Annotated in this window: 48 protein-coding genes and 7 pseudogenes (1 of these 55 running past the window's edge); 34 read left to right on the top strand and 21 right to left on the bottom strand. The window is 60.2% G+C overall.

What is annotated here, in order from left to right; translation table 11 throughout:
- The 4 genes and pseudogenes from IAG25_RS41545 to IAG25_RS27640 form a co-directional block, all read right to left on the bottom strand.
- A pseudogene (locus IAG25_RS41545) lies at window positions 1-128 on the bottom strand (lipid II flippase MurJ); its annotated part reaches 628 nt to the left of the window's first position; the annotation flags it as partial.
- Window positions 129-757: 629 nt separating this feature from the next.
- Window positions 758-919: an NMCC_0638 family (lipo)protein gene (locus IAG25_RS42515; protein ID WP_441301377.1), complete on the bottom strand. Its 162-nt coding sequence runs from the start codon at window positions 917-919 to the stop codon at window positions 758-760.
- A 110-nt stretch (window positions 920-1,029) separates the two neighbouring features.
- Window positions 1,030-1,340: pseudogene (locus tag IAG25_RS42150) on the bottom strand (alpha-amylase family glycosyl hydrolase); the annotation flags it as partial.
- Between the two features lie 76 nt (window positions 1,341-1,416).
- A complete protein-coding gene (locus IAG25_RS27640; protein ID WP_187607671.1) occupies window positions 1,417-1,905 on the bottom strand; it encodes a hypothetical protein in 489 nt (162 codons plus the stop codon).
- A 939-nt stretch (window positions 1,906-2,844) separates the two neighbouring features.
- On the opposite strand from IAG25_RS27640, the gene IAG25_RS27635 reads away from it, so the two are divergent.
- Window positions 2,845-3,048: a cold-shock protein gene (locus IAG25_RS27635; RefSeq protein ID WP_187607670.1), complete on the top strand. Its 204-nt coding sequence runs from the start codon at window positions 2,845-2,847 to the stop codon at window positions 3,046-3,048.
- A gap of 1,373 nt (window positions 3,049-4,421) precedes the next feature.
- Here IAG25_RS27635 and IAG25_RS27630 read toward each other — a convergent pair.
- Complete coding sequence (locus IAG25_RS27630; RefSeq protein WP_187607669.1) at window positions 4,422-5,558, bottom strand: anti-sigma regulatory factor; 1,137 nt, start codon at window positions 5,556-5,558, stop codon at window positions 4,422-4,424.
- A 1,104-nt stretch (window positions 5,559-6,662) separates the two neighbouring features.
- Here IAG25_RS27630 and IAG25_RS27625 point away from each other — a divergent pair.
- The 5 genes from IAG25_RS27625 (at window position 6,663) to IAG25_RS27605 (ending at window position 10,119) form a co-directional block, all read left to right on the top strand.
- Complete coding sequence (locus tag IAG25_RS27625; protein WP_187607668.1) at window positions 6,663-7,013, top strand: alpha/beta hydrolase family protein; 351 nt, start codon at window positions 6,663-6,665, stop codon at window positions 7,011-7,013.
- Entirely contained in the window at window positions 6,998-7,366 is a 369-nt protein-coding gene (locus IAG25_RS27620; RefSeq protein WP_187607667.1) for a hypothetical protein, read from the top strand. Before IAG25_RS27625 ends, IAG25_RS27620 begins: the two co-directional genes overlap by 16 nt.
- Before the next feature lie 327 nt (window positions 7,367-7,693).
- A complete protein-coding gene (locus IAG25_RS27615; RefSeq protein WP_187607666.1) occupies window positions 7,694-7,912 on the top strand; it encodes a tautomerase family protein in 219 nt (72 codons plus the stop codon).
- Between the two features lie 526 nt (window positions 7,913-8,438).
- Window positions 8,439-8,633, top strand: a complete 195-nt coding sequence (locus tag IAG25_RS27610) for a CsbD family protein (RefSeq protein ID WP_187607665.1) — start codon at window positions 8,439-8,441, stop codon at window positions 8,631-8,633.
- Between the two features lie 631 nt (window positions 8,634-9,264).
- Entirely contained in the window at window positions 9,265-10,119 is an 855-nt protein-coding gene (locus IAG25_RS27605; RefSeq protein ID WP_187607664.1) for a GNAT family N-acetyltransferase, read from the top strand.
- Between the two features lie 144 nt (window positions 10,120-10,263).
- Here the strand turns inward: IAG25_RS27605 and IAG25_RS27600 are convergent.
- Both IAG25_RS27600 and IAG25_RS27595 read right to left on the bottom strand, forming a co-directional pair.
- Window positions 10,264-11,966, bottom strand: a pseudogene (locus tag IAG25_RS27600) (response regulator).
- 3 nt (window positions 11,967-11,969) lie between these two features.
- Window positions 11,970-13,476, bottom strand: a pseudogene (locus IAG25_RS27595) (ATPase domain-containing protein).
- A gap of 1,956 nt (window positions 13,477-15,432) precedes the next feature.
- On the opposite strand from IAG25_RS27595, the pseudogene IAG25_RS27590 reads away from it, so the two are divergent.
- From IAG25_RS27590 to IAG25_RS27580, 3 genes and pseudogenes are all read left to right on the top strand, one after another.
- Window positions 15,433-16,587, top strand: a pseudogene (locus tag IAG25_RS27590) (IS30 family transposase); the annotation flags it as partial.
- Window positions 16,588-16,859: 272 nt separating this feature from the next.
- Window positions 16,860-17,417, top strand: a complete 558-nt coding sequence (locus IAG25_RS27585) for an RIO1 family regulatory kinase/ATPase domain-containing protein (RefSeq protein ID WP_187607856.1) — start codon at window positions 16,860-16,862, stop codon at window positions 17,415-17,417.
- 246 nt (window positions 17,418-17,663) lie between these two features.
- Window positions 17,664-17,810: a hypothetical protein gene (locus IAG25_RS27580; RefSeq protein ID WP_187607663.1), complete on the top strand. Its 147-nt coding sequence runs from the start codon at window positions 17,664-17,666 to the stop codon at window positions 17,808-17,810.
- Between the two features lie 31 nt (window positions 17,811-17,841).
- On the opposite strand, the gene IAG25_RS27575 is transcribed toward IAG25_RS27580, so the two are convergent.
- The 7 genes and pseudogenes from IAG25_RS27575 to IAG25_RS27545 form a co-directional block, all read right to left on the bottom strand.
- Window positions 17,842-18,525, bottom strand: a complete 684-nt coding sequence (locus IAG25_RS27575; RefSeq protein ID WP_187607662.1) for a helix-turn-helix domain-containing protein — start codon at window positions 18,523-18,525, stop codon at window positions 17,842-17,844.
- Window positions 18,518-19,480 carry an AraC family transcriptional regulator gene (locus IAG25_RS27570; protein WP_187607661.1) on the bottom strand — a complete coding sequence of 321 codons (963 nt, stop codon included), beginning with the start codon at window positions 19,478-19,480 and terminating at the stop codon, window positions 18,518-18,520. Before IAG25_RS27570 ends, IAG25_RS27575 begins: the two co-directional genes overlap by 8 nt.
- A 50-nt stretch (window positions 19,481-19,530) precedes the next feature.
- Window positions 19,531-20,607 (bottom strand): porin, encoded by a 1,077-nt coding sequence (locus IAG25_RS27565; protein ID WP_187607660.1) that lies wholly within the window; start codon window positions 20,605-20,607, stop codon window positions 19,531-19,533.
- Window positions 20,608-20,688: 81 nt separating this feature from the next.
- Window positions 20,689-20,988: a c-type cytochrome gene (locus IAG25_RS27560; protein ID WP_187607659.1), complete on the bottom strand. Its 300-nt coding sequence runs from the start codon at window positions 20,986-20,988 to the stop codon at window positions 20,689-20,691.
- A 66-nt stretch (window positions 20,989-21,054) separates the two neighbouring features.
- Window positions 21,055-23,271, bottom strand: a complete 2,217-nt coding sequence (locus tag IAG25_RS27555; protein WP_187607658.1) for a xanthine dehydrogenase family protein molybdopterin-binding subunit — start codon at window positions 23,269-23,271, stop codon at window positions 21,055-21,057.
- On the bottom strand, window positions 23,252-23,695 hold the full coding sequence (locus tag IAG25_RS27550) for a (2Fe-2S)-binding protein (RefSeq protein ID WP_187607657.1): 444 nt from the start codon (window positions 23,693-23,695) through the stop codon (window positions 23,252-23,254). The genes IAG25_RS27555 and IAG25_RS27550 overlap by 20 nt, the downstream gene beginning before the upstream one ends.
- A 430-nt stretch (window positions 23,696-24,125) precedes the next feature.
- Window positions 24,126-24,218: pseudogene (locus IAG25_RS27545) on the bottom strand (TetR family transcriptional regulator); the annotation flags it as partial.
- Window positions 24,219-24,259: 41 nt separating this feature from the next.
- Here IAG25_RS27545 and IAG25_RS27540 point away from each other — a divergent pair.
- Complete coding sequence (locus tag IAG25_RS27540; protein ID WP_187607656.1) at window positions 24,260-24,541, top strand: hypothetical protein; 282 nt, start codon at window positions 24,260-24,262, stop codon at window positions 24,539-24,541.
- Between the two features lie 278 nt (window positions 24,542-24,819).
- Here the strand turns inward: IAG25_RS27540 and IAG25_RS27535 are convergent.
- Both IAG25_RS27535 and IAG25_RS27530 read right to left on the bottom strand, forming a co-directional pair.
- Window positions 24,820-25,112: pseudogene (locus tag IAG25_RS27535) on the bottom strand (type II toxin-antitoxin system RelE/ParE family toxin).
- Window positions 25,109-25,576, bottom strand: coding sequence for an antitoxin PaaA2 family protein (locus IAG25_RS27530; RefSeq protein WP_187607655.1), 468 nt, complete (start codon window positions 25,574-25,576; stop codon window positions 25,109-25,111). The pseudogene IAG25_RS27535 and the gene IAG25_RS27530 overlap by 4 nt, the downstream one beginning before the upstream one ends.
- An 891-nt stretch (window positions 25,577-26,467) precedes the next feature.
- Between IAG25_RS27530 and IAG25_RS27525 the strand changes: the two genes are divergently transcribed.
- Window positions 26,468-27,607 (top strand): porin, encoded by a 1,140-nt coding sequence (locus IAG25_RS27525; RefSeq protein WP_187607654.1) that lies wholly within the window; start codon window positions 26,468-26,470, stop codon window positions 27,605-27,607.
- 52 nt (window positions 27,608-27,659) lie between these two features.
- Here IAG25_RS27525 and IAG25_RS27520 read toward each other — a convergent pair whose 3' ends face one another.
- On the bottom strand, window positions 27,660-28,676 hold the full coding sequence (locus IAG25_RS27520; protein ID WP_187607653.1) for an ABC transporter substrate-binding protein: 1,017 nt from the start codon (window positions 28,674-28,676) through the stop codon (window positions 27,660-27,662).
- Window positions 28,677-28,900: 224 nt separating this feature from the next.
- Here IAG25_RS27520 and IAG25_RS27515 point away from each other — a divergent pair, with 224 nt between their 5' ends.
- The 16 genes from IAG25_RS27515 (at window position 28,901) to IAG25_RS27440 (ending at window position 45,435) form a co-directional block, all read left to right on the top strand.
- Window positions 28,901-29,860 (top strand): LysR substrate-binding domain-containing protein, encoded by a 960-nt coding sequence (locus IAG25_RS27515; protein WP_187607652.1) that lies wholly within the window; start codon window positions 28,901-28,903, stop codon window positions 29,858-29,860.
- Window positions 29,861-30,075: 215 nt separating this feature from the next.
- Entirely contained in the window at window positions 30,076-31,116 is a 1,041-nt protein-coding gene (locus IAG25_RS27510) for a Bug family tripartite tricarboxylate transporter substrate binding protein (protein ID WP_187607651.1), read from the top strand.
- 41 nt (window positions 31,117-31,157) lie between these two features.
- Window positions 31,158-32,012, top strand: coding sequence for an amidohydrolase family protein (locus IAG25_RS27505; RefSeq protein ID WP_187607650.1), 855 nt, complete (start codon window positions 31,158-31,160; stop codon window positions 32,010-32,012).
- A gap of 74 nt (window positions 32,013-32,086) precedes the next feature.
- The gene (locus tag IAG25_RS27500; protein ID WP_187607649.1) at window positions 32,087-34,120 is read left to right on the top strand and encodes a tripartite tricarboxylate transporter permease; all 2,034 of its coding nucleotides are present in this window, start codon (window positions 32,087-32,089) and stop codon (window positions 34,118-34,120) included.
- A 23-nt stretch (window positions 34,121-34,143) separates the two neighbouring features.
- Window positions 34,144-34,674 (top strand): carboxymuconolactone decarboxylase family protein, encoded by a 531-nt coding sequence (locus tag IAG25_RS27495; protein ID WP_187607648.1) that lies wholly within the window; start codon window positions 34,144-34,146, stop codon window positions 34,672-34,674.
- A gap of 45 nt (window positions 34,675-34,719) precedes the next feature.
- Window positions 34,720-35,661, top strand: coding sequence for a LysR substrate-binding domain-containing protein (locus IAG25_RS27490; protein WP_187607647.1), 942 nt, complete (start codon window positions 34,720-34,722; stop codon window positions 35,659-35,661).
- 186 nt (window positions 35,662-35,847) lie between these two features.
- A complete protein-coding gene (locus tag IAG25_RS27485) occupies window positions 35,848-36,819 on the top strand; it encodes an ABC transporter substrate-binding protein (RefSeq protein WP_187607646.1) in 972 nt (323 codons plus the stop codon).
- A gap of 22 nt (window positions 36,820-36,841) precedes the next feature.
- Window positions 36,842-37,867: an amidohydrolase family protein gene (locus tag IAG25_RS27480; RefSeq protein WP_187607645.1), complete on the top strand. Its 1,026-nt coding sequence runs from the start codon at window positions 36,842-36,844 to the stop codon at window positions 37,865-37,867.
- Window positions 37,867-38,712 carry an amidohydrolase family protein gene (locus IAG25_RS27475; protein ID WP_187607644.1) on the top strand — a complete coding sequence of 282 codons (846 nt, stop codon included), beginning with the start codon at window positions 37,867-37,869 and terminating at the stop codon, window positions 38,710-38,712. Before IAG25_RS27480 ends, IAG25_RS27475 begins: the two co-directional genes overlap by 1 nt.
- A 36-nt stretch (window positions 38,713-38,748) precedes the next feature.
- Complete coding sequence (locus IAG25_RS27470; RefSeq protein ID WP_187607643.1) at window positions 38,749-39,606, top strand: HpcH/HpaI aldolase family protein; 858 nt, start codon at window positions 38,749-38,751, stop codon at window positions 39,604-39,606.
- A complete protein-coding gene (locus IAG25_RS27465; protein ID WP_187607642.1) occupies window positions 39,606-41,156 on the top strand; it encodes an acetolactate synthase large subunit in 1,551 nt (516 codons plus the stop codon). The genes IAG25_RS27470 and IAG25_RS27465 overlap by 1 nt, the downstream gene beginning before the upstream one ends.
- 45 nt (window positions 41,157-41,201) lie before the next feature.
- Entirely contained in the window at window positions 41,202-42,095 is an 894-nt protein-coding gene (locus IAG25_RS27460; RefSeq protein ID WP_187607641.1) for a phosphate ABC transporter substrate-binding protein, read from the top strand.
- 17 nt (window positions 42,096-42,112) lie between these two features.
- Window positions 42,113-43,387 carry an MFS transporter gene (locus IAG25_RS27455; protein WP_309243971.1) on the top strand — a complete coding sequence of 425 codons (1,275 nt, stop codon included), beginning with the start codon at window positions 42,113-42,115 and terminating at the stop codon, window positions 43,385-43,387.
- Window positions 43,388-43,467: 80 nt separating this feature from the next.
- Window positions 43,468-44,637, top strand: coding sequence for an MFS transporter (locus tag IAG25_RS27450; RefSeq protein WP_187607640.1), 1,170 nt, complete (start codon window positions 43,468-43,470; stop codon window positions 44,635-44,637).
- 164 nt (window positions 44,638-44,801) lie between these two features.
- On the top strand, window positions 44,802-45,038 hold the full coding sequence (locus IAG25_RS27445; RefSeq protein WP_187607639.1) for a hypothetical protein: 237 nt from the start codon (window positions 44,802-44,804) through the stop codon (window positions 45,036-45,038).
- 121 nt (window positions 45,039-45,159) lie between these two features.
- The gene (locus IAG25_RS27440; RefSeq protein ID WP_187607638.1) at window positions 45,160-45,435 is read left to right on the top strand and encodes a DUF4148 domain-containing protein; all 276 of its coding nucleotides are present in this window, start codon (window positions 45,160-45,162) and stop codon (window positions 45,433-45,435) included.
- A gap of 30 nt (window positions 45,436-45,465) precedes the next feature.
- On the opposite strand, the gene IAG25_RS27435 is transcribed toward IAG25_RS27440, so the two are convergent.
- Window positions 45,466-45,732, bottom strand: coding sequence for a DUF4148 domain-containing protein (locus IAG25_RS27435; RefSeq protein ID WP_187607637.1), 267 nt, complete (start codon window positions 45,730-45,732; stop codon window positions 45,466-45,468).
- 126 nt (window positions 45,733-45,858) lie between these two features.
- Window positions 45,859-46,884 carry a porin gene (locus tag IAG25_RS27430; protein WP_187607636.1) on the bottom strand — a complete coding sequence of 342 codons (1,026 nt, stop codon included), beginning with the start codon at window positions 46,882-46,884 and terminating at the stop codon, window positions 45,859-45,861.
- Between the two features lie 440 nt (window positions 46,885-47,324).
- Between IAG25_RS27430 and IAG25_RS27425 the strand changes: the two genes are divergently transcribed.
- From IAG25_RS27425 to IAG25_RS27395, 7 genes are all read left to right on the top strand, one after another.
- Window positions 47,325-48,596: an MFS transporter gene (locus IAG25_RS27425; protein WP_187607635.1), complete on the top strand. Its 1,272-nt coding sequence runs from the start codon at window positions 47,325-47,327 to the stop codon at window positions 48,594-48,596.
- Between the two features lie 49 nt (window positions 48,597-48,645).
- Complete coding sequence (locus tag IAG25_RS27420) at window positions 48,646-49,632, top strand: protocatechuate 3,4-dioxygenase (RefSeq protein ID WP_187607634.1); 987 nt, start codon at window positions 48,646-48,648, stop codon at window positions 49,630-49,632.
- Window positions 49,633-49,737: 105 nt separating this feature from the next.
- Window positions 49,738-51,642, top strand: a complete 1,905-nt coding sequence (locus IAG25_RS27415; RefSeq protein WP_255503966.1) for a hypothetical protein — start codon at window positions 49,738-49,740, stop codon at window positions 51,640-51,642.
- Between the two features lie 288 nt (window positions 51,643-51,930).
- Entirely contained in the window at window positions 51,931-52,905 is a 975-nt protein-coding gene (locus IAG25_RS27410) for a hypothetical protein (protein ID WP_187607632.1), read from the top strand.
- 71 nt (window positions 52,906-52,976) lie between these two features.
- A complete protein-coding gene (locus IAG25_RS27405) occupies window positions 52,977-53,999 on the top strand; it encodes a porin (protein WP_187607631.1) in 1,023 nt (340 codons plus the stop codon).
- Between the two features lie 207 nt (window positions 54,000-54,206).
- Window positions 54,207-55,142 (top strand): helix-turn-helix domain-containing protein, encoded by a 936-nt coding sequence (locus tag IAG25_RS27400; protein ID WP_187607630.1) that lies wholly within the window; start codon window positions 54,207-54,209, stop codon window positions 55,140-55,142.
- A 112-nt stretch (window positions 55,143-55,254) separates the two neighbouring features.
- Window positions 55,255-56,400, top strand: coding sequence for a lactonase family protein (locus tag IAG25_RS27395; protein WP_255503965.1), 1,146 nt, complete (start codon window positions 55,255-55,257; stop codon window positions 56,398-56,400).
- Between the two features lie 321 nt (window positions 56,401-56,721).
- Here IAG25_RS27395 and IAG25_RS27390 read toward each other — a convergent pair whose 3' ends face one another.
- Window positions 56,722-57,114: a RidA family protein gene (locus tag IAG25_RS27390; protein ID WP_187607629.1), complete on the bottom strand. Its 393-nt coding sequence runs from the start codon at window positions 57,112-57,114 to the stop codon at window positions 56,722-56,724.
- Between the two features lie 35 nt (window positions 57,115-57,149).
- A partial coding sequence (locus IAG25_RS27385; protein WP_187607628.1) for an isocitrate lyase/PEP mutase family protein occupies window positions 57,150-57,671 on the bottom strand: 522 nt, incomplete at its 5' end.

Raw genomic sequence — 57,671 nt, 5'->3', positions numbered from 1 at the left:
ACGAGGGCTGGCACGAGCAGCACGCTCAGCTCGTTGGTGAGCAGAGTGGGCAGCCAGGTGACGAGTGTGAGAGCGAGCTGATAGGCATCGACAGTGCCATTGATTCCATAGCGGTAGGCGATCGCCATTTCCTTCGATGCGCCTATGCACTTGCCGGCGAGAACGAAGATCAGGAGAACGAACGCGCTTCTCGCGATTCGCTTGTGATCCTGATGCATGCCGCCCAAGCGTCTTCGGACGGATTCCACCGCTGCGGTAAGCACTAAACCTCCAGTCAGCCGATTGCCCTGCGTAAGGACCCAGGACGATATCTTTATAGTTGAGCGTTGTAAGGCCGGACGAATGCAGGCCGCCCGAGAAGGAATAAAACCGCGCAAGAAGCCGTCAATGACTCTATCACGCGCTTCAAGACGTTTGATCCAGGACGTGAAGCTTGCTTTGTTACGCAGCATTACTTCTTCATAAGAATGCGAATGCAAAAGTCCGAATTGCTTTCTCTAATGCATGATTACGATAAGATATGCGCGGCATATCTCAGACGAGGCGGCGGTGCGGTGATAACCATCGTCGATGATAAGACATCGCCTGTTCTAACCAAGGCGAGCGGAACAAAAACTTGACACTCGCCTTTGGCCTAATTTCTCGGCCAAATTATGGGTTAGCTCCGCGTCCCGCAATGGTCAGCTCAAATCACGAGCGCAAAGCGAATAATACGGGTGCTTCTACATTTCATGAACCCTGGGATCAGCGGCCAGGTTCATCCACTCCACATGAAAGACACCGTGTGTGTTCTACGGTTTGGTTCGGCTTCGCGGTCCACGTCGGGCTGCCGCTCGGCAGTCAATCCTGCAGGCGGATTACTTGCAATCTGAGCAAACAATTCCTGCGTCGCTTGCACATTGAGGCGCCGCGCGAACACCGCATAACTTCCTCTTCACCGGAAGAGACAAGGCGAAATTCCAAACTTTTGCATTGTGCAGAACTGGGGAAGCGCGCTCCGCTAACCCGATGAGGAAAAGCGCTGGTCCGCGTGTGATTCACTACAAGACCGATCATCACACGCAGGCCGCGCTGATGGCACTTTTGCCCGAACCCCGTGAAGTCGTTGAGCGAGCCGTAGCGCAAATCAACGTTGAAGTATTCGATGATGTCGTGCGACTGTCGCGGCGGGTCGACGGTTGGGAGGGCATCAGCCAGATAGTGGTGATGCCGAGCCCCAAATAGTCGAGCCGCCGCAGTAGGTCTCGGATGTCACCGACGTCGTCGCCGTTCGCGTCCTTAAACGTGCCACCGGACAGGCAGTGGATGATCGCGTTTTTGTCGCAGAGGTTGTTGAGAATATGCCGTTAATGATTTCCGGCGACGAACGCTTCCACGAATTAGACGGGCGAACCGAACGGTTCGCCCCCGAATTGCTTATTGTTTCTTCGCGGCATCGACCTTCGCTTCGGCCGCCTTCTTGTTTGCGTCGTTTTGAGCTTCGACTTTCTTCTCGTCGGCCTTCGCTTGCGCTACGTTCGCATCGTTGGTGGCCTCCCGCTTCTTTCTGTCCGCTTTATTCTGCGCATCATGCATCTTCTTGTTCGCCTTGGTCTGCGCGTTTGCCGCATCATTCCGGGCGTCGGACGCTTCCGCTCCTGTAGTCGCCTTGGCGCCTGTGGCGGCCTTCTTGTCGGCATCGGCCTGCGCAGATGCTTTGTCTTCGTTCGCCGACGCCTGTGCCTTCACCGCATCGCTCTGCGCTTCGGCCTTCTTCTTGTTCGCTGTAGCCTGAGCTTCCATTTTCTCGCTGTTTGCCTTCATTTGAGCTTTTTGCGCCTCTGTGGCATCTGCGGCGACTGCTGAATGTTGGAATGCTGTCGTGGCAAGCAGAGTGGATGCGATGACAGATATGAGCTTTTTCATGATTGAGATCTCCTTTACGTCTATTCTGAATGGCTTATCTGCGCTTCTCGGTGTTGCGACTTTCGAGGTTCTCCGAGATAACACAGCTTGGCGAGAACATTGGTGGATCGTTCGGGTAGATGCGCGCTTCGCTTCTCTCCTCTTCATTCGATTCGATCGCCGACGTGTGACGCCGATCTGTATCTCGCAAGAAGTGTTCCGCCGGCCTTCGCACATTGGTAAGTTTGCCGCTTCGTGGGACCAATTAAATTGAACTGAGTATCAGCCACGCTGCCATACATAAGGTGTCAAGGTGCTACGCAAACGTCATCGCCGATTAATGAAGTCTGCGTTTCAGAGCGCCGGCGGACATTCCGATCCGTCGCGTCGCCTCTCTCCACGCATTGGTGATACGGCGGCCGGTTATAGAACCGTGGATCAGATCTGCCTTCGAGCTGTCGTTATCCAGAGACAAGGCGCTCGACGGTACTGCGAGCAGGTAGTTGCCAATCCGTAGGAACCTGTCGCTCGAGATTGCGACGGGATGCGTCTCAATTCGGCCTACGGGTAGCCAGCAAAGAATTGAACGTGAATGCTGGCAGGTGCGCTATGGAGTGACAGCAGAGGTTTGTGCAGCGGACGCCCACAGGTAGCCCGGGTGTTAGACGGCGGCAAGTTGTCGAAACTGAAGACCGACAGGTGCCGGAGGCGGTCGTCCCAATCACGCCGCTGCGTTTAAAGTCGGCGCGCGCGGTATCCCGAGCTCTAAGGGAGCCTTGCCAGACGTCCGCAAAGGCCGACGATGTATCGGTGAGGACCGCGAGCGTTTGGCATTAGTCCTTCATTACAAAGAAAGTCGACGGCGACGTTCGCTCGCTTGCGTTACTGCCGGCAGCCGATCAAGATAGTGTCCGGCGCTCGCGTGGGCGGCGCCGTTTTCAACTTTCAAGGTCAAACACAATGGCAACTGGTACGGTCAAGTGGTTCAACGATGCGAAGGGCTTTGGTTTTATCACGCCGGACGCGGGTGGCGACGATCTGTTCGCGCACTTCTCGGAAATTCAGTCGAACGGCTTCAAGTCGCTCGCAGAAGGGCAGAAGGTTACCTACGACGAGAAGATGGGTCCGAAGGGCAAGCAGGCGTCAAACATCAAGCCGGTGTAAGCGGGTATTGCATCAAGGTGCCTCGATGATCGAAGAGTCATCGGGGCTCGGAAGGGCAGAGCGGGGGCAGCCGTCGCGCATGAGATGCCGACCGATGTGGTGCAGGCAATCCTCAGACACGCGTCGCCCCAGACCACTTCAATCTAGGTATGGCCGAGCGACGGCGGATGCTCGAGGCGCGGTGCGCGACTATGCCGAGGAAGAGGCAGACGAGCCGGGTGCATCATAGGAATTAACTGAAGTTAAGTATCGTGATGACGTCTAGAGAGGAAGGCGCTGTCCTATCCCTATTCGAGACGAAATTTTTACCGACTTCTTGAGTGCGTGAACCAACGGAAGGTCCATTGGATTTGTCCGGCTGAGCAGGAGCAAATTGACCGGCCAACGGCTGCCCGGTGATGCCGACTACGTGGTCGGATCGCCAAACGCCGTACCGACGTAGCAAAAGCGCCGTATTTACGGTCGTGTGAGTCACCCGTTGTGCCAACGCTCGAACGAGCGCATCGAGACTGCCAGGTCCGGCGAATGGTGGTGAGAGGGCAGGATACACGAAGCATCACTGCACCTGAGGGCCTCGTGGCGGATCCTTCCAGCCTGTGGTCGCTGGTCAGTTCGGGGCGACATGCTCGATGAGATCGAACAGCGGAGGGATCGAGATGCCATGCGGCAAACCGCGTCAATCTGCGCCTGGTTGCCGCGTTCCTTTCTATCCGCTCCGGCGAAAGAGGTATAGGCGATGATCGAGGGGTTGCGAAGCGGCGAGGGCCTCGCATGGCCGAAGCCAACGTGAAGCCGTCAAACACGGGGCATCTCGCTATCGCGAATCACGACGTGAGGCGCTACCGGGAGCGGCGTCTCAAAGGCTGCCTCCGTAAGACACCTCCTCATTCCCGGTTCGCAAACTTGCTATGGGAGAGAAAGATCATTCGAAGTCTCTACCGTCGACAAGGTCCATGGCCGCGGACGTCGACGGGCCCTTGTCGCGCGAGTCGCGTTGGCGATCGAGAGGCGCTTTATTCCACTAAGCGAAATATCTAGACTTTCGGAGATCGAACGCCGGCCTTGCGACCGATTGGCGCACAAATACGCGTGAAAGATGTTCGGCATGGTGGCGGCTCAATTACTAACTTTTGTTTCTCGCCAGGCGGCGAGCAACAGAGGCCGATAGGGAATACGGAAGACCGTGAGGCCGTCCGCCTATTGTCCTTCGTTCGACCGGCAGAAAGCAGATAAGGAACCGAAACTCTGCGTTGGCTGTTGCGGGCAACCGTCGTGTATTAACCGAATGCGAGAGTGCGGGCCGCGTATCTCATGGCGCCGCACCCAGAAGCCCACGACGCCCTTGGTCGTATTACCGCATGTCATGCTTTGTCTTAATGTTGCCGAGCCACGAATACCGTGATGTCGTCGTGGGCGCGCGAATGATCACGGTACAGGACGGCGGCGATTACGCTCGGATGGCGAATTGACAAGCCGGGGTAACGGGCGAGGTCCCATCGTGTAGCCAGTCCGTCAGAGTGCAAGACAAGCAACGCATCGGGCCCCCATGGCGCGTTGAACTCTTGCGTCTTATGGATCGTGTGTCCTACGATGCCCGGATGCGAGGCGAGGTGACGATGGCCGGACGGCATCCACACGCTTGCGGCAACGTTGCCGATACCACAGAAACGCGCCACGTCGTCAAGCGGCGATGTGATCCTGCCACTAGTGTCTGTGCCTGGATCGCCTGAGCGTGACGAATCCTTGTGCGGTGGTAAACGGGCGAGGCCAAGTGCTGCACCCACCGTGGGGCGCAGGGCCTGGTGGGCAACGCCAACGATGTCCACCAGCGGTGCGTCGCCGTGCTCCGACAGCGACCTTGTCGCGGCGACGGCAGCCGTGTTCGCGAGCGGCCCGTGGCCCAGTCCGTCGGCAATCATCACCGTGAAGCCATGGGGCCCATCCGTGTATGTCCATGTGTCGCCGCTGACCTCTTGATTTCTCAGCGCCAGGTTGATGGCGCCAAATTGGACCGTCCCGGCGGGTAAAGCCTGCGCTCGAGCGGCCCAAAGTCCAGACGGCGCATCGCTCCACATCACAATGCGCAGGGCGGTGCCGAGGCCCGGCTGGCTCCAAATGTCAAACTCGTCTACCAGCTTCCTTGCTTGTTCTAGGCCGTTGTCAGAGGGTATGGCCGTGAAAAGTCCGTGGGCGATGCGAGCATCGACATCCGCGACGCCCCCTCCCGTGTCGATAGACAGCAGTTCGATTCCAAACCGCACGGCACCGCCTAGGTGAGCGTCGGCACTGTTCGTCAACGGACAGACAAGCAGTTCGCCGCTTGTAGCGTGGCGGAGCACATTCTCGCAGCACTCGTCAACGACGGTAGCTACATGGCTCAATAGCGCCTCGCCGAAACCGAGCCGCGCCGCAATCATACAAATGCCCCATCGCACGGACGGAACTTGGCTCGCATCGCCAATTTCGAAGCGTTGATGAGCGGGCATCGTCGGCCGCAGTATAGCTTGCATTCACGGTTCCAGATGGGGGCGTGCAGAAGCGCGCGACGGTTCTCAGCGTCGAACGATACTTTTTACGACTTCGGATTATGCACGCGCTTCCAAGCCGTTCTCTAGAAACGATCTCACGGAGGGCAACGTGCTCATAAAAATGCTCAGGCGCTCGTGAGGAACCGGCCAAGAACATACACCGATTGGTTTGATCGAGTCTCTCCCGACCACTGCGAAGGCAAAGAAGGCATACGGGCCCGTGATCGGCCGAAGGCCAAGCAGCATAGAACTGGGGGCGCACATCAAACTGCGGACGGTCAGCGCGATTGAACAGGTCAGCGGCAAGAGCAGCGGTCGCTGTCGGGAGTAAAGCTGCCACTGGGGACGACGCGGGCAGGTGGGAATGATGCACAAGATTCTCACGACCACTGAAGCGAACGCCCGCCGTCAAGATCATGTTTGGCCATCCCGACTCCACGAACGGGCCCATCAAATTCGATGGCGTCTCTGTTACTGGGTTCATCAAACTATGCATCTTCGCATACCTGAAATGCATCGGTTCCTCATCCAGAAGAGAGACGCTGTAGCTAGAGTAGCGACTGAGGATCAGGGGACTTATGGATGTCGCCTATGTACCTCTCCTTGGTATAGCGGCAAGTACCGACGTCTCATCGCCGAAGACGAGCGCTCGCACCTTTATGCGGTGATGTATGGGTCCCGCTCACGAAACTGGCTTCGCATCCGCTCGAGTGCTGCGCTCCGCGGGTTATAGCCCACAATTGGAAAGGATGAACCATGAAGCGCGCATTCAGAGACGATCACTTTACCTTCGAATTCGTGCGGAACCTAGGCGTTATGTACTATGGTGGCGCCGATCTCGTGAAATGATTGCGACCGCGGGTCAGATCGCAGAGGGCGATTTCGAGAGCTGGTTCGCGGGCTGGGATCGGCGCGCAAATCGAGTACTCGCGCGCGCCGAAGCCGACCTGGCCGCCGGGTACCGGGTGAGCGCCCGCGGTGGGTTCCAGCGCGCCTCGACCTACTTTCGCATGGCGGAGTTCTATCTTCACGGCGATCCGGTAGACGCACGCATCCTGTCAGCTTCGCGAGAATCGCAAAAGGCCTATGCCATGGGAGCAGCGTTATCCGACTTGGGAACCCGTATCGATTCCCTACGAGGGAGCGACGCTGCCGGGCTTCTTCTATAAGCCAGATCCGTCGGACACGCCACGCCCGACAATCATCTTCCACGGCGGCTTCGATTCCAGCGTCGAAGAGCTTTTCTACTATGGCGGTGCGCCTGCCATCTTGCGCGGCTGTAACTGTCTGACTTTCGATGGACCAGGCCAAGGCGCGCCGATGCGCGAGCAGAACCTTCCCGTTCGCCCAGACTGGGAAAAGGTCGTGAGCCCCGCCGTCGACTATGCACTGACGCGGCCGGACGTCGACGGCGACAACCGGTGCTCATCGGCATGAGCTTGGGTGGCTATTTCGCCGCGCGCGCCGCAGCGTTGGAGCATCGCTTTCGCGGCGCCGTGTTTTTCGACGGCGTCTACGACTTCCACGAGAGCCTGCGGGCCCTCGTGCTGAAGGAGGCGATTGCGGCCTACGAGGCCGGAAATTTCGCGCAATGCGAGCAGATCGTCTCGGAGAAAATGGTCGCGAACACTGCGCTTCGCTGGGTTGTGACGCAAGGTACGTGGTCGTTCCGCCTGTCAGGAGTCGTCGGCCTTATCGATCGCAGCAGGCAATACTCGCTGGCCGGCATCGTGGACAAAATCCGTTGTCCGTGCCTGGTCATGGAAGCGGAGGGCGATATTAGCCGTTAGGACGACGTCAGCATCCTTGTCCCGTCCGCAAGACAAAAGGCGTTCTTGTAAACGAACTTCTTGGCCGGGGTACTACGGTCAACGCGATCTCATCCGCGCCGTTCGGAGCAGAGTTGTTCTTCGACGTCGCAGGTTCGCGCCGCTTGAGCGCCTCAGCACGCCAGACGAAGTTATTAACGCGGCCTCATTCCTCGGCTGCCCGGATGGTGGTTGGATAAATGCGCAGGGATTGCGCGTCAATGGCGGCCTCGTCTGATTGCAGTACGCAAGTCAAGTTCATTCAATGTACTCATACCTTGTGACTGAGGCAACCGAAGGAGAAGCGCAATGCCATTCGCAAACTACAAATTCCCTGAAGGAATCATGGATCACGCCCGAAAAGAAGAGGTCATCCATCGCACCACAGCGATGTTCGTCGAATACGCCGGCGAAGGCGTCCGTCCGTATTCGATGGTTCTCGTCGAGGAAGTTGCTGATGGCGGCTGGGGACGCGCCGGCCAAACCCTGACACTTGAAAAGATGGGGCTGCCCTCCGGGTCGAAATAGCCACTCATCTGGTCGGCAGCGGCTTCATATAGGGCAGTCCATACCATCGGCTTCTCGTACAAGCCGAAGCCCGCGTGCCCTGAGGCAAACGCTGGGAACAGATTAATCTGCTTCACGCACCCATGATTGCGCAAAAAGCGGCGCGCATGTCGAATTGACCTCGCGGGCGCTTGTAGATCCTAATATCCGGCGACCGCGACTGGGTTTGTACATGCGGTTTCGATGTGCCGCCATCGGCACGATCCACGACGGGATTTTTCACGCTTGCCCCTCATCGGCCTGTTGGCTTCGTAATGCGATCGGCATGCATTTTGATGGTCTCGCGAGCAACGGCAGCTTCAAGTTGGCGTAGCGACGCGGTGTCGCACCGAGGTACCTGTACTCCTTTCATGAGCGTGATTTTCATTGGTGAAATGCGGTCGCGCCGAAATCTCGGCGACGGATGATACCCGGCGCCGTGACCCGGCATCGTACTTGCGACTCCTTCGTCATGCCTGCATGTCGCAGGCAAAACTGGAGAGCGACCATGAATGAAGACCAAGTGAAGGGCGTCGGGGAGAAGGTCAAAGGCAAGATCAACGAGGGCGTCGGCAAAGTGACGAACGACCCCGCGCAAGAAGCGAAGGGAGACGCACAGCAGGTCGAAGGAGAAGTGCGAAAGGACCTCGGTGACGCCAAAGAGGATCTGAAAGATGCAACGGACGAAACGGCCAAGCCTTGACCTGACTGCGTTACAGCGGCACCATCCCCTGTCGGTGGTGCCAACGCGCCGATTTTCAGCGCCCGCCTCGAGCGGGCGTTTTTTCATTTTTGGTTGACGCAGAGCGATAGCGGTAGGCCAAAGTGAACCTTGGTCACTTGATATGGTGCGCGTTCTCACCGTTCTATCCGTCCATCAATCAGGCGTAATGTAAATATTTAGTAAGATTGCCCAGAAACGCGATTGGAGCAATGACCACGACATGAAGGACATTTGGCCGGCGTTACGATGACGGAGGTGTAGAAGTGGTTGAAGTGACGTCTTTGTGGGAAGCCGCCGTTTCCGCCAGCACGGCTATGTCAACGATTGTAAGCGTCGAGCACCCTGTGCTGCAAAAGATCGCCCATGTTCCGCAGACGATCAGGCAGTAATTATCCGTGACATTTCGACTCACTCGATGTACTGAAGGCCGTAAGCGCGAGATCGCCCGTATCGTCGAATGCAAATGAAGAGGCAGCCCAACCGCCACGTACTATGAGCTAAGAGATATTGCTGAACCCCCCTTTCCTTTCGCAGCAGTAAGATCGTCCTAGCCAATGCGACGGCTATCGTGCTCTCATTCAGCATGCGCATCTTTAGTTGCAAAAACTCCATGCTACATTCACTTCTCTGCAGATCATCTCGAAGCGACGACCTGCTCGAACTACATAATCTTTCCGCGAAGCTCCGCTGGCCGCACCGCTTGGAAGATTGGCGTTTTGCAGCCGCAACTGGGGAGGTCATTGTCGCGGAAGCCGATTCTTGCATCGTTGGCGCCGCCGTCTATTGGCCATTTGGTGATCATGCTGCATCGGTCGGACTGGTCATGTCCTCCTCGGATTGGAATGCGGCTGAAGTCGAGGGCCAACTCATGGAGCACGTTACATACGCACTGCGGGAACGCGTTGTAGTGTTGAACTCCCCAGTTCAGCGGTTAGACGCATACCAACATCAAGGTTTCAAGCCGACGGGTTGCGTTAGGCAATTTCAAGGCGCGGTTTCCCATATGCGTGAGATGTTTCCTGATCGTGGGAAAAGGCTGCGTCCGCTTTGTGCAGCTGATGTCCCACTCTTGAGTGAGCTGGCGACACGGGCGACCGGTTTAGATCGGACCAAAATAATGCCCGCGGTCCTAAGGACGGCGGCAGGTATCGGCCTAGAGCGGGACGGTGCTCTATGCGGCTTCTCGTTAATCCGTCGCTTCGGGCGGGGTTTTACCATCGGCCCAGTGATCACGTCAGCGCCCGACGAGACAGCAGATGGATTATTGCTGGTCAATTACTTACTCCATCGAAACGTCGGAACGCTGGTGCGAATCGACCTTGGCGAACACTCCGGCCTTGAGCGAGAACTGTTGAGGCTTGGATTGAAGCACGAAGACACGGTTTTCACCATGTTGCGAAACGGCGTACTCGATTCAGATTCTCAGGTCAGACAGCTCGCCGTGATCAGTCATTCAGTGTGCTAGGTTGTTGTTTTGTTCGGATCAACAAGCCGTGACGTGAAGGGCATCCACCTTCTCTATGGTTTCGTCCATCCGGTGGGTTCTCTCAAGTAGATACGTACGCCACATCACCATCGGCCCGCCAGGCCGGCTTCTTGATAGTACACGTCAAGAATGCCCAGGCTGACTCAACGGGTTTTTTAGCGCGGAGCGGACGGTGCGAGCAAGGTCTTCGAGTTGGAAGGGCTTGCGCAGTGCGGAGAAATTGTTGCTGTGATCTTAGCGATATCGACGTCCGCGTATCCGGTGGCCAAAATCACTGGAAGGTCGGGGCGAAGATCTCGCACACGTGCGAGGACTTGTACTCCGTTCATGCCAGGCATTGCATAGTCGACAATGAGCAGGTCTGGCTTATCGGTATTCAAGCGTGACAAGCCGCTTGCGCCGTCCTGCGCGTGCGTTACCTTATAGCCCAGCACCTCCAAACATTCGACGAGCATCTCTCTAACATCTTCATCGTCCTCGATGACAAGAATATGGCGAGCGTCGGGCGGCCTGTCAGACGACACGTCCTCAACGGTTGACTCTGCGCTTTCGCTCGCGCCGAACGGCAGCCAGATCTGCACAGTAGTTCCTTTGCCCGGTTCGCTCTCGATGCGCGCTTCTCCGCCGGCCTGTCGAGCAATGCCATATACCTGGCTGAGTCCAAGGCCCGTTCCTTTTCCGACGGGCTTGGTCGTGAAGTACGGATCGAAGACGCGTGAGAGCAAGCTCGGCTCGATACCGGTCCCGGAATCCCTAACGCTGACTACGACGTAGCGGCCCGCAGGAAGCGCCTGACCGTCCGACGAACGTTCGTCGGCATGAATCGAGAGACGCCCACCGTTGGGCATCGCATCGCGTGCGTTGATTGCGAGATTCAAAACCGCAAGTTCGAGTTGGTTAGCATCCGCGCGTGTCCAGAGTTGTTTGCAGCTTGAAGTGGTCGAGAAGTGAATCGTCGATCCAAGCGAAATCGAGATGATGTCCCTCATTCCGTCCAGCAACGACGAAACGTTTATCGCCTTGAGATCAAGATTGCTCGTGCGGGAAAACGTCAGTAGTTGCGCAGTCAGCTTTGCTCCTCGTTCGGTGGCTCGTTTCGTCGTCGCGGCCATCTTGCGGACCCGCTTGTCATTGCTGATGCGCAAGAGCAGCTCGGCGTTTGCCATGATGATGTTGAGGAGGTTGTTAAAGTCATGCGCGATGCCGCCGGTCAGTTGCCCAAGCGCTTCCATTTTCTGAGATTGCACAAGAACCGCCTGCACTTTAGCGCGCTCATGGATTTCTTTCATGAGGCGGTTGTTTGCCGACGCGAGTTCCTGAGTGCGCTCCTCGATACGGCCCTCAAGCGTTGCGTTGAGTTGTTCCAGTGCTTCCTGAGCTTTGGCTCGCTCGATTAAGTGCTGTTGCGATTCTGCAAGATGGCGACGTGCGTCGTACTGTCGAGTGCGGGCGCGCAACGCGGAGGCGACCGCACGACGCAAGGTCTCCGAGTTCAATGGCCGTTCGAGCACCAAGACGTTACCGAGGCGCTCAAGCAGATCAATGCTCGCCGCCGAACGCCCGCCTGGAAGTTTCCCTGAGAGCAGGACCACCGGAAGGTCTGACCAGGGCGGCTGCTTTTGCAACCATTGTGCGATCGTCGCGCCGCTGTCATGTCGAAGAGACTCTTCGGTGATCATGGCTACACCCGCGCCCCCGTCAAGTTCCGCGACAAGTTCGTGTGGGTCGGAGCAAGCGAAGCAGACTCGGTCTTCTGACGCGAGGACGTCGGTGATCACACGAGCGTCGCGACCGAAGGGGGCCAGGATAAGAACGCGATACTCCATGTTTTAGCGACTCGGAGTTACAATTGCCTCGCCGTCGGTCGAGGGAAGCATGGGCGAATCGCCCGTATATGAGGGTAGGCCGCTCAGGATGCCCTCAAAGTCGCGCAACGCGTCACCGACAATCAATCCTTTACTCTCGAGAAGGAACTGCCGAATCGAGCGTTCGTGTCCATTCGCACGACTTTTGACTGCAGTAATCGCTGTGAGCACTTCCCCCTGCCGCTCGAAATATCGAAAGAGTAAAACAACATCGCTCAGATAGCTAATGTCGATATCGCTCTGAACTTCTCCAATGATGCCATGTTGCCCTAGCACAAGCAGCGTAATCACGCCGCGCTGGTTAAGGTAAGTCAGCAGTTCATGCATCTGTAGAAGGAGATAACGCTCACCGGGCATCGCCTGAAGGTACGCATTGAGGCTGTCGATGGCGACAAATCGAGCACCGCCTTGTTCTACGCTGTTGCGCACATCACTCGTGAACTCACCGGGTGCAATTTCGGCAGGATCGATCTGACGAAGCGTCAGTAGTCCGCTCTCAAGATATGGTCGTAAGTCAATGCCAAGGTTTGTTGAACGACGCACGAGCGTTGTACGCGTCTCATCGAAGAGATAGTAAGTGCAAGGCTCGCCGCGATTTAGCGCGGCGAGAAGACAGGAAGCGACCGTAGTTGTTTTACCGACCCCTGAAGGACCGACTATCAGGGTGTTGGTACCCGGCACCAATCCACCACCGAGAAGCGCATCCAATCCACTGGTGCCCGTGCTCAGCGCGCTGGACGAATAATCTGTGTGATGCTCCGCGGCAATCAGGCGTGGATAGACCTCGATTCCGCCCGTCTTGAGCGTCATGTCGTGAAAACCTTCCCGGAACCTAATGCCTCGCATTTTCGCAACTCTTAGACGCCTGCGTTCTCCACCGTAATCATGCGCCACGTTGTCCAGGCAGATTACGCCATGCGCAATGCTGTGCAACTGCAAGTCGCCTGGCTCCGATGTGTTATCGTCGAGTAGCAATACGGTGCAGGCACGAGTGGCAAAATAACGCTTCAACGCAAGGATTTGGCGGCGATAGCGCAGTGGATTCTGCGACAACATTCGCAGTTCTGAGAGGCTGTCGAAGACGAGCCGGGCTGGCTTCATCTCATCAACCTTGGCGATTACGTCGCGAACAGTTTCCCCTAGTTCGACCTCGGCAGGATGCAGCACACTTTGCTCAAAGCTTGGGTCTAACCCTTCATCTGAGAGCAACTCTGTGATGGTGAATCTTCCAGTGTCCCAGCCATGGCTCTCCGCTACCGCGATCAGTTCCGCCTTCGTCTCTGACAAGGTGACGTACAGTCCGGATTCGTCGGTCTCAACGCCCTTAAGTAGGAACTGAAGAGCGAGAGTCGTTTTACCCGCCCGGTGCACCCTCGACCAAGTACATCCTGTGTGGCGTTAGGCCGCCTCCCAGGATATCGTCGAGTCCGAGGATGCCTGATGCGATGCGGCCATGTGGGGCGTGATGCATGTTCTCTAGCATATCCGCGTTCATCGAAAAAGGTGTCTCAATGCTGCGAGCGGTTTGAGCAAGAAACGGACCGTCGATCGTCGTGATCGATCTTATGAACGCGCACTGCGCAGTGGCCGGGAGAAAAAAGCGGCCACGCGACATGATTCTTCTCGCGCAAGTGGAATTAGTCATATGTTTTGCGGAAGGTGACCTATGCAGTGGAACGACATAAATGGCTGATCGGGGCCAGAAGTCGATGAAATTCAGTGAGAGTGCGAAAAATCGCGCTGAGGGCGAGCTCGCCATACCCACAGGCAACGCGCCGCCATGAGCCCGCCATTCACGGCACATTTAATAGGACGTCAATGCGTGTCATTCGATCGCCATGACGGACCTCGGGACGGCGGTGCGTTGATACCGACGTGCGAGTCCGTGGCGCGCGGGCACGCTTTCATCGATCCGATGAGCCCGCATGCCCTATCTACGCCGTCGTAAAAGTGACACGTCGCAGACTGAACCGACTTGCGCTCTCTTGCTTAAAGCTGGCACGGGCACTGCCCGTCGGCAGATGGGCGGGTCGTCCAAAAAAAGTGAAAGACAGAAGGCGGCTGCCTTACCCGAGCTCTTCAATCAAAGCGAAACTGTCACGTTGCCTTGCGCGGCGAATCATCAGGAAGCCTCCGGCACAAGGTGAACGACCGCGTTGCGTTGGAAGCCACGATCGACTGATCAGTCGGTGAGTTTCTCCTGACCACTGGACAGAGCCGCAGCACGGGCCCCACGCTGCGCTCGACCTCCCACATACGATTTAGAAAGCCGCGTCGATCAACATGCTGGCTCACAATACCGAGGGATATCGGGCGGTAGCGGCGACGTACGCGCCGTCCGGCTGCGTCGGGGTGCGTGCGGCCTAGCCACAGGATCAAGATCCATGAGAAAGCATTCCGCCGAGTGCCAATAGCTAAGCGATGTATCGCGCCATTCTTGAGCATCGCGACATGCGGCACTTCCCTAGCAAAGCGCCTGCGCCTGACCTCATGCGCCGGCTAATTGACGTCGCCATGCATGTTTGGAGCGTCGCTTCATTGCAACCCCTGCGGGTCCTACGCATCACCACTCGCCTGACTTTCAACGCCGGAAACTGATGAAGGCTTCGGTTCTTCTGGGTGGTCTCGGGATAATGCCTGTTTTTGCATCCACACGAGAGCGGCAGACCGGCAACAAGATGAACAACTTCACGCTGGAAAATATTTCGTTTGTTCGGTGACCCCACTGATTATCGAGCGCTGCGACACGGTTGCTCTGATCGAAATAAACCGGCACGAAATTCAGAATCGAACGACCCGCAGACCTACCTCGCTCTGGCTCAAGCACTCTATCGATTCAATAACGATCGCTCCTCCCAACAATTTCTTTATAAGGGATCGATTTGGCCGCGTTCACACCGGTAATTGCATCCGGAAGGCGTTTCCAGCCCGAATCGGAACATAGGACGGACGATCCGCTAGAAAGACATCGTCCGTTCGGCTGCCACGCCGCTAATCGCGATAACGTGCGGCGATATGTGGAATATGGCGCACAAAATCATTCAGACCGCCAACGGAGTCCTTCCGCCAGCACAAGCGCTTCAAGACAATCAAAAGCGTGCCCTGTAGGTTGAGGATATACGCGCTGAGCTGGGAAAAACTCGCATGCGTCACGAATGAAATTACAGGTCCAGTTCGAATCCGAGACGCTCGATCAACTGCCGAGACTTGAAAAAAGAGGCTAGTTACGGGTTGCGGGCACGAAACGCAGCAGACTCAACACCCCGAAGGACCGGACAGCGACCGAGATTTCCTGGGAGAACCGATGTCTGAAGTAGCTTATAAGCCGTCATCGACTGCCCAAAGAACCGAATGACGGGTTGGGGTGGCGGAGTCAACCGGTCGATGCAACACACTAGAAGCTGCGTGAGCAGTGGGAGTGTTGCAAATGAAACAGCGACGCCGGATTTACTACACTGAAACTCAGAAAGCGTTGATGTGGGAGCGCTGGCAGAAGGGGGAGTCGCTCCAGCGTATCGCGCAACTGTTTGACCGGAATTACTCGTCCATCCAACGGATACTGGCTGAAAGAGGCGGCATCCGGCCAGCGCCGCGACATCGCGCGCAACTGACGCTAACGTTGGCGGAACGCGAAGAGATATCGCGGGCGCTCGCTGTGGGCGACTCGATCCAGTCGATTGCGAAGCAACTTTCCAGGGCTCCCTCCACCATCTGCCGCGAGATCAAACGCAACAGTGGAAAGGAAGGTTACCGGGCAAGCCATGCCGATGCGCTTGCCTGGGATCGGGCAAAGCGTCCCAAAGCCTGCAAGCTGGTTGAGTCCCGGGCGCTAGCGCAGATCGTGGCAGGCAAGCTCCAGTTGCAGTGGTCACCGCAGCAAATTGCAGGATGGCTCAGGCGCTGGTATTCAGACGAGGACTACCACGTGTCTCACGAGACGATCTATCGCAGCCTCTTCATCCAGGCCCGTGGTGCCCTTAAGAAGGAGTTGCTGGAACATCTGCGTCGCACACGAGCGATGCGGCGATCGCGCCACCATACGCAAAAGACTGACGATCACGGCCGCATCCGCGAGACGGTGTCGATCAGCGAACGTCCGGCAACAGTTGAAGATCGCGCCGTACCGGGCCACTGGGAGGGCGATGTCTTGTGCGGCAGCGCGAACAGCCAGATAGCAACGCTCGTTGAGCGCCAGACACGCTACGTGATGCTGGTCAGGATTCCCAGCAAGGATAGCGAAACGGTAATCAATGCCCTCATCAAACATGCCACCAAGTTGCCACAGGAGCTCTATAAATCACTAACCTGGGATCGGGGAACAGAGATGGCCGGGCACAAACGATTCACCGTGGCCACTGATATCCAGGTCTACTTCTGCGACCCCCAGCATCCGTGGCAGCGAGGATCAAACGAGAATACAAACGGACTTCTACGGCAGTACTTCCCCAAAGGCACAGATCTGTCCGTGTATTCGCAGGCTAAGCTTAATGCCGTGGCGCGACGGCTGAACGAGCGTCCGAGAAAGACGCTCGGATACGAAACGCCAGCCGAACGGTTCCAGCAAACTATTGCATCGACCGGTGAATCCGCCGTCGCGTGCTGCCTGTCGTGCCAAGCCGGGAGCTGTCTGGAGGCGGCTCAATGCATCTACGCAGTCGCCGGGAGAGATTCGCCTGCGCGTCCTCGACCACCCGCATAATCCGGCATGACTCCACCCATCTCCCACGTAGAACGCTTACGGCCGCCGGCAACAGCTTCTCGATTCATCGGGTTGTTGGTTTCGCATACCTTAGCGGGCCATTTACGATCCACGCGCGTCAAATGCACGTTTCACGAACCGCGGGCGACGAACGTATGAAAATGCCCAAACGGCTTGCGCCGCTTCTCGAAGAAGGATTTATCGACGAAGTCATCGGCCAGTTGATGAGCGGCAAGGAGGCGACAGTCTATGTCGTGCGTTGCGGCGAATCGACGCGTTGCGCCAAGATCTACAAGGACGCGAAGCAGCGCAGTTTTCGGCAAGCAGCGTCGTTCTGCGCGGGCATAATTCACGGCGACCTGTCGGAATACAACATCCTCCTGGCAGCAGACGGGCCGGTGATCATTGATCTGCCGCAGGCCGTCGACGCAGCCGGAAACAACGAAGCTGCCTCCATGCTCAAGCGAGACGTCGACAACCTGGCCGCGTACTTCGGACGGTTTGCACCGCAAATACTCACCGCGAGTTATGGGACGGAGATCTGGGCGCTTTTCGAGGCAGGGCGGCTGCATGTCGAGGCCGAACTGACCGGTCGCATCGAAGCCGACACGCGACCTGTGGACCTCGACGGCGTTCTGCAGGAACTCGAAGCGACACGTCTTGAGGACGATGCGCGAGTGCGGCGGCAGGAGGAACTGAGCGCAGGCCGGTAACCGTACTTGATGTCCCCGAAGATCGCCCGAAAGTGAAGGCCTTCGAGGAACTCGCCGCTCGGCCATTTACGAACGGTTAATCCAACCCGTCACGGGCCATTTGCATGGCGGCTCAGCATTAGACAGCGGTCCTCGCATGCGGAACCTTTCGCGCTTGCGCGATCGGCGTCATTTTTAGTGCTGGTGATATATTCCGCGATCTGCAATGCCGCATCGATGACGGAGCGGACGCGCGAACGCATTTCAATGCAACCGTTCGACACCGGAGCCAGCGACCGCACCGTCATCGCTTATGGCGAGCATCGCGGCTTCCGCGGCGACGAGCGCTATGTCGTGACGACCGTGACAAGCACCGAACGTTGCTCGATCGCGGACAGCGTGAGACTGTTTTGAATACATTGAGATCGCGACTATTCATCGTGGGTCATCGTGTGAGATCGCTTATTCTGCGGACTGCTTCGTCCAGTGCGCCGCATGTGTTTGCGTCGAGCGGACCGGCCACGCCAATAGAGAAACGCTGCGTCGTGGCTCGCCACGGTTCGAGGGCGCGTGCAACAATGTTGGCGTGGCGCGCATCCAGACGGTCGCGGTCGGGCAAGGACGCCACGTCGTCGGTCAATAGACGCAATGTGCCGGACGCCGTAGTGGAGCAAGTTTGCGCAGGGCCAAAGCGCGCGCCGATACGCGTCGTCTGATACGCCACGGCTGCCGCGGACGGGAGCGCCTGAGCAATCACGACGGCGGTTTGCCCATCGTGCTCGAGCAGTTGTGCCGATGTCGCACACGCATCCGCCAGGCCGGCAAGCGCGGGCCGCGCCTGCTCCACGATGTCGAGGCTGCGCAAATACGTGCGCCCGAGCGCCGCGGCGGCGGGCCCGGGGGTTAGCCGGCCATGGGCGTCGTTCGCAAGAAACCCTGACGCGACGAGTGAGCGCGCAAGTCGTACGACGGAGTTGCGCGGCGCGCCGACAAAGGCGACCAGTTCGCTCATCGTCAAATGAGGGCGTTGTGTCGAGAATGGCTGCAGCGCTTCGAGCCCGCGTTTCAGTGCCGGCACGGTGCAGGGCAATACGTGCGACGTGTTCGATGTGACATCGTGTTTACTCATGCTTTTCCATGTCATATAAATCGCGCATGTTGCGCGCATAGCGCTTGGGCGGCATGCCGGCCCAGCGATGAAAGGCGCGCGCGAATGCCTTCTCGGACGAATAGCCGACACTCTCGGCGATCTCGATCAGCTTGAGCTTCCGGTCCGCCAGCTTGCAGCTTGCGAGGTGCATGCGGTATGCCGTGAGATGACCGATGGGCGTCTCGCCGACCAGCTCGGCAAACCGCGCGCTGAAGCGCGAGCGCGACATACCCGCCGATGCCGCCAGACTTGCAACGCACCAGTCCTCACGCGGTTCGCGATGAATCAGCGCCATCGCTTTGCCGACCTGCGGATCGATGAGCCCGCGCAGCCATCCAGTGTGATTCGCCGACGAAAGCAGATGCGCGCGCAACAGGTGCACGAACAGCACATCCGCGAGACGCGCGGCCGCGACGGCCCATCCAGGCTGACACGACATCGATTCCTGAATGAAGCTCTTGAGCGTGCTCGCGAGCCAGGGGGCGACGACGGGGTCGTTCGCGCGCACATGGATCAACGGCGGCAGCACGGAGAACAGCGGACTGCGCACGATGTCCCGATACACGACGATGCCCGTATAGAGTTCGCTGACGTCACCGCCGCCGCCCGCGGAGAACCGCAAAGGCGTGTCGAAGCGGGGGCGAATGCCCTGGTGCGCCATCAGGGAGTCGAAGAGTACAGGCTCTTCGCCGAGTCCAGAGGAAAGTATGTGCTCGTTGCCGCGCGGCAGCAGTACGAAGTCGCCGGGCTCGACCAGCGCAGGTGGTTCTCCTTCGAGGACGATGTAAAACGGTGCGCCGACGCACATGCGAAATGGCACGCCTTCCACGGCCGGCTTGCGTATCGCCCACGGTGCCGTCAGCGAGAAGTGCCCGGTCACGACGGCGTCCGCGCGTAGATCGGCCAGTACGTCGCTGAGCTGATCCTGGGACATGTACGCCTCCGTGAGTGCAGATTGGTCGTGCGCGAAAGGGATCGAATGCGTCAGAAGCGCTGCTGTATACCGACCATCGCGCCGAGCTGATTCTGTCCCATGCCGACGCTGCCGCCCGCCGCGACGGCATTGCTGGCATTCGCGCTATTGATCATGTAGCCGAGCGACGAATAAACCGTGGTACGTTTGGACAACAGGTAATTGGCGCGAGCCACGAACAGCGTCGAACTCGAATGTTCGCGGAGAATGTAGCGCAAGCCCTGTGCGTCGAATGATAGCGTGGGCATCGCGTAGTACGTGGCGCCCGCAAAAAAGAGGTCGGACTGGCTGTGAGCCGCGGCGGCGGTGTTGCGGCGAATCCAGCCGCCACCGACTTTGGCCTGTCCGAACTTGAAGTACGCATCCACGATAGTGCGTGTGTCGGTATAGGCGCTGTTCGACAACGGCGCCGAGGCGCCCGGGCCGCCGCGCATCACGTCGTAGGATGCCGCCGCGCCGAAATTCGCGGCATCGTAGGCAAGCATGGCCGTGTACTGCCGGCAGACGACGGGGTCGCCCGGAACCTCTCCCGCGCAGTTCGTCGCGGACGGTCCGGCCGGGCCCGCCGCATCGCGTCCGAAACTATAGGTGCCACCGATCGTCACGCCTTTGAACTTGCCCATGTAGCCGACCGCGCTGTCGCTGCGTGCGTTGGGCAGGTAGCTGTCGAAGCTGGCCATCGAATGAATGGATGGACCGATGACGTCGGCGTTGAGCAGAACGTACATCGACATGTTTATCTGACGGCCAAGCGTCATTGCGCCATAGTCGCTGCTAACGCCAACGTTGGCGGCACGACCGAATAGGCGGCCGCCATAGTTCAACGCGCCCGTGTTGGCTGCGAAGCCGTTTTCGAGCACGAAGAACGCCTTGTAGCCGCCGCCAAGATCTTCCGCCCCCTTCAGGCCGAAGCGCGATGGCACCTCACCCGTCAGCGAAGGCATGCCGACGACAGAGCCGCCTGCCGCAGCGTTGTTGTAGTACTGCACGCCCGTGTCAACGATGCCGTACAGCGTCACGCTGCTCTGGCCATGTGCGACGCCCGTGACTCCCGCACAGAGCAGCGCAGTCACATAGTGCCTTTTCATTGCGAGATCTCCAGTAAATGTAGTCATACTTATCAAATCGCTTTTGTGTGTCTCGCGAATCAGGATCGAATGCGCGGCCAGTTATTTTTCTTTGGCGCCCGCAAGGATCCACTGCACGACCGTGCGGGCGTCGTCGGTGCCGATCCTGTTCGGCGGCATCGGCACGGCGCCCCACACGCCCGAACTGCCGTTCTGAACCTGCGCGACGAGCTGCTTCGCAACCTCTGGCCTGCCCGAATAGCGGACGGCGACGTCGCGCCAGGCCGGCCCGACGAGCTTGCTGTCTAGCCCGTGGCAGGCGAAGCACGCGTGTTGCGTGGCGATCTCCTTTGCCTTGGCCGGGTCGATGGCGACGCCTGCGCGGACGGAGTTCGCCGTCATTAAGGCGAGCAGGGAAACGACAAGGTGCGTTCTTGATTTCATACGGTTCAGGATTGGGTGATGGATCTAGCTTGCGAGTGGCTGGTCGAGCGGCATGGAGCGCAGCCGTCTGCCCGTCGCCTGAAAGAGCGCTTCCGCGACGGCGGGTGCGACAGGCGGCAAGGCGACTTCGCCGCAACCTTGCGGCACGCGATCGCTCTCGACGATCACTACTTCGACTTTCGGCATCTCCGCGAGATAAAGCAGCGGATAGTCGGCGAAGTTGCTCTGCGCGACGGCGCCGTCCTTGAAGGTAATTTCGCTCTTGAACGTGTTGGTGAGCGCGAAGCCGATGCCGCCTTCGACCATCTGCCGGATGAGCAGCGGGTTGATCGCCTGTCCGCAATCGATGCCGCAGATCACGCGTTCGAGCTTCGCGCGTCCCTCCGTGACGCGCACTTCGGCGATGGTCGCGACATACGAGGCGAAGGCGCCGCCGCGTCCCGTATAGAGGCAATACGCGGCCCCGCGATGAAGGCCGTGCGCGGGTCGGCCGAACCAGTTCGCTTTGGCCGCGGTCGCGTCGAGCACTTTCAGCGCGAGCGGATCGTCGCGCAGCAGCGTGCGCCGGTAACGCACCGGGTCGATCCGCGCCGTGTGCGCCAGCTCGTTGATGAAGGTCTCGAGAAAGAACACGCTCGACGTGCTGCCGACGGTTCGCATGAAACTGACGGGAATGGCCTGCGGCAAGGACACGGATTCGACGAGGAGATTCGGGACCGCGTAGCCCAGGTCGTAGATGCCGTCGAGCATCGTCTCGTCCCAGCCGCCGGCTTTTTCGAAGTAGTCGCGCTTGATCGACCAGTAGAGCGACTGACCGACGACACGGGCATGCAATGCGCGCGGCATGCCGTCGTCGCCGAGCACCGCACGAAAGCGCGCCGATACGGCCGGGCGGTAGAAGCCGTGCCGGATATCGTCCTCGCGCGAGCGGATCACCTTGACAGGGCGCCCGACCGCCTTCGATGCAACGGCGGCATGGATCACGAAGTCGGGCACGTACTTGCGTCCGAAGCTGCCGCCGAGGAACGTCGTATGGACGATGACCTTATCGGCGGGGAGATGGAAGAGGGCGGACAATGTCCAGCGGACCTTGTCCTGGCCTTGAATCGGTCCCCAAACCTCGATCTCGTCACGGCGCACGTGGACGGTCGCGTTCACGGGTTCCATCGTCGCGTGCACGATGTACGGCGAGTGATATTCGGCTTCGAAGATCGAATGCGCGGACGTGAACAGCGCATCAGGATCGCCCGTCTTTGCTGCCGTGACGGCATGCGGGTCCTTCAATGCGCGTTGGCGCTGCGAAAGTAGCGTGTCGCTGTCGATGGCAATGCTGCCCGCGTCCCAGTCTATCTGCGCGGCGTCGCAGGCTTTTTTGGCTTGCCAGTACGATTGGGCGACGACGATCACCGCATCTTTGGCGAGCACGACGCCGACTACGCCAGGCATCGCGCGCAGCTTGTCCTGGTTGGTGACCGCGACGGGCGTGCCGTTCAACGTCGGCGCCATTTTCACGGCGCCCGTCAGCATGTCGGGCACTTGCACGTCGATGCCGTACACGGCGCTGCCATCGACTTTTGCGGGCACGTCGAGCCGATGCAACGCCTGTCCCATCAACGCGCGCGCCGACGCCGGCTTCAGACGCGGATGCGGGTTGAGCGGCATCGATGCAACGTCGTCGACGAGTTCGCCATAGCCGAGCGAACGTCCGGTTGCCGGATGGCTCACGCGTCCGTTGCGCGTGATGCATTGTGTCGCGCGCACGCCAAAGCGCCGCGCGGCGGCGCTCAGGAACGCTTCACGCGCCTGTGCGCCTGCCGTGCGCAGACGCGAATAAAACATCGTCACCGACATCGAGGCGCCCACGAACTGCTGCGGCGCTTCGTTGGCCGCATCAATGCGATAAGCGTCGCGTCCCGTGACGAATTCGACGCTAACCTGGCGCCAGTCGGCATCCATCTCGTCGGCAAGCACTTGCGGCAAGCCGGTGTAGACACCTTGCCCCACCTCGCTTTGCGAAAGCCCGATGATCGTGTGACCGTCCTTGTCGATGCGTATCCAGTCGTTGATCTCTCGGAACGGCGCTGCGGATTCGGCTGCGTGAAGCGTGTCGCTGATCGAAAGGGGCAAGAGCAAACCACCCGCAACGGCCAGTGACGTTTTCAGGAATGTGCGTCGCGCGGGCGTAGGTTGAGACGGTGCGGCGCGTTCGTACGCGCCGTCTTTACTGTTTGGACGCGGCATGGATCGCCTCGCGAATTCGTTGATAAGTCGCACAGCGACACAGGTTCGTGATGGCCTGGTCGATCTGAGCATCGGTGGGCGCCTTGTGTTGCGCGAGCAACGCCGCTGTGGCCATCACCATTCCCGATTGGCAGTAGCCACATTGCGGGACGTCTTTCTGTATCCATGCCCGCTGGACGGGATGCGAGCGGTCGGGCGACAGCCCTTCGATCGTCGTGACGGCCTTGCCTTCGACGGCGCTGACGGGCAGTACGCACGAGCGCATCGCAGCGCCTTCGAGATGTACGGTGCACGCACCGCATGCGCCGATGCCGCAGCCATACTTGGTGCCAGTTAAGCGCGCAGCGTCACGGATGACCCAAAGAAGGGGAGTTTCAGTGTCGCCGTCAAACTCGAACGGTCGACCATTGAGAGTAAAGCGCATGAATCGTCTCCATCTGATGCAATCGCGATGGCGAGATTCTTCGTGGCGAAAATATTCCTTACAACGACCGCGCCTCTCAAAAAAGTAGCTGATCGTCCAGATCGAATATTTGAGCGGACATTGGTCTTACTGTAATTCTCCGGTACCTTTCATGCGCCGGACTCCGTCAGCCTTCTGAGCGACTGCTCCCTCTCGTCTTCGAACATTTTGCGACCAGGCTCGTATCCGAACGGCAGCTTATCCCTCGTCGAGCCACCGTCGCGGTTGAGCTGTATTGAACGTCGGAAGTGAGTCGAATACCGAACTCCGCAATGCGGCCGACGTGAATGCGCGGCGCCCACACAGCGATCCCTGGCAGGCCGCCATGAATACACTTTGCCGACCTTCCAGCCGCAGCCCCTCGGAACACCGGTGCTCTCTTGGAAGCCAGTCATCGAGCATGGTGTTCCCCACCGTCGCTCGCGGCGAGATCGCGCACCGAGGTCGCCTCGTAACCATGCGACCAGAACTGCGCGGTCGCCGCATCGAGAGCGGTATCCTCGTCGAACTCACGGGGATACTCGGATGCTCCACCTCGAACATCGACAGGCTTTCGCGCTGGCTACGATAAAGCTTGCGACTCACGAGTCAATATGCAATCTGACCGTGCAAATCCCGTATCGCTTCAAGCATGATTTTGCGCAGTTCCCGGTATTGTTCCGGTTGCAACAATCCTCCTCGCGTCGTGGTAACCAACTCGCGCGTTATGGTGCTACAGAGTTCGGCAAGTGGCTAACCTCGATGTCCGGTGGAAGCGCGACGATGGTCGTTATTGTCATCCGGAGGCCGGGGATCGGCATCGCATAGTCCCGCGTTGCCGGCCCAAACGCTTTGGATAGCGATGCGATGTTCGACAGACCGGACGGCCCAACCGGCACCTGATTCGCGCCTGGCCCTGGAAACTGCGCGTAACCCGACAACTAGAAGGTCGTCGAGTAAGTGAACGGCTGATTCAGGTCGTGGGTATCCCCGTGCCGATACCAGCCTCGCCACTTGAACCGGCTCCTCCGCTCACAACGCGAACAGGCCACGTCGTCGATATGGCTTGCTAGAGCCGCCACGTCGCCCAGGTCGATGCTTCCTCGTCATCGCCTCGCTCGCCTTCCATAGTTCTGCCGCGCGCCCACAATCCGTACGATTTCGATGATGCCGGTTCGCTTCAAGATCCGATACACGAGCACATAATTGGAGGCCAACACCATTTCGCGCGTGCCGCGACGGCGCCCGACGCGGTAAAGCTCGGGATGTTCGGGCAGGGCGTCCGTCTGCTGTTCTATCCGGTCGTCAGCTCGAGCGCGGCTGTGGGGTCGTCCTCGGCAATGTAATAAAAGATGTTGCTGCGGTCCTCGCGCGCTTTCGCGCGCCACTCGACGATCAAGATTCAGCCTCGCCGCCTGCGAGGCGCTTGCGCAGCGCGGCCTTCTTGTTGGCCATCTCCTTTTGCACCTGTGCATGCGGCACGTTCGGCCGCGGATCGTCTAACGACTCCTGCACCTGTTCACGGACCCACTTTTCATAGGCAGCCGCATTCGAGTGCGTCTGCTTCATGGCTTCCGCGCGATCAGGTCGGCTTTGCCGATCGATTTGGGCTTCATTGGGTCGCCAAGCTTCGAGCGAAAATCGCCCGTTTTCCAAGCCAAGCTCCCGGATCACTTCGAGCGCCTTGATCGGATTGCGAAACGCGCGCGGCCGGCGATTGTTGGAGGTCACCAGGACCGCGGTGCCGGCAGTGCGGGTTTCCAGCTCGATGAAGAACTGGCCACCGTCGGCCCGAAGGATGGCATTGAGCACGCCACCGGCCTGGGCGGCCGCGGTGGCCTGGGACACGTCGAGGGTTTTCATCGCGCACTCAATTAATGAGGTTTCCACGACTAATAGTAACACGTGGGTTGCGTGACTGTTTTTGGTGGCGTGATTTTGTCATAACACCCCGTGATAATTCGGGGCAGATGACGCTTAGCCTCCTATCGTTTGTCCGATGGGAATGCGCCGAGATCGAGGGCCGGCTACCGGTTGCGGCCAGTTTTTGCCGTTCGGTTAGATCATGAACAGTGATGCAAACGGCGGCTTCACTTTAAAAGCAGCCGAATCCTGAATGCGGGAGAAACTCTGACGTGAGGCGCCTGGAGCGCCATTCGCGGTCTATCGCACGTGGCGGGTTTGAAGGCGCGGTTCGCTCTTGCGGTGCACGAACCCGTTGACATTCAATACCTGTTTGGTGGGCCGACTACGGTACGTCGCACCTCGTTATTGGCCCGCAGCGACTCCGGACTGCGGACGCGATTCCTTGGTCGTCTGCACATGGCGCGCATGGCCGGCAGTGCGCGCATTCGGGACACTGAGCCATACGCAGGTCGGCTTCATCGGCGCATAACAGTTCCGAAGAAAGTCTGGACCTGTCGTCGCGACAGGAATGCACACTCGGCGCTCGCCATCAGCACCCCAAAAGTGTGAGAACACGTCGCGTGCGCGCGCGTCGATACATCCGGTGGGAGACATCTCTCATGCCTGTTTGCGGCATCCGATTCGAACGTCCGCCGGCGGTTCGGTTCCTCACTCCCGCGACCGCATTAACCATTTGCTCAATCGTGGCGCTGTTTTTTTCAACTTGCTGATGACACCCCGCTGGCAGAATTTGATCACCGCCGGAACATATCGAAGAAAGCTCACGGGCGCGGCCGTCCCGACACCGCTTTACCGGCTCAGTGAGCAACATGACGGAGACACAGAGAAATGAAATACCGGACCGCACTATGCGTCTGCGCTGCACTTCTGAGCGCTTCGTCCGCATGGGCCCAAGACGAAGAAGAGGACGCACCGCCGCCGAAGCCTGTGGGCGCCAGCTCGGTGACGATGTACGGTTTGATCGATCAGGGTGTCGAATTCGTCAACAACGTCGCCATTGGCAAGAACAAGACCGCGAATGGATGGCGCACGGGAGATGGCACCGCCACTTCTTACTTCGGCATCCGTGGCAGCGAGGATCTGGGCGACGGCGTCAAGGCGATCTTCGACTTGCAGGGCGGCTTCAGTCCGACGACCGGAGCATCGAGACAGGGCGGCCGCCTCTTCGGCCGACAGTCCTACGTCGGTATCGACGGGAAATATGGCCGCCTGACGTTCGGACGCCAGTACACGATGCGCTTCTTCGGCATCTCGTTCATCAATCCGTTCGGGACGGGCGCGCAAGGTCTCACGACACTCGACAACGGCATCGCCAATGCGCGCGCCGATAACGCGGTGAGTTATCGCTATTTCCTCGGCGACTTCGAAGGCGGCGTCAACTACAGCTTCGGCCGCGACGCCGTCAACGGCAACAGCAATGTCGCGACGAACTGTCCGGGGCAGACCTCTCCGTCGAATCAGTGCAGGGAATACTCCGCGTTGCTCAAGTACGAAGGCCACGTGTGGGGCCTGGCGACGTCATACGAGCGCAACTACGGCGGCACCTCCGCGACGTGGGGCGGCCTGACTTCGCCCGATCTCACCGATAGCCGCTTCACGTTGGGCGGATACTTCATGATCGCGAAAGCGAAGTTCGGCGTGGGATGGATCAGGCGCGTGAATGAAGGCATCGCCACGCCGAGGAGCAATCTTCTGTGGGTCACGGGAACGGTCCCGGTGACGCCGTTCTTCCATATCGACGGCATGGTGGCGCAACTCAAATACGAGCATTCGCCCAACAAGGCGCTGATCGAAGTGCTGCGCGGCGAGTACCTGCTCTCCAAGCGCACGTTGCTGTATGTGACGGGTGAGCACATTCACAACTCGGGCACCCTCGCGCTCGCGGCCACCACGCTTTCTCCGGTACCGACGCCGCCCGCCGGCGGATCGCAGATATCCGTGATCGCGGGCATCCGGCATACGTTCTAAAGCAGGAAGAGGGGAAGCTTCGGCTTCCCCGGTCGCATTCGCGTCGGCGCAATCAGGCAACGAGTCTTGCTGCGTCCCTCGCCGCCGACATATCGGCCACCGCGTCGAACGGCTGTTTCCGCTTCAGGCTCCCCACGCCGATATCCATGTCCTGCAAATAAGCAACATCGCGCTCGCTCATCGAAAGATCTCTCGAATACGGCCGCTGCGTCTGATTGAAGTCCCAGATCGCCTTGGCCGATGCAGCATCGAAGCGCTTCTGGGCGCGCTTGCGTGCATCGAAAAAAGCGTCGTGCGACGCGGGCGACATCAGAAACTCGTAGAGTGCGCCGTAGGCTGCCATCACTGAAACCAATCCCTCGTGCTTGCCGGCGAGCGCGGTGTCCGATGCGTACGCCGTCTGGAACACGCACCGCGGCAACGCCTGCCACAGGTTGCCTTCGCGGATGACATGCAGGCCTGCCTCGTCGTTAAGATGCGAGATGCTGGAGCAGCAGGCATCGGCGGCGCCGCTTGCAACCGCATCGAAACATTGGTCGTTGCTGCCGTGATCGACGAATTCAATCTGCGAAGGGTCGATGCCTTTTTCCGCTAAGAGTTGCAGCATGAGCGTATGAAGCAGGCCGAGTCTGGGTCCGACCGCGACGGTTTTGCCGCGCAGATCGGCGAGTGTCGCCGGGCCGCCGGACTTCGCGAAGAGCGTCAGCGCACACTTCTTCATGCCGGCCCCGACGATCTTCACCGGCGCACCCTCTTCGATGCGCGTGAGCACGAGGTTGTATCCGGACACCATGCACACGTCCGCGGCTCCGCGCGCGATGGTGTCGAATGGACCGCTCGTGCCCGGAACCTCGATGATTCGCGCGTCGACGCCGTAAGCCTTGAAGTAACCGAGTTCATCCATCAATGCGTTCAGCGTGGCGTTTTCCAGTCCCGGATTGCTGACGATGCGAATGTCGGTCGAAGCGGCACGGGCGATGAAAGGCGCGGCGAGGCCGCCCGCCGCCAGACCGATACCCACGGCTCCCGCCTTGCGCAGAAAGCTGCGGCGAGTCGAATCGTACGTCATTTTGCTTGTCTCCGAACGCCGGTTAAATCCGGCTGATTTGAATGAGTTCCTCTGCGAAAGAATTTGAAATGCACGCCTTTCGGCCTGCTGTTGCGCGCGGGAAAGCCGCGTGCGGCCAGCCTGCGGCGTGCACGATCGAATTGTGCCCACGCATGCGCGGCCGGTCGATTGAGTAAAATGTCCGATGACTTAACCATTCGCTCATACCGGAAGAGGAGTGCGACGTGTCGGCGGAAATCGACTGGTATTTGCAGATCAACCTCAAGGCGCGGCACCTGCGGCTGCTCGTGACGATCGATACGTACCGCAATTTGAGTCAGGTGGCGGAAGTCACGCATGTCACCTTGCCTGCGGTGTCGAAGTCGCTGGCGGAACTCGAACGCGGACTCGGTCTCTCGCTATTCACGCGTACGGGGCAGGGCCTTGTGCCCACGCCCTTCGGGGAATGTCTGACGCGCCACGCGCACGCCATGCTTCACGTCTTGCATCAGGCGCGCGACGAACTGAAGGCGCTGAGCGCGGGCACCGAGGGCAAGATCGAAATCGGCGTGCTGCCTGTGTCCGCGTCCATCCTGTTGACGCAAGCGCTGAAGCTGCTTAAGGAGCGCTCGCCCGGCACCAATGTGAAGATCGTCGAGGGCTCCGCCGCGACGCTCCTGCCCGACCTGTGGCAAGGTCATCTCGATCTCGTGGTCGGCCGCCTGCCACCTCCTGATACGCTTGGCAGCTTCGACGAAAAGGAACTGCTCGAGGAGCCGGTCATGCTCGTGACCGGGCGGCATCATCCGCTTGCGCGCAAAAAGTCTGTGCAATGGGCGGATTTGCGGCCGTATCCGTGGATACTTCCGCCCATCGGTTCGATCTTGCGCGATCCGCTCGAACGCGCACTGGAAGTGCACGAAGTGCCGCTGACGAACAATTACATCGAGACCGTGTCGCTGCACGTGATCCGCGCGCATTTGCAGGTTTCCGACTGCATCGCGGTCATGGCGGATTCCTCCGCGCGCAACGCCGCTCATCCCCAGCCGCTCCATACGCTGCCGTTGACCCTGCCGCGCCTACTGCGGCCCGCTGGCGTGTTGTGGAACCGCGTGCGCACCCTCACGCCGAGCGCGCAACTCATGCTTTCATGCCTCGAAGAAGCGGCGCAGCGTCTCACCGAAGAAGCCCGCGAAGCCCGCTGAGATTCGCGCTCGGGCGCGACGCAGAGCGCTGCGCGCACCTATACCATTCACTCAACTCGACGGCTGTTTTTCTCAAACCGCCGAATGAACCCCGCTGGCACAATTGTCTCGCGCTCACCCAATAACGAGCGGCGACGCGAACTGCCACCGGCCACGAAGCGCTTTTGGTAAAGGCGACGGCGGTTCTGCGCATCTACACGGAGACAGCAAAGATCATGAACTACAAGAGCGCGCTATGCGCTTGTGCAGCGCTGTTCGGCTTTGCCGCGACGGCATACGCAGGCCCGGCATCCAGTCAAGCCGTGGAAGATTTCTACCGCGGCAAGGCGTTGACGCTCGTGGTCAGCGCGGACGCCGGAACGCCGACGGATATCATCGCGCGTCAGTTCTCACGCTTCTTCGTGAAGTACGTTCCGGGACATCCCAAAGCCATCGTGATGAACGTAGTGGGCGCGGGCGGCATGGTCGCGGCGGCATCGCTGCAGTCCAGACAGCCGAACGATGGCACCGTCATCGGCTTCTTGCAGCGTAACAACCTCTACATCCCGCTGCTCGACGAGCGGCAGAACCGCTTCGATCCGCGCAAGGTGCGATGGCTCGGCAGCCTCAACAAGGTCGAATATTGCTTGGTCTCGATGACGCGATCAGGCGTGACCAGCGCCGACGATCTGAGCAGGAAGAAGATGTATGTCGGCGCGACAGGATTCGCCAACGAGGATCGCACCTTGCCGGCGCTGCTCGACGAATACATCGGCGCGAAGATGAGCATCGTGCCAGGCTATACGGGGCGCGGCGAAGTATATCTGGCCATGCAGCGCGGCGAAGTCGATGGCTGGGCGTCCACCATCGACGGCCTGCAACAGGGCGAGCCGGTGCGCCTGCTTAAGACCGGCAAGATGAAGGTGCTGCTGCATCTGGGCTGGAACAGCCCGGCAGCCTTCGCCGATGTGCCGAACCTGTCTTCATACATCACGCAGCCGGACATCAAGGCGCTCTTCAATCTTTTCATTCTGCCGTTTCAGGCGGGCCGTCCGATCGCCGTGCCGAAGGACGTACCGCAAGACCGTCTGCAGGCGTTGCGCGATGCGTTCGCGAAGACGATCGCCGATCCGGATTTCATCGATGCCATGAAGCAGGCGGGTTATCCGATCGATCCGATCAAAGGCGACGCGGTGGAGCAGATCGTCGCCAAGCTGTATGCGACGCCCGAAGCGCAACTCGAAGATGCCCGCAAGCTCATCTTCAGCGCTCACTGACCACGGCCTGACGGAACATCAACACCAAACGGACCATTCACATGACGCCCGAAATTATCGACATTCATCCGCATATCATTTCGACCGACACGGAACGTTATCCGATTGCGCCTCAGCACGGACATCGTTCCAAGTGGTCGGCGACGCGACCCGTCACGTTCGAGCAACTGAAAGCCGAGATGGATGAAGCCGGCGTATCGAAGGCGGCGATCGTGCATTCATCGACGACCTACGGCACGAACAATTCATATGTCGCCGACAGCGTGGCGCAATACCCGGATCGCTTCACCGGCGTCTATTCGTTTGATGTGATGGCGTCCGACGCGCTCACAACCTTCGACTACTGGCTCGCGCGCGGCATGGGCGGTATCCGGCTCTTTACGGGCGGCGCGACGCATCAAGGCGATGGAAGCTGGCTCGTCGATCCCGCAACGTTTCCGATCTGGCAACGCTGCGCCGAACGCGGCATGACGATGGCGGTCCAGACAACGCCCGACGGCCTGCCGATGGTGGCGGAACTGGCCGAGCGCTTTCCGACCGTGAAGATCGTGCTCGATCACTGTGGCCGGCCGAATCTTGAACAAGGCCCGCCGTACGCGAATTGCGCCGCGCTGTTCTCGCTTGCGAAATACGGCAACGTCTACATGAAGATAACGCCGCGAACGTTCGATCTCGCCGAGGCGGCGCCCGGCGGCGCGCAACCGTTCTTTGCGAAGCTCGTGGAAGTGTTCGGCGCCGATCATCTGGCGTTCGGATCGAACTATCCGGCATCGGCAGGACCACTCAAGACGCTCGTCGAACAGGGCAATGCCTGCTTCGCAGCGCTGAGCGACGAGGAACGTGCGTGGGTGTGGGGACGGACCGCAAAGACGCTCTATCCGATGTTGGCTGGCTGAGCATCGCACATACGCATTGCGTCGACATCAAAACAGGTGAGCCCACGAAGCTCACCATTCCATCAGGATGACACATGGAGTTCTTAAACGATGCAACGCTGGTGGCGGCGGGACACGCGCTATCCACGCTTCTGCAGTTCAATCGAATCATCTTTCTGGCGTTCGGCGTGACCGTCGGACTTGCAATCGGATTGCTGCCGGGAATCGGTGGGCTGACTGGCTTTGCGCTGCTGGTGCCCTTCACTTACACGATGGACCCCTACGCCGCGTTCGCGATGCTGCTCGGCATGGCGTCCGTCATCACCACGTCGGACGTGATTCCCGCTGTGCTCTTCGGCGTTCCAGGCCACGCGGCGTCGCAGGCCACCGTGCTCGACGGCTTGCCGATGACCAAACGCGGAGAAGCATCGCGTGCGCTGAGCGCCTGCTATATGTCGTCGCTGATGGGTGGCCTGATCGGCGCGGTCATCCTGGCCGTGTCACTCCCGCTGGTGCGCCCGTTCGTGCTGTCGATCGGCACGCCCGAGATGTTGTCGCTCACCGTGTTCGGCGTCTCGATGGTGTCGGCGCTGTCGGGCAACACGCCGCTGCGTGGCGTCGTCGCGGCGTGTTTCGGTATTCTCGTCGGCATGATCGGCACCAACGTCGCGACCGGACAGATGCGTTGGACCGGCGACATTCTCTACCTGCAGGACGGCATTCCGCTGGTGCCGATCATCCTCGGCATCTTCGCCCTGCCGGAGCTGTGCGAGTTGGCCATCCGGCGCGCGGCCGTTGCCGAGAATGTGCGCTTCACTTCTCGGCAGGGCATGCGTCAGGGCGTCATCGACACTTTCCGCAACTGGTTTCTCGTGCTGCGTTGCGGCGGTCTCGGCGCGATTCTCGGTGCAGTGCCCGGCATCACGGGTGCGGTGACGGACTGGATCGCGTACGGCCACGCGTTGCAGACGGCCAGAGGCGCGAAGGAAACGTTCACCAAGGGCGATGTGCGTGGCGTGATCGCACCAGAGGCGGCGAATAACGCGCGAGAGGGCGGCAGCCTCGTTCCGATGCTTTCGTTCGGGGTGCCGGGCGGCGCTGCGCAAGCCATCCTGCTCGGCGCGATGATGGTGCACGGCTTCATTCCCGGCCCCGACATGCTCACGCGCCATCTCGACTTCACCTATTCGATGGTGTGGTCGATCGCGCTCGCCAACATCTTCGGCGCGGGCCTGTGCTTTCTGTTGAGCGGACAGTTCGCCAAGGTCTCGACGCTGCGCTACACGCTGATTCTGCCGGTGATCATGCCGGTCATCTTCGTCGGCGCGTTCCAGGGTTCGCGAAGCTGGGGGGACCTCTTCGTGCTGCTCATCGCCGGTGTGATCGGCTGGACTATGAAGCGGCTCAGATGGGCGCGTCCGCCGCTGATTCTCGGCCTCGTGCTGGGCGTGTTGATGGAACGGTACATGTCGATTTCGTTCGTCCGCTACGGCACGGACTGGCTGACGCGGCCGGTCGTCATTGTGTTGCTGAGTCTTGCCGCGCTGGTCTTCTTCAAGCCGCTCTTCAGCGCGTTGCGTAGCGGCGGAGTGGCGCACTTCAAACCGAGCGGCTCCATCGTTTTGAAGCGTGAAGACCTCGTCTATGTGTGCTTCATCGGCATCGGAATTTACATGCTGACGAGTTCGCAACACTGGCTTCTGATGGCGCGGATCGGACCGACAGTCGTGGCGAGCACGCTAGTAATCGCGGGAACGGTCAGCCTCGCGTACAAGGTGTTCGTGATTCCGGCGAACGGCATGGCGCGAGCCAGCAGCGGCGTTCATATGGATGTATCGAGCGATCACGATGAAAAGCTTTCCACGAAAACCGTGGTGGCGCGGGCTGCACGCTTCCTCGGCTGGTTCGTTGCGTTCCTCGCGTGCATGTCAATGATCGGCATGCTTCCGACCGTGCCGCTGATGATCGTGGCGTACATGCGCATCGAGGGGCGCGAGTCGTGGAAGCTCAGCCTGATCCTCGCCGTGTGCGTGACCGCGTTCCTCTATCTCGTCTTCGATCAGACTCTCCATATTCCCTGGCCGGACAGCTTCCTCGGACGTTGGCTGCCGGGTCTGGGCGGAAATTGACTCTTCATCCAAAGGAAACTCGCATGACGCACGACAGGCTGGGGCGTATCGACCCAAAGCAGGCGACGGACGAACAGAAGCGGGTCATCGCCCAATTGGGCGCAGGGCGGGGGCGCATTCCGACGCCGTTCAACATCTGGCTGCATAACCCGCGTCTGGCCGAAGGCATGGAAATCATCGGCACGCACGTGGACCGTTCGCCCGTGCTCAGCGAGGCGGAAACCGAAGTCGCCATTCTCGCGACGGCGGTGTTCTGGAATGCACCGTATGTGATCGCCAATCATCGGCGGCATGCGTTGAAGGCGGGCGTTCCAGAAGCGGTCGTCGCCGCAATTCTGGACAAACGCCGACCCGAGGGCGAACATGGGCGCTTCGGGCTGGTGTGCGGCGCGGTGAGCGACATGCTCGCGGGCGGCTTCATCGACGACGCGCGCTTCGCCGAGTACGTCGCGGGGCTGGGGCGGGCGGTCATCGCGGAGCTGCTCGTGACGATCGGTTATTTCACCTCGATCTCGCTCGGCATGACCTTGCACGCGCTCGAGCCTAAGGAATGAGCGCCCATCCCGAGCAATTCAATACGGTAGAGCAGGAGATCCGACGTGACCGGGCTTGACGGCTATTTGCAGGTGAACCTGAAGGCGCGACATCTGCGCCTGCTCGTGACCATCGATACCTACCGGAATCTGACGCAGGTGGCGGAAGTCACGCACGTCACGATGCCGGCGGTGTCGAAGTCGCTGGCCGAACTGGAGCGAGGGCTCGGACTCACGCTCTTTTCACGCACGGCGCAAGGGCTCGTGCCGACACCGCACGGCGAATGTCTCATCCGTCATGCGCGGGAGATGTTGACCATTCTCCATCAGGCGCGCGATGAAATGAAGGCGCTGAGTTCGGGCACGGAGGGCAAGGTTCACATCGGCATGTTACCCGCTTCGGCGTCCGCGCTGCTGCCGCAGGCCCTCAACCTGCTGAAGGTCAAGTCGCCAGGAACGAACGTCAGGGTGGTCGAAGGCACGCGCGGCGCATTGCTTCCCGAACTCTGGCAAGGGCGGCTCGATCTGATCGTCGGCCGGCTACCTGCGCCGGACACGCTCGGCAGCTTCGAGGAAAAGGCGCTGCTCGAAGAGCCCATCACCTTGATGACAGGGCGGCATCATCCGCTTGCCCGGCGCAAGAACCTCAACTGGTCCGATCTTCATCCGTATCCGTGGATCTTGCCGCCGCAAGGCTCGATTCTGCGCGATTCGCTGGAACGCACCCTCAGGGCGCACGACGTACCGCTGACGAACAATTACATCGAGACGCTATCGGTCCACGTGACGCGTGCCCATCTGCAGATTTCGGATTTCATCGCCGTCATGGTCGGCACGCCGGCCAGCGACGGCGCGCAGCCCCTGCATGCGCTTCCCTTGACTTTGCCTAGGCTACTGCGCCCGGCCGGCGTGCTCTGGAACCGCAATCGCGGGTTGACGCCCAGCGCGCAACTGATGATCGCCTGCCTGGAAGAGGCCGCAGAGCAATTGCAAAGCGGCCAATTGTAAGCGGCAGAGAAAATACCAACTGCACATTCTGAATTTCAATTTGCCTGCATTAGTTAGGTATCCATATAGAAGAAATAGCACCTTTACCGAACGGTTAAGTGTCCCGCCACTTTTTTCAATAGACGGCAGCGGGGCTCTCAAAAGATCATGTGATCAACGACACAATATTCCTCCAAGGAGACTCAAGTGACGAAGAAGGTCCATCTCAAGCTCGCGATCGCCGAGCATCCGCACACTTCGGCTATCCGCAACGGTTCGATTCCCATCGAGGGCGTCGACGCGGAATTTATCACCGTTCAGCCGCAAATCGGCGCATTCCGCCGCATGGTCCGCGATGTCGAATTCGACGTGTGCGAGCTGGCGCCGACCACGTACATCATCGCGCGTGCGTATGGCGCGCCGTTCGTCGCGCTGCCGATCTTTGTCGTGCGCCGCTTCCACCATTCGGGGCTGCTCGTGCGGCCGGACGCGGGCATCAAAACGCCCAAGGATCTCGAAGGCAAGAAGGTCGGCGTGCGCGCGTATTCGGTGACGACGGGCGCATGGACGCGCCAGGTGCTGATCGACGAGTTCGATCTCGATCCTTCGAAGGTGACCTGGGTCGTCGATGACGAAGAGCACGTCACGCAGCTCCAGTTGCCGCCGAACGTCGTTCATGCACCCAAGGGCACCTCGCTTGCAGAAATGATGGCGAAGGGCGAACTCGTCGCAGGTTTCCACGGCAACGCCGGCATTGGCCGCACCGGGGACCCGACGGGCGGCTGGAAGGAAGTGGAAGCGGATTATCCGGACCTGTTCCCGAACGCGGAAGAACTTGAATCCGAGTACTACGCACGCACCGGCGTGTACCCGATGCACGGCACCATCGTGGTCAAGGATTCGGTGCTCGCGGAGCATCCGTGGGTCGCGCAATCGATCTACAACGCGTTCGACAAGGCGAAGCAGGACTGGCTCGCCAAGCTCAACGCAGGCGAACTGAACGACAAGAAGAACAAGAAGTACATCGAGCTGCAGAAGATCGTCGGCAACGACCCGCTGCCCTACGGTATCGAAGAAAACCGCAAGACGATCGAAGCGCTCGAAGCGACCGCATTCAAGCAAGGCCTGACGCCGCGTCGCATGTCCATGAATGAGCTGTTCGTCGATCCCCGCATCTGAACCTGCACGGAAGCACAAGAACATGATTATCGATTGTCACGGTCACTTCACGACCGTTCCCGCTTCGTTTCGCGACTGGCGCGCCAGGCAGATCGCGGCCGCCGACGATCCCGCCAATGCGCCGCCGCTGAACGGCGCGCACGTTTCCGATGACGACATCCGCGAAGGCGTCGGCAACGGCCAATTGCGTCTGCAACAGGAACGCGGTGGCGACCTGACGCTGTTCTCGCCGATCGCCGGTCTCATGAGCCATCACCTCGGCAACGAGCGCACGAGCCTGGAATGGGCCGAGGTGTCGAACAATCTGGTGCGACGCGTCTGCGATCTCTATCCGGACAACTTCGTGCCGGTTTGCCAGTTGCCGCAGTCTCCGCTCGCGCCGCCGAAGAACTCGGTGGCCGAACTGCGCCGCTGCGTCGAGGAAATGGGTTTCGTGGGCTGCAATCTGAACCCGGACCCGAGCGGCGGCTACTGGACCGGCAAGCCCATGACGGACCGCGATTGGTATCCGCTCTATGAAGCGCTGTGCGATCTGGATGTTCCCGCGATGATCCACGTCGCCGCATCGTGCAACCCGTGTCATCACGGCACGGGCGCGCACTATCTGAATGCCGACACGTCGGTCTTCATGCAACTTCTGCAGGGAGATTTGTTCAAGGATTTCCCGACGCTGCGCCTCGTGATTCCGCATGGCGGCGGTGCGGTGCCCTACCACTGGGGGCGTTATCGCGGCATGTCGCTGGAGATGGCCAAGCGTCCGCTCGAAGGTCTGCTGAACAACGTCTTCTTCGATACGTGCGTCTATCACCATCCGGGCGTCGAGTTGCTGACCAAGGTGGTGCCGACGAGCAACGTGCTGTTTGGTTCCGAAATGATCGGCGCGGTGCGCGGACGCGATCCAAATACCGGCGAGTACTTCGACGATACCAAGCGCTACATCGACGCATGCGAGGCGTTGAGCGATGCGGACCGCCACGCGATCTTCGAGGGCAATGCGCGGCGCGTCTATCCGCGTCTGGACAAGCACCTCAAGGCGAAGGGACTGTAATGAACATCATGGACATTCATCCGCACATCATCTCCGACGACGAGAAGCGCTATCCGCCCGCGCCACTGTTCGGCAAGCGTTCGGACTGGTCACAGGAACGCCCGAACACGGTCGAAGCCTTGATTCAGGCAATGGACGAAGCAGGCGTCACGAAGGCGGCCGTCGTGCATTCGTCGACCACTTACGGCTTCGACAACAGTTATGTGGTGGACGGCTGCAATCAGTACAAGGACCGGCTCATCGCCGTGGGTTCCGTGGACGTGCTCGCGGACGACGTGCAGTCCGTCATCAAGAACTGGGCCGACAAGGGATTGGCGGGACTTCGCATTTTCACCGGCGGATCGACCAAGGATTTCGATCCTAGCGAACTGGACAACCCGAAGTCGTTCAAGGCGTGGGAAATGCTCGCGGAGCTGAAGCTCCCGATGTGCATCCAGACCGGACCGGTCGGCCTGCCGCAAGTGCGCATGCTAGCGGAAAGGTTTCCGAACGTAAACATCATCCTCGATCACCTCGCGCGTCCCGACGTGCTCGACGGGCCGCCGTACGCGAACGCGGCAGGACTCTTCGCGTTGCGTGACCTGCCGAACGTCTACATGAAGCTCACGCCGCGCATCTTCGGCGATGTCAAAAAGGAGAAAGCCAGCGCGGAAACCTTCTTCCCGCGCGTGGTCGAGGCATTCAGTGCGCAACGTCTGGCGTGGGGCTCGAATTTCCCCACATCGACAGGCACGCTCAGTGAGATTCTCGCGACCGCCCAACAAGGGCTTGCATGCCTGAGCGTTGAAGACCGCGAATGGATCTTCGGCAAGACCGCACAAAAGCTCTACCCGGCGTTGAGCTGAAAACCGAACGAAGGCAAGCGAGAAAGAGAGATCATCATGTCAAACACACGTCTGAACAGCATCATTCGCGCTTTCGAATCCGGCAAGCCGGCGCATGCCGCCTTTGCGAAACTCGACAAGCAGACCGCCATCGAAATGAGCGATGCGCCTTACGACGGCATCGTCTTCGAAATGGAGCACAACCCGTACGACGTGTCCGCGCTCGGCGACGCGCTGCAGTACATGCTCAACCGCAAGCAGATTGCGGAGTCCGGGTCGGTTGCGCCCAAGGTGACGCCCCTCGCGCGCATCCCAGCCAACGGCGCGGAGATGAATCAGAGCTTCGCGAAGCAGGTGCTCGATCGCGGCGCGTACGGAGTGATCTGGCCGCATGTGGCAACCGTCGAGCAGGCATACAACGCCGTGGCGTCCTGCCGTTATGCGCGGCCGAAGAACGCTCCGCTCTATGAACCGAAGGGACTGCGCGGCGACGGTCCTGCCAACGCTGCGCGCTACTGGGGCCTCTCGATGGCCGAGTACTACGAACGCGCCGATGTCTGGCCGCTCGCGCCGCAGGGCGAAATCCTCGTCGGGCTGATGTGCGAGAGCACGCAGGCAATCGAGAATCTTGACGACATCCTCGCCAACGTGCCGGGCATCGGTTTCATTCTGATCGGCGAAGGCGACTTGAGCCAGGAGCTTGGCCTGCCGCGTCAGTACGAGCATCCGGAAGTGCTCGCGGCGATGGGTCAGATCGTCGAGACGTGCCGCAAGCACAATGTCGTCGTCGGCAATCCGCATGTCACCGCGAAGAATCATCGCCGGCTGCAGGAAGAGGGATATCGCTTCCTGATGTCCGCGCCCGCGCGCACGTATGGCGTGGTGGGTCTCGCCCGCGAACTGGCAGGCTACTGATGAACGGCGCCGAAAGTCTCGTTGCGACGCTGGTGGAGCAGGGCGTCGATATCTGCTTCGCCAATCCGGGCACCTCGGAGATGCATTTTCTCGCCGCGCTCGGCGGCAATCCGAAGATGCGCAGCGTGCTGTGTCTGTTCGAAGGCGTGGCCACCGGCGCCGCCGACGGCTGGTATCGCATGAAGGACAAGCCTGCGTCCACCTTGCTGCATCTCGGGCCGGGCCTGGCGAACGGCCTCGCGAACATCCATAACGCGAAGCGCGCTTCGTCGGGGATGGTCAATGTCGTCGGCGAGCATTCGGTGTCGCATCTGAAGTACGATCCGCCGCTGACCTCGGATATCGAAGGTCTCGCGCGCCCGCTGAGTCATTGGGTGCGGCGCGCGGAATCGTCGAACACGATTGCGTGGGACGCGGCGCAGGCCGTGGCCAAGGCAAGCGAGCATCCGGGCCAGATCGCCACGCTGATTCTGCCGGGCGATACCTCGTGGCAACCCGTCGATGCCGCGTCCGCGTTGCCGCCCAGGCGCGGCGATGCGCGCCGCGCGCCGAGCGCCGCGCGCATCGAACATGTGGCGCGCGTGCTGCGCTCGGGCGAGCCGGCGCTGATCGTTCTGGCGAACAAGTCGACGCGCGGCGCGACGCTGGAGAAGGCGGGACGCGTCGCGGCCGCGACGGGCGCGGTGCTCGGCTCGCAGTTCTTCACGGCGCGCATCGAGCGCGGCGCGGGACGCGTGCCGCTCGCGCGCATTCCGTATGCGGTCGCGCAGGCGACGGCGTTTTTGAAGGACTACCGGCACATCATCACGGTCGAGACGCGCGAGCCCGTCGCGTTCTTCGCGTATCCGGACAAGCCGAGCCTGCTGAAGGCGGAAGGCACGCTCGTGCATCCGTTCGTCGAGGCCGACGAAGACAGCGAACTCGCCTTCGACTTGCTGTTGCAGGCGCTCGACGCGGCCGCCACGACACCGCTTCTTCAGGCGCGCATCGAAACGCCGGTGCCCACGGGAGCGCTGAATCCGACGAGCATCGCGCATGTGCTCGCGGCGGGCTTGCCGGAGCACTGCATTGTCGTGGACGAGTCGCTGACGACGGGGCGCGAATCCATGAGCCTGACCATGGGCGCGCGGCCGCACGATCTCATCAACAACATGGGCGGCTCGATCGGTTATGCGACGCCCGTTGCGACCGGCGCGGCGCTGGCGTGTCCCGAGCGGCGCGTCATCTGCATGGTCGGCGACGGCAGCGCGATGTACACCATCCAGTCGCTTTGGACGCAGGCGCGCGAGGGACTGAACGTCACGACGATCATCTTCGCCAACAACAGCTACGCGATCCTCAAGGCCGAATACGCCAACATGGGCGCGGGCGCGCCGGGCGAACGCGCGTTGTCGATGATCGACATCGACAAGCCGCGTATCGACTGGCTGGCGATGGCGAAAAGCATGGGCCTGCTGGCGGTGGCAGTCGAGACGGCGGAAGGCTTTTACAAGGCGCTGGTCGATTCGACGCGCGAAGCCGGTCCGAGCCTGATCGAAGTACGGCTTTGACATCCAGCGAAATAAGCAACGATACAAGCAACAGGAGCACACAGCATGACAACGACGCAAACCGAAGCGCCGACGTTGCGCGTCAATCTCGCGGAATACGCGGTGACGAAGGCGATGCGCAATGGACGGGTGAAGTCCGATCTCGTGAATCTCGATTTCTGCGGACCGACGCCCGCGCACAACGCCTTCAAGGCGATGGTGCGCGAAAGCAAGTTCGACGCGGGTGAACTGGCGATCGTCACGTTCCTCCAGGCTAAGGCCTACGGCAAGCCCTATGTACTGCTGCCTGCGCCGATCTCAGGACGTTTTCAGCATCACTGCGCAGGCTACAACATCGACTTCGGCCATCTCGATCCGAAGGATATTGAAGGCAAGAAGGTCGGCGTGCGCACCTACACGCAGACGACCGCGCTGTGGATTCGCGGCATCCTGCGCCACGAATACGGCGTCGATCTGGACAAGGTGACGTGGATGACGCTCGGCGACGGGCATCTCGCCGAATACAGCGATCCGCAGAATTGCCAGCGTTTGCCGGCGGGTTCATCGATTCCGCAAATGATGCTCGATGGCGAACTCGTGGCCGCCCTGCTCGGCGAGGATATGCCGAAGGACGAACGCGTGCGCACGCTCGTGCCCGATGCGCAGGCTGCTGCGAAAGACTGGTTCACGCGCACCGGCGTCGTGCCGATCAACCACATGTTCGTAGTGCACGAGAGACTCTCGAAAGAGCGGCCGGATGTCGTGCGCGAGCTGTATCGCATGGTCGTGGAAAGCCGCGCGAGCGCGGAGGGCGTTCCCACCGTGTTTCCGCCGATCGGACTCGAAGCGAACCGCAAGGGCCTGCAACTGGCCGTCGACTGGGCGCTCGATCAGAAAATCATTCCACGTCGTCTGTCAGTCGACGAGTTGTTCGACGATGTGACCGGTAGCCTCGGTTAAGGACATCGGAGAGCAAAGTGGAGATCACCCGGGTCGAACGCGCGCGGACCGAAAACCGCTGGGGCATCCTCGTGCTGCTCGCGCTTGGGCTCATGATCTCGCACGTGGATCGCACGAGTATGTCCGCGGCTTTCGCGGACCGTCATTTCGTCCAGGAATTCGCACTGGCGCACGTTCAGCGCGGATGGCTCGGCTCCGCGATGTTCTGGTCGTATGGCCTGCTTCAATTGCCGATGGGCTGGCTGGTCGATCGCTACGGCGTGAAGTGGCCATATGCGATCTGCTTCCTGTTCTGGTGTCTCGCGGCCGCCGCAACCGGCATGGTGACGACGCTCTGGGCGCTCATCATCGTGCTCCTGATGATCGGCGTCGCGGAATCCATCGTGGTCCCCGCGACGTATCGGTATCTCGCCGATCATTTCGATGAAACGCGAAAGGGCACGGCGCTCGGCATCTATTCCATCGGCGGAAAGATGGGACCGGCGCTCGGCGCACCCATTGCGGCGTGGCTCATCTCGACGAGTTCATGGAAAGCGATGTTCGTGATCACCGGACTCGTCGGATTGATCTGGCTCGCGCCTTGGCTGCTGATGCTCAAGAACGACTTTCCTTCGCGTGCGCAACTCGCCGTCGCCAGGAAGCGGGCGGCGTCGGTGCCGCTCTCGAACCTGCTGTCGAGTCCGGTCGTGTGGGGCGGGTTGATCACCAACTTTTGCTACAGCTATTTCGCGTTTTACTGCATGACGTGGATGCCGGCTTATCTCGTCGAGCAGCGCGGCCTGTCGCTCGGTGAATCGGGTCTGTATACGTTCTTCAGCTTCGTCGGGATCGCGGTCGTGGCCGCCCTCGCGGGATGGGCAGCCGACCGGCTGATCGCACGCGGATTCGATGCCGTGATCGTGCGCAAGTCGTTCATCGTGGCCGGATTCGTCGGCGGGACTACGGTGTTGCTCGGCGCGTATGCGCATTCGCCACGGATGGCCTTGCTGTGGAACGTCGTGTCGCTTTCGCTCCTCGGCCTCGTGACCGCGAACAATCTCGCCCTCGTCAAACTCACGCTGATTCCCAAGCAGGCGGTTGGATTGAATACCGGCCTGCAGCAAGTGGCGACGAGTCTCGCGGGCGGCGTATCGGCAAGCCTGTCGGGATGGCTGCTGCACGTCGGGCGCAGCTATACGTTGCCGATGCTCGCAATCTTCGCCTTCCTGCTGCTCGGGGCCGCCAGTACCGTCGTGCTGCTTCGAAGGAAGTGGGCGCCCAAGGTCAACGCTCCCATGCGTGACGTGTCATGACCCCTTCGCACCAACCCTCATCGCCGTCCATGCAGACTCATCCCGACGAGGTGACGTCCCTGCTGCGTCACGCGTCGCTCATGCGTTTTCTGATAGCGCGCGTCGGCTCGATCAGCGCGCAGCAAATGCTGATGCTCGCGATCAGCTGGCACATGTATGACCTGACATCGAGCGCGTGGGATCTTGGCCTCGTCGGCCTGTTCCAGTTCCTTCCCGGTCTCGCCACGACGCTCATCGCGGGTCATTGCGCCGACCGGCTGCATCGTGGACGGATGGTCGCTGCGTGCCTGGCATTGCAGGCGGTCGTGGCGACGCTTCTGATAGTGTCCACCGCTACCCACAACGTGACGCGCGACGTGCTGCTGACGCTCTCGCTCGTGCTCGGCGCGATCAGACCGTTCCAGATGGCAGGGCAGCAGGCCCTCTTGCCGATGCTCGTCCCGCCCAGACTGCTCGCTCGCTCGATGGCGCTCAGCACGGTGGTCCAGCAAGTCTCGGTGATCGCCGGGCCGGCGTTGGGCGGAGTGCTGTTCGCGGTCAGCGTCGGCACGGTATATCTGACGAGCGCGCTGCTGTTCTGCATCAGCGCCGTGATGTATGCGTTCGTTCGATATGACTACACGCCGCCGTCGCGCGAACCGGTAACGCGGGACACGATACTCGCGGGCTTGCGCTTCATCTGGGGTAGTCCGCTGCTGCTGGGCGCGATCTCGCTCGATCTTTTCGCGGTCCTGTTCGGCGGCGCAACGGCGCTGCTTCCCGTCTACGCGAAGCAGATCCTGCACGTCGGACCGCAAGGACTGGGCTTGCTGCGCTCCGCGCCGGCCATGGGCGCGTTGTGCGTCGGACTCGTGCTTTCACGACGCGCGATTGTCAGCGGCGTCGGCAAGAAGCTGCTGGTCGCCGTGGCGGTCTATGGCGTGTCGATCGCCGCATTCGGCCTCTCGCGATGGTTTCCCGTTTCGCTGCTGTTGCTCGCGGTGTCGGGTGGCGCGGATACGATCAGCGTGATCGTCAGGCAGACGTTGATTCAACTCGAAACGCCTGATCGCATGCGGGGACGCGTCGCGGCGGTCAATACGCTGTTCATCGGCGCGAGCAATCAACTCGGCGAATTCGAGTCCGGCGTGAGTGCGACGGCGCTGGGCGTCGTCGGCTCGGTCGTCGTGGGTGGCTGCGCGACGGTTGTGATCAGCGCCGCCTGGAGCCGCCTTTTCAAGCCGCTCGCCAAGCGCGACGCGCTGCATTGATCCGGCAGCGCGCCGTTACCGGTTTCGGATGACTACGGTGAAGTGATCGACATGAGAGCCTTGTTATCAAGCATAGTGCGGTATATCGAGCGCTTCGGCGCCAGCGCCCAGTTGAGTGTCCTGAATGAGATCTACGGCTTCGTCGATCCGAACGGGAAACAGCCATGAGCGAACCAGGGAAATCGCTTCGGTTCCTGATGCATGACTGGTTGGGGCGAGCGGGGAATATTCGAGTCAGTCGCGCCGCGCGTTCGAAGGCCATGCCCTGGCGCGCGGTGCGTATCGAAGTGACGGTGTCGTCGACGGCCTTTGCTATCGTATTTTTTCGCCACGACGATGGATCGTGGCGTGTTTATCCGCCGACCTCTCCCTCGCTTTCGATAAACCTCGTTCCGACCTGAAGGCGTACGCAAGCGCCAGCAGCTAGGTGTCAACCCCTAATTGCTAACCCTGCTAGACTGTTTGAGCGAACTGCACACGTCCCGCGATGCAGTGTCGCCAGGCCGTACTGGGAGGTGTCGCATGAAACCGCTCGTCAAGGCAGTTTTAGGGTTGACTTTTTCAATTCCCGTTTTTTCTTTTGCGCAGACAAGCGACCAGTCCTTGACTCGTGCACAGGTTCGCGCCGATCTCGTCCGCGCTGAAAATGCGGGCTATAGCCCGACCGCCTGGGCGGATTTTCCTGACGGTGAAATACAGGCTGCGGAATTCCGCGTCGCTGCGCGCAAGGCGATGAAAGGCCACGTCGACGAAACCGGCCGGAGAGCGATGCCGCAGTCCAGCGACATCGCCAGGTAGCCGCGTGACAGGACCGAACAACCGGGTGGCTCATCCTCCCGATTGCGCGGTCCCGCTCGACCCGGAACCATAGGCGGCGCGGGCCGCGGCTTGCTCTCGCATGATGATAGCTTCGGCGCGTCGCAGGCTTCCGGGGCAGTCACCCGTGCAATTGCTCAACGGATTGTAGCCAGCCCTTTCAAGTTGCACGAGCTCCGCGCGGACCTGCTCGCGCGTGAGTGTGTCACTCGATTGAGCGAGCGCCACTGCAGGAAGCAGGAAAACAGCGGTGATGATGGTGGCGATCAAGAAATTCATATTTGCCCTTTGATATGTGTCTGCCATGTGATCAGCAGCGAGACGAATTACACACTAAGGGTAAATACTGAGTCTATTGAATTATCAAGCCTGGTGTTTGACCATTTGGTTAGGCCCTGGTCGAGCCTAGAACTTGTGCGTCATTCCTAACACGATACCTCGCGCATACGCGCCGGGCGCGGTCGGAATGCCGCTGTATTGCGTGCCGTCGAGCGTGTAATTCGCTTGACCGTGGTTATCGATCAAACCAGCAGCCGCGTAAAGACTAGTCGCCTTGGATAGGAAATACTCATAGGTGAGACCGATCTGCTGTGCGTTCTTTCCCTGTCCGGCGCGATCATGGGCATAGCCGTACATGACCGAAACGAGATTGAACGGATCGAGCAGATAAGACATGGATGCTTCGTAAATGTCGCGATTTTCGCTGTTGTCCGTCTGCCGTTCCGATTGATACGCGAGATACACGCGCAGATGGCCCGCGCGATAGCCCGCCGCCGCGCGCCATACCTTCTGCACGGAACTGCCGGTGGCATTGCCTTGCGATTCATAGCCGGCGGACATGCGAAACGGGCCGTTCACATAGCGCGCGACGACGTTATAGAAGTGCAAGCCATTGCTTGGCTTCATCGTCTGGTCGCGCAAGGAGATCATGGCTTGCGTGCTCAAGCCGTAAATCGTGGGCGCAAAATAAGCGATCGCATTGCTCGCGCGCACGGTCACGTCCTGGAAGTTGTTGATCGGCGATGCAATGCTTTTCACGGCAGTCGGATCGATCTCGCCGTTCAAAAAAAGGTATTCGGGCTTCTTCTGACGTCCGATGCGCAACTCGCCGAACGGTCCGCTCATGCCGACCCACGCTAGCCGATTCCATGCGGCGGTCGAATCGGTCGCTGCGCCCGTCACGCCGGAAAAGCCCTGTTCAAGCTGGAAATTGACGCGATAACCGCCGCCGATGTCTTCGCTGCCTCGCAGACCATACACGGTGGCGAAAAGTCCACTCGATACCGCACGCACAACCGATCCCTGACCGCCGTTCTGAAACTCGATGCCATTATCGACGATGCCATAGAGCCTCAACGACGATTGCGCTTGAGCACTATCGAATGCGCCTGAAACGCAGAGCGCCAGGGGCAAAAGGAACCGCTTTTTCATTGTGTCTCCGGTTTTAATTGTCGATCGTCGATGCGCGGTGACCGCGACGCGGACGCTTTCTCCAGGCGCGACGAGAAGCCGCGTGTGTCCAGGCGCGGCCATGGATCGAGGCGATGTGCGTGGGTTGCGCGCCACGCGCGGCGGGCTCGCGCTAAGGACGCGTACCAATATTTACGTTCGGCGGCGCGATGCGATATCGGCTGTCGCGTCGGGAAGCGAATGCAGAATAGGGGATTGCGAGGGATGCGTCCCTGTACAAAAGTAAGGTTTGCCGGGATTTAATTCCGATTTCGACCGGATTTATAAGCAGGCGAATGTTCTCGCGCCGCCCCTAAAGAAAAGTGCCATCGAAACTCAGTTTTGTGTAGGGACTCGGGCGACGCCTTTACTTATTCTTCCTTCCATCAAGAAAACTCAATCGAACAGAAGAGACAGGGCATATGGAGACAAGCAAACCCGGACTGACACAGCGCTGGGCCGTGCTCACGCTACTCGCGCTCGGCGTACTGATTTCCTTCGTCGATCGCACGAGCATTTCGGCCACGCTGGCGAACGCGGATTTCATTCGTCATTTCTCGCTGAACGACGTGGATCGCGGCTGGATCAACGCGGCGTTCTTCTGGTCCTACGGCGTGTTTCAGATACCGATGGGCTGGGTCGCCGACCGCTACGGCGTGAAGTGGCCGTATGCGATCAGTTTTGCGTTGTGGTGTATCGCGACGGCTTTGATGGGGGCGGTGACCGCGCTTGCGAGTCTCGTCGTGATGCGGCTCGTTATCGGCATGGCGGAAGCGATCGTGATTCCGGCCAGTTACCGGTGGATTCGAAACAACTTCGACGAAAGCCAGAACGGTCTCGCCGTTGGCATTCTAGCGATGGGCAACAAGTTCGGCCCCGCGCTCGGCGCACCGGTGGGCGCGTGGTTCATCGTGCATTACTCATGGCAGACGATGTTCGTCGTCACCGGTCTTGTCGGGCTGTTCTGGCTCCTGCCCTGGCTCACGATCGTGCGCAGCGACTTTCCGTCGAGGGCCGAGATTGCGATATCGGATCAGCGGGCGCGTTCGGTGGGCCTCGGCAACATCATGACGAGTCCCGTCGTGTGGGGCGGCATGATCACCAACTTCTGCTACGGCTATTTCACGTTCTACTGCATGACGTGGATGCCCGCGTATCTGGTCGAACAACGCAACCTGTCGATCTCGCGCTCGGGGCTTTTCACGTTCTTCAGCTTCGCGGGCATCGCGATCGTCGCTGCGCTCGCGGGCTGGGCGGCGGATCGTGTCATCGCAAGCGGCCGCAATCCGATCCTCGTGCGCAAGGCCTTCACCGTGACGGGCTTCGCGGGCGGCTGCACGGTGCTGCTCGGCGCGTATGCGAACTCGCTCGAAATGGCGTTGTTCTGGAACGTGCTGTCGCTCTCGCTACTCGGTCTTGTCACCGCCAACAATCTCGTGCTGTCGCGCCTCACGCTGATTCCGAAGCAGGCCATCGGCCTCGTGACCGGCGTGCAGCAAGTCGCGACGAGTCTCGCGGGCGGTGTGGCCGCGAGTCTGTCCGGCTGGCTGCTGCACGTGAGCGGAAGTTACGACCTGCCGATGATGGTCATTCTCGGCTTTCTGGTGGTGGGTGCGATGGCCACCATCGTGCTCTATCGCCCTGAATGGGCGCCGAAAGTCACCGAACAGCAAGGCACGTTGCGACGCGCCTGAATGCCAGGACATCGTTGTACTCATCACATTCAAAAGAGAAACACCAAACATGGCGAAGATCGTATTCGGAATGGCGGTGCCGCACAGCGGCATGCTGGGTCAGGCTCCGGAGGACTGGCTCATCAACGGCGCGCGCGACCGCAACAACAAGGAACTTTGGTTTCGCAACCGGACGTGGACCTATCCCGAACTTGAAGCCTATCGCGAGGCGGCGTTCGAGAAGTACCTGACCATCGAGGAACGCACGGCGCGCGCGCAACGCTGCCGCGCGGCGCTCGACAAGATGGCCGCCGCCTACCGCGAGGCGGACATCGACGTGGCCATCATTCTGGGCAAGGATCAGAAAGAGATCTTCACCGACTTCTCGCCGTCGATCGCCATCTATAGCGGCGCGCAAGTGCACAACGGTCCGCCGCAGCGCGCCGTGTATGCGCCGGATCGTCATGTGGTGCATGATTGCCATCCGAAGCTGGCGACTTACCTCATCGAATATTTTCAGCGCGAGAACTTCGATCTGACCGATCTCTTCGCGTGGCCCGACAACGTGTGGATGAAGCCGCTGCCCGAGTATCCCGTCGTGCCGCATGCGTACAGCTTCGTCTATCACCAGATCATGGGCGATGCGCCCCCGCCGCACGTGCCGGTCATCATGAACTGCTTTTATCCGCCGACGCAGCCGTCGATGTCGCGCTGTATCGAGTTCGGCCGCATCCTGCGCGATGCCATCGCCGCGTGGCCCGAAGACGTGCGCGTGGGCATCTTCGCGTCCGGCGGGCTGTCGCACTTCGTGAATGACGAGGAGTTCGATCATCGCATCATGAAGATGCTGGCCGATTACGACTACGACGGACTGGCCGCGGTGGACGACCGCTCGTATCAGTCCGGCACATCGGAAATCAAGCTCTATGTGAGCGTGATGAAGGCCGTGCAGGAAACCCGGGCACAAATGACGCTGGTGGACTATGTGCCGTGCTGGCGCACGCCCGCCGGCACCGGCGAAGGCATGGGCTTCATGTACTGGAAGGCCGCCGAGTGAGCGGACTTCGTTGACACCACATTGCGCCAGGGACGCAAAGCGGCATGCCGGCCCTGGCGTGCATATAACGACTGGAGACACGCTGTGTATTCGAGTATGTGTTTCATGAGGCGCGTAGCGGGGTTCATCATCGGCGCATGCGTGGCGAGTCAGGGTGTCGCGAACGCGGCATCGAACGATATGAACGGTGCGAGCGGCACCATGCTGCTCAACCGCGTGGGACCTGTCACGTCCGAGTTGTACATCGCCAATGCGGACGGCACCGACGAGCACAAGCTTTTGCCGACGCCCGGCTTCGATTACCACGGGTCGTTCTCGAAGGACGGCCAGTGGATCGTGTTCACGTCCGAGCGCGACGGACTGGGCGAATCAAATCTGTATCGCGTGAAAATCGACGGGACGGGTCTGCAGCGTCTCACGGATCACATCGCCGTGGACGATGCCGCGCAGTTCTCTCCCACCGACCCAGACTTGATCGCGTTCGTATCGTCGCGCAAGGGCGAAGCGGGCTTCGGCACGACGAACGTGTGGACGCTGAACATCGCGACCGGCGCGCTGACGAACGTCACCGGCGCTATTGCTTTCGATGCGTCGAAGCCGCACAGCTACTTCCGGCCTTCATGGTCGCCGGATGGCAAGTGGCTGGCGCTGTCGTCGGATATCGGCTCGGAATGGCGCGGCCATAATTTGCCGGTCGGTTGGGAGCGCACGCAGGAAAGCAGCATATACGTCATTCGACCCGATGGTTCCGGATGGAAGGAGATCGCGAGTCATCCCGGCTTCGACGATGGTTCGCCTTCGTGGTCGCCGGACGGCACGCATCTCGTGTTCTATGAAACGCCGGTGGAATCGACGTGGGGGGCGCACCGGCCGGAAGGCATCAACGTAGTCAGTTCACAGATCGTGTCGGTCGCGCTGAGTGATCTTTCCAAGACCTCGCTGGCATCGACGCCCGGCTTCAAGGTGTTTCCGCATTATCTCGATGCCACAAATGTCGCGTATCACGTCAAGGGCGGCGACACCGAAGGCATCTATACGACGGCGGGCGCGTCCCGTTCGACGATCAACTCGGGCATTCGCTCGCCGCAGTATTCGGCGGACGGCAGGAAGATGGTCTACGAAAAGGTGACATTCCGCCCCGCGCGTCCGAACGGCACGCCGATGTTCAGCTTCGATCGCGCGTGGACCTACAAATACATCGACGTGTTTCCGCAACTCTCGCTGGATCGCAAGCAACTCGTGTACACCGAGAAGGCGATCGGTTCATCGATCGCTGTCATCAATACGGATTTCACCGGTTATCGCCGCATCTACGATTCGCAGACGAGCGGTCTCGACGCCGACATGATCAGGAAAGGGCTGGCCGGCGCGTTTCAGCCGACCTGGTCGCCAGATCGGCAATGGGTCGCGTTCGGCATCGGCGACTGGTTCTTCACACGCGGCGCGGGGCCGGGACGCATTGCGCGCATCAGAGTCGATGGCAGTATGAACGGGCATCCGGAGATTCTCACGGATGGCTCGATGAACGCGGGCTTTCCGAGCTATTCCCCCGATGGAAAGAAGATCGTTTATCGCGTGTCGAACACGACGCTTCAAGGCCTGCGCATCCTTGATCTGGACACGCGCACGACGACGGTGCTGACCAGCGGTCAGGACAATCTGCCGGGATGGTCGCCGGACGGCACGAGAATCGTCTTCACGCGCAAGCAGGTGAACGCGGACGATCCGAACAAGTTTAACTACGACGTGTTCACGATCCACCCCGACGGAACGCATCTCGAGCGCCTCACATCGGACGGCTCGAATCAGGGCCATGCGGTGTGGACCTATGACGGGCGTATTGCGTATAGCTCGGGCACCTACGGCTTTCGCGACGAACTCGCGCTGTACGACACCAGCTTTCAGCCCGATGGTCAAAACTGGGTGATGAACGCAGACGGCAGCAACCCGCACGCCGTCACGGACACGCTCTGGGAAGAGGCAATGCCGCTGTACGTGCCGAATAACTAAAGCACGGATTTGCGTGGTTAAGAGAAGGCGTCGTGGCTGTGCACGACGCTTTTTTTCTTGGGCATCGCCTCAAGGAAACTCAAGCGCGCAGCTAACAAAAATGCCAGCGAATATCACTTTTGTGTAAAGGCTCTGGTGCCCGATTTCAATACCATGATCTTGCGTCGAATAAAGTATTAGCAAACGGACGTATCGAGACCCGCAGAAAACTAGCACATTCCGGATTCACTTAGACGCCTCACACGTCAAGCGAATCGAACGGGGTGGATTAAAAAAACGGATGGAGACATGAAGAAACTTTCGACCGCCCTGAAGAGGCCGCTGATTGGCGCAGCGTTGCTGTGTTGCGTGACGGAGTATGCCAATGCCGAAGTTTATACGGCGCCGAGCGGCTCCGAGCCGCCTACGGCAAAACAGACGCAGGTAAACCCGACCGCGCCGTTGTCCGCGCCGAGTCTAAAGTCAGGCGAAGAGCTGGGCGAGCCGCCCGTCTCGTGGAATGACACTTATATCGGCTATCGATACGGTAGCGACTTTCACTACCCGGGCATTGCGAAAAAGGTTGCGCAGAACATCGGCTCTCTCACGACGACGGGTGGCTTTCGCTACGGCAGCTACGCCTTCAATGTCGATTATCTCGTGTCGAATTCGGCCAATCCGGAGGCGGGCGGTCCTTCGTCAGGCGGCGCGCAGGAAGTCTATAGCGTGGGCCGCGTGGAACTGAGCGCGGGCAAGATACTCGGCCGCTCGGTGGGCTTCGGTTTCATTCGTGACTATGGCTTGACCGCCGGCTATGAGTTCGGTGCCAAGAACGATTCCTTCGGCGAGCGCGCACGTATGCTCGTGCTCGGACCGACCATCGAATTCACTGTGCCGCACGGCTTTTGGAATATCACGGCAGGGATGCGCACCGAGAGCAATCACAATGGCATCACCGGTCAGGACGTGCATTTTCATACGGCGTGGCACATCGAGAGTTCGTGGCTCTTTCCGTTCAGAGCGGGTCCGTTGCCGCTCGTTTTGCGTGGCTTCGCAAGCGTGACGGGCCCTAAGGGCAAGGACGGCTTCGGCGTCGAAACGCAAACGGAATTCCTCACGCGCTTTTCCTTGCTCGCCGATCTCGGTTCGTTCGCGGGGCATCCGCGCACGGTCTATGCCGGAGTCGGATACGAGTACTGGCATCACATGTACGGTACGCCATCGAGCGCGGCGCCTGGCACCGTCACCTCCGCGCCCATGGTGATGGCCGAGATTCACTTCTAGGCGTCAAGACGTAAGCGCGTATTCCGTCGAGCGGCTTTGCGCTGACCGAAAAAAAGAAGTCAGGAGACAAGGTGAAAAAGTTAATCACGCTGACGGGCGTGGCATGCGCCTGCACGCTCAATCTGGCGCATGCGCAATCGGCGGTCACACTTTACGGGATCATCGATAACGGCATCGAATATCGGAACACGACGGGCGGTTCGGTCGCGCGCGCCGTGTCGGGCGGATTGTTCGCGAGTCGTTATGGATTGAAGGGCAGTGAGGACATCGGCGGCGGGCTGGCGATCAATTTTCAGCTCGAACAGGGATTTTCCGGCGTGACGGGCGCAGCCGCCAACACTGCGGCCGCCTTCAACCGGCAGGCGTGGGTCGGCGTTTCGGGTGCATTCGGCGAAGCGCGCATCGGCTTGCAGAACACGCCGCAATACATGTTCATGAACCCGGAACTGGATCCGGTGGCCGTGATGGGCATCGGCTCGCCGATGAACAGCTTCAACAGCCTCACGATCCGCGAAAACAACGCGATCTCTTACTTCACGCCGACGCTCCACGGCGTGACTGCGCAGTTCATGGTCGCAATGCGCGACGCAACGACCAAACCTGTCAACGGGATTCAGTTTTATAACGCGGCTGTGCGCTACGTGAACGGGCCGTTTCGACTCGCCGCCGGCTATGAGCAGGCCGCCAACGCGACGGGCACTTCGATCCTGAAGTTATTCAATGCGGGCGGATCGGTCACGATCGGCGCGGCGCGTTTTTATCTGGCGTATCACACGGAACGGCAGACCGATGACAGCGTCAAACGCGATGTCTATGAAGTGTCCGGCGCTTATTCTTTCACACCGGCAGACCAGCTCGCGCTCATGTTCGGCTACGCGCACGACCGGCTGGGGCAGGGCAACAACGCACAGCAGATCGGCGTGACGTATTCGTATTCGCTGTCCAAGCGGTCCACGCTCTACGGCTCGGCGGGCTTCATTCAGAACCGCAATCAGGCGAAATTCACGCTCAACGGCACGGGCTACACCGGTCTCGCGGTCGCGCCAGGAACCGATTCGCGCGGTGTGGTCGTCGGCATGGTGCATCGCTTCTGATCGATGCGTCGGGGTAAATAGCAGGCGCGTCACGCGGAAATATATGGAAAAATTTCTGTCGTTTTCGCGACCCTTCGGCGGGTTTATGATCTCCTACTCGTTACGTCCCGCGTGACCTCGGGACATCGCAAAAAGCAGTGCCATAAGCTGCCGCGCATGATTGGAAAGCAGACGGCGGTCGTTAGCGCCAGCCGTCAAGGAGACGCAATGACACGCGGTGCCTCGGGAAAAAATCCGCCCCGATCCCAGCTCACGACGGTTCCGAAGGTTCGGCTTTATGTCGATGAACCCGAGGAAAAGCAATGGTTCGTGCATGTCGGCCATGTCACCGAGCGCGGGCGCTGGCGCACCGAGCCGCACGCGCATCCGGAATATGGCCAACTCATTTTCGTGCGCAACGGGCGCGGCGTGATGAATCTCGAAGGCCGCAACGTGCCTTTCGAAGGACCGTGCGCGCTGCTGCTGCCGACCGAATGCGTTCACGGCCTGGACTACGAGTACGACGCCGACCGCTGGGTCGTGACCATCGAAGTGTCCTATCTCGCGCAGGTCAATGCGCGGTTGCACGAATTCATCGCGCTGTGGGCGTCGCCGCGCGTGATTACGCTGACCGATTCCGATGCGGCCGGCATCGATGTCTATAACCTCATTCGAAGTCTCGCGCAGGAAGTCGAATCGGATGCCGTGGGCCACGTAACGGGAACCGAAGCGCTGCTCACCGTGCTTCTTCTCAGGCTGCTGCGCGAAGCGAGCTTCGACGAGACCGGCAACGAATCCGGCTCGCGTCACGTTATCCGCGTGGTCGAGCGCTTTCGCAAGCTGATCGACGAGCATTTCCGCGAGAATCTGCCTTTGCAGGACTATGCATCGAGGATGGCCATCTCGCTGGTGCAGTTGCGCGCGGCGTGCGCGTCGGCGGCGGAGCAGAGCCCGACCAAGATGATCCATGCGCGCATCATCACCGAGGCCAAGCGCAATCTCATCTTCGGCGACATGTCGGTGGAACAGATCGCCTTCGGGCTGGGCTTTACGGATGCCGCGTATTTCACGCGTTTTTTCCGTCGTGAAGTGGGTCAGGCGCCGAGTCAGTTTCGCGCGGCCGCACGGCAGCAGCAGCCGCAACGGAAGGCATCGTCGCAATAGCGCGGCGTTCCCGCGTGAATAATGAAAAAAGTCCCGGCGAATCGGCTAATTTTGCAGGGACGCGCGGCGCCGGATCGAATAGGCTTGTCGTAACGTCATCCGCCATTCGATCATGTTTCAGTTCTTTCGCAGCACCTTGCCGGTTTTCGTGCTGCTGCTCGTGGTGGCCCTGTATGCCAGCGCCGCGATGCCCGCGCAGGACGCGCCGCCCGAATGGGTCTACGTGGGCACGCAGGATCATCGCATCGAAACCTTGCAGCTCGATACATCGAGCGGCGAGCTTGAGGTCGTTGCATCGTCCGGCGGGGACATCCGGCCTACCTGGCTGATGGCGCATCCGCGCCTGCCGGTGCTCTATGCGGTCGACGATCAAAGCAGCACAACGGGCAGCGTGACCGCTTTCGGCGTGAACCGCGAGACGGGCGATCTTCGGCGGCTTGCCGTGGTTGCGACGAAAGGCATCGGTACCACGCATCTCACCTTCGATGCATCGTCGGACACGATTCTCGCGGCGAATTACAACAGCGGTTCAGTTTCGAGCGTCGCGGTTCGGGAGGGCGAACCGCAAGCGCTGGCATCGACGATTAGCGAACGCGGCTCCGGCCCGAACAAGCGGCAGATGAGCGCGCATGCGCACGACGCGGTCGTCGATCCATCCGGACGCTATGTGCTCGTGCCCGATCTCGGCGCCGACCGCGTGTTCGTCTATCGCTTCGATCGTTTGACGCACACGCTCTCGAAGGATGACGCGAACCCGCCGCGCGATTTCGTTGCATCGTTCGGCAGCGGACCGCGTCATATCGTGTTCGGCGCGGATGGACGTTTCGCGTATCTCGTTACGGAGTTGTCCGCCGACGTTTTGGTGTTTCGATGGGATGCGCAGAAGGGGCGTCTGACGCTCGCCCAACCATTGCCGATTTCCACAACGGGATTTGCGAGCGTGAAGAGCGGCGCGGAAATCACGGTGAGCGGCGATGGGCATTTCGTCTACGTGGCCAATCGTGGCGAGAACCAGATCGTCGTCTATCGTGTTGATGCTGCGATTGGGACGTTGTCGGAGATTCAGCGTGTCGCGTCGGATGGCTCGAAGCCGTGGAGCTTCGGCATCGATACGACAGGGCGGTGGCTGGTGGTCGCGAATCAAGAAAGCGGTACGGTGAATGTGCTGGCCATCGATCGGAAGTCGGGGTTGCTTAAGAGCACGGGGCATTCGGTAAAGGTCGAGCGTGCGGTAACTGTTGCGTTTGTCGTTGGATGATCGATGTATGCGGTGTGCCGTTGGCACAGTTGGCGTAGTGGGTTCGCAGAGTTTGGCAGTGGACGCGAAGATTACGTCGTCGCGTGGAAATAACCTGTCGCGAAATGGGAAGAGAGCAACCCTCACGCCTGACTCGCCGCTTCTCTTCGCGCCTGTGCCGATGCCAATGCGGTGACGGTGAATTTGAGCGTGGTCTATAGGCACGGCCGGTGGACGCGTCTACGAAAGGAGCTTTCAACAACGGTTCGATTGCGTCGGTCGAGGCGCTCGGTTGGCTGACGAGTGCAGATACGAGACTTGCCTCCAGCATGTTCGCGGGTTTCATACGGCCGCGACGCAGTCGATTTCAATGTCGAAACGGCCAGGCCATGCCGGCACATTGATGAAGATGCGCGCCGGAGGGCGCGGCCCGAAGAACCGTGCGTAGATCTCGTTGACCACTGAGAACATCTCGACCGACGTGCAATACACATTGCATTTCAATACCTGGTCTAAGGACGATCCGGCCGTCTCGACGCAAAGCTTTAACTGCTCGAGCACGCGTCGCGTCTGTTGTTCGATCGGCGCATCGAGCACTTCCCCCGTATTTGGATCGAAAGGCGGAAAGCCTGATACATAGATCGTGTCCCGATGGCGCGTGACAGCGGACGTCGGTGCTTTCCACTGTTCGAGCCACGTGGATAGCGGTTCTACTCGAATGATTTCGCGAGCCATGGCATGCTCCCTTGAAGAATTGATGGTCGAAATCCTCAGGCATCGGCGAGGAATAGGGCGTTCAGTCGCGCGCCCGGCGCGGCGCCTTCGAATCCGTCGAAGCGTCCGTCGGCGAGAGCCTGCGCGGCGCGCATGAAGCCGCTCCACGCCGCGCGCGCAAGTACACCGCCGACGCTCACCCGCCGCACGCCGAGCGCGCTCAGGTCGTGAAGCGTAAAGGCTGATGTCCCGCCGATCAGTACATTCACGGGTTTCGGTGCTACGGCGGCGACAACCGCTTCAATTTGCTCACGCGTCTGGATGCCGGGCGCGTACAGGCAGTCGGCACCCGCCGCCGCATATGCCTTGAGGCGCGCCAGCGTATCGTCGAGATCGGGTACCCCGACAAAGAAGTTTTCGGCGCGACCGATCAGCATCGTGTCATCGCCGCTTCGGTCGATCGCGCTGCGCGCTGCTTCGAGGCGCGCCACTGCCACGTCAATCGGGAATAGCGGCGCCGAGGAATCGCCAGTGGAATCTTCGATCGACAAGCCGGCCACCCCGGTCGCGATTGCAAG

Source organism: Caballeronia sp. EK, from assembly GCF_014384845.1.
Lineage (GTDB): Bacteria > Pseudomonadota > Gammaproteobacteria > Burkholderiales > Burkholderiaceae > Caballeronia > Caballeronia jiangsuensis.
The sequence above is the reverse complement of the archived record's forward strand: the minus strand, read 5'-3'. Positions and strand labels throughout refer to the sequence as shown.

Excerpts from the sequence above, each read along its gene's own strand:
- IAG25_RS27630 (WP_187607669.1), bottom strand. The coding sequence starts at position 5,558 with ATGCAAGCTATACTGCGGCCGACGATGCCCGCTCATCAACGCTTCGAA.
- IAG25_RS27550 (WP_187607657.1), bottom strand. The coding sequence starts at position 23,695 with ATGCGCTTTACTCTCAATGGTCGACCGTTCGAGTTTGACGGCGACACT.
- IAG25_RS27560 (WP_187607659.1), bottom strand. The coding sequence starts at position 20,988 with ATGACGGCGAACTCCGTCCGCGCAGGCGTCGCCATCGACCCGGCCAAG.
- IAG25_RS27525 (WP_187607654.1), top strand. The coding sequence starts at position 26,468 with ATGAAATACCGGACCGCACTATGCGTCTGCGCTGCACTTCTGAGCGCT.
- IAG25_RS27575 (WP_187607662.1), bottom strand. The coding sequence starts at position 18,525 with ATGAGTAAACACGATGTCACATCGAACACGTCGCACGTATTGCCCTGC.
- IAG25_RS27435 (WP_187607637.1), bottom strand. The coding sequence starts at position 45,732 with ATGAATTTCTTGATCGCCACCATCATCACCGCTGTTTTCCTGCTTCCT.
- IAG25_RS27635 (WP_187607670.1), top strand. The coding sequence starts at position 2,845 with ATGGCAACTGGTACGGTCAAGTGGTTCAACGATGCGAAGGGCTTTGGT.
- IAG25_RS27580 (WP_187607663.1), top strand. The coding sequence starts at position 17,664 with ATGCAACCGTTCGACACCGGAGCCAGCGACCGCACCGTCATCGCTTAT.
- IAG25_RS27425 (WP_187607635.1), top strand. The coding sequence starts at position 47,325 with ATGGAGACAAGCAAACCCGGACTGACACAGCGCTGGGCCGTGCTCACG.
- IAG25_RS27500 (WP_187607649.1), top strand. The coding sequence starts at position 32,087 with ATGGAGTTCTTAAACGATGCAACGCTGGTGGCGGCGGGACACGCGCTA.
- IAG25_RS27615 (WP_187607666.1), top strand. The coding sequence starts at position 7,694 with ATGCCATTCGCAAACTACAAATTCCCTGAAGGAATCATGGATCACGCC.
- IAG25_RS27475 (WP_187607644.1), top strand. The coding sequence starts at position 37,867 with ATGAACATCATGGACATTCATCCGCACATCATCTCCGACGACGAGAAG.
- IAG25_RS27540 (WP_187607656.1), top strand. The coding sequence starts at position 24,260 with ATGCTCCACCTCGAACATCGACAGGCTTTCGCGCTGGCTACGATAAAG.
- IAG25_RS27565 (WP_187607660.1), bottom strand. The coding sequence starts at position 20,607 with ATGAAAAGGCACTATGTGACTGCGCTGCTCTGTGCGGGAGTCACGGGC.
- IAG25_RS27625 (WP_187607668.1), top strand. The coding sequence starts at position 6,663 with ATGCCATGGGAGCAGCGTTATCCGACTTGGGAACCCGTATCGATTCCC.
- IAG25_RS27450 (WP_187607640.1), top strand. The coding sequence starts at position 43,468 with ATGCGTTTTCTGATAGCGCGCGTCGGCTCGATCAGCGCGCAGCAAATG.
- IAG25_RS27495 (WP_187607648.1), top strand. The coding sequence starts at position 34,144 with ATGACGCACGACAGGCTGGGGCGTATCGACCCAAAGCAGGCGACGGAC.
- IAG25_RS27480 (WP_187607645.1), top strand. The coding sequence starts at position 36,842 with ATGATTATCGATTGTCACGGTCACTTCACGACCGTTCCCGCTTCGTTT.
- IAG25_RS27410 (WP_187607632.1), top strand. The coding sequence starts at position 51,931 with ATGAAGAAACTTTCGACCGCCCTGAAGAGGCCGCTGATTGGCGCAGCG.
- IAG25_RS27520 (WP_187607653.1), bottom strand. The coding sequence starts at position 28,676 with ATGACGTACGATTCGACTCGCCGCAGCTTTCTGCGCAAGGCGGGAGCC.
- IAG25_RS27400 (WP_187607630.1), top strand. The coding sequence starts at position 54,207 with ATGACACGCGGTGCCTCGGGAAAAAATCCGCCCCGATCCCAGCTCACG.
- IAG25_RS27430 (WP_187607636.1), bottom strand. The coding sequence starts at position 46,884 with ATGAAAAAGCGGTTCCTTTTGCCCCTGGCGCTCTGCGTTTCAGGCGCA.
- IAG25_RS27610 (WP_187607665.1), top strand. The coding sequence starts at position 8,439 with ATGAATGAAGACCAAGTGAAGGGCGTCGGGGAGAAGGTCAAAGGCAAG.
- IAG25_RS27415 (WP_255503966.1), top strand. The coding sequence starts at position 49,738 with ATGAGGCGCGTAGCGGGGTTCATCATCGGCGCATGCGTGGCGAGTCAG.
- IAG25_RS27585 (WP_187607856.1), top strand. The coding sequence starts at position 16,860 with ATGAAAATGCCCAAACGGCTTGCGCCGCTTCTCGAAGAAGGATTTATC.
- IAG25_RS27440 (WP_187607638.1), top strand. The coding sequence starts at position 45,160 with ATGAAACCGCTCGTCAAGGCAGTTTTAGGGTTGACTTTTTCAATTCCC.
- IAG25_RS27390 (WP_187607629.1), bottom strand. The coding sequence starts at position 57,114 with ATGGCTCGCGAAATCATTCGAGTAGAACCGCTATCCACGTGGCTCGAA.
- IAG25_RS27470 (WP_187607643.1), top strand. The coding sequence starts at position 38,749 with ATGTCAAACACACGTCTGAACAGCATCATTCGCGCTTTCGAATCCGGC.
- IAG25_RS27510 (WP_187607651.1), top strand. The coding sequence starts at position 30,076 with ATGAACTACAAGAGCGCGCTATGCGCTTGTGCAGCGCTGTTCGGCTTT.
- IAG25_RS27505 (WP_187607650.1), top strand. The coding sequence starts at position 31,158 with ATGACGCCCGAAATTATCGACATTCATCCGCATATCATTTCGACCGAC.
- IAG25_RS27555 (WP_187607658.1), bottom strand. The coding sequence starts at position 23,271 with ATGCCGCGTCCAAACAGTAAAGACGGCGCGTACGAACGCGCCGCACCG.
- IAG25_RS27570 (WP_187607661.1), bottom strand. The coding sequence starts at position 19,480 with ATGTCCCAGGATCAGCTCAGCGACGTACTGGCCGATCTACGCGCGGAC.
- IAG25_RS27445 (WP_187607639.1), top strand. The coding sequence starts at position 44,802 with ATGAGCGAACCAGGGAAATCGCTTCGGTTCCTGATGCATGACTGGTTG.
- IAG25_RS27460 (WP_187607641.1), top strand. The coding sequence starts at position 41,202 with ATGACAACGACGCAAACCGAAGCGCCGACGTTGCGCGTCAATCTCGCG.
- IAG25_RS27530 (WP_187607655.1), bottom strand. The coding sequence starts at position 25,576 with ATGAAAACCCTCGACGTGTCCCAGGCCACCGCGGCCGCCCAGGCCGGT.
- IAG25_RS27420 (WP_187607634.1), top strand. The coding sequence starts at position 48,646 with ATGGCGAAGATCGTATTCGGAATGGCGGTGCCGCACAGCGGCATGCTG.
- IAG25_RS27640 (WP_187607671.1), bottom strand. The coding sequence starts at position 1,905 with ATGAAAAAGCTCATATCTGTCATCGCATCCACTCTGCTTGCCACGACA.
- IAG25_RS27465 (WP_187607642.1), top strand. The coding sequence starts at position 39,606 with ATGAACGGCGCCGAAAGTCTCGTTGCGACGCTGGTGGAGCAGGGCGTC.
- IAG25_RS27395 (WP_255503965.1), top strand. The coding sequence starts at position 55,255 with ATGTTTCAGTTCTTTCGCAGCACCTTGCCGGTTTTCGTGCTGCTGCTC.
- IAG25_RS27605 (WP_187607664.1), top strand. The coding sequence starts at position 9,265 with ATGCTACATTCACTTCTCTGCAGATCATCTCGAAGCGACGACCTGCTC.